The 57,671-nt window shown below is 51.5% G+C and carries 46 protein-coding genes, 1 rRNA gene and 1 riboswitch (1 of these 48 running past the window's edge); of the genes, 12 read left to right on the top strand and 35 right to left on the bottom strand.

Annotated elements, in window-relative coordinates; all coding sequences use genetic code 11:
* The 3 genes from ACLB09_RS15650 to ACLB09_RS15660 all read right to left on the bottom strand — a co-directional run.
* A 16S ribosomal RNA gene (locus ACLB09_RS15650) occupies positions 1 to 106 on the bottom strand; the annotation flags it as partial.
* A 327-nt stretch (positions 107 to 433) separates the two neighbouring features.
* Complete coding sequence (locus ACLB09_RS15655) at positions 434 to 1,111, bottom strand: class D sortase (RefSeq protein ID WP_410770789.1); 678 nt, start codon at positions 1,109 to 1,111, stop codon at positions 434 to 436.
* Between the two features lie 76 nt (positions 1,112 to 1,187).
* Positions 1,188 to 1,349 (bottom strand): LPXTG cell wall anchor domain-containing protein, encoded by a 162-nt coding sequence (locus ACLB09_RS15660; protein ID WP_410770790.1) that lies wholly within the window; start codon positions 1,347 to 1,349, stop codon positions 1,188 to 1,190.
* 38 nt (positions 1,350 to 1,387) lie between these two features.
* On the opposite strand from ACLB09_RS15660, the gene ACLB09_RS15665 reads away from it, so the two are divergent.
* Entirely contained in the window at positions 1,388 to 1,540 is a 153-nt protein-coding gene (locus tag ACLB09_RS15665; RefSeq protein ID WP_410770791.1) for a hypothetical protein, read from the top strand.
* On the opposite strand, the gene ACLB09_RS15670 is transcribed toward ACLB09_RS15665, so the two are convergent.
* Positions 1,537 to 1,944, bottom strand: coding sequence for a hypothetical protein (locus ACLB09_RS15670; RefSeq protein WP_410770792.1), 408 nt, complete (start codon positions 1,942 to 1,944; stop codon positions 1,537 to 1,539). The two genes, ACLB09_RS15665 and ACLB09_RS15670, sit on opposite strands and share 4 nt — an antisense overlap.
* Positions 1,945 to 1,986: 42 nt before the next feature.
* On the opposite strand from ACLB09_RS15670, the gene ACLB09_RS15675 reads away from it, so the two are divergent.
* Positions 1,987 to 2,184 carry a hypothetical protein gene (locus tag ACLB09_RS15675; RefSeq protein WP_410770793.1) on the top strand — a complete coding sequence of 66 codons (198 nt, stop codon included), beginning with the start codon at positions 1,987 to 1,989 and terminating at the stop codon, positions 2,182 to 2,184.
* A 273-nt stretch (positions 2,185 to 2,457) separates the two neighbouring features.
* On the opposite strand, the gene ACLB09_RS15680 is transcribed toward ACLB09_RS15675, so the two are convergent.
* From ACLB09_RS15680 to bcp, 11 genes are all read right to left on the bottom strand, one after another.
* A complete protein-coding gene (locus tag ACLB09_RS15680) occupies positions 2,458 to 2,892 on the bottom strand; it encodes a GtrA family protein (RefSeq protein WP_410770794.1) in 435 nt (144 codons plus the stop codon).
* A complete protein-coding gene (locus ACLB09_RS15685) occupies positions 2,882 to 3,895 on the bottom strand; it encodes a glycosyltransferase family 2 protein (protein WP_410770795.1) in 1,014 nt (337 codons plus the stop codon). Before ACLB09_RS15685 ends, ACLB09_RS15680 begins: the two co-directional genes overlap by 11 nt.
* Positions 3,896 to 3,952: 57 nt before the next feature.
* Positions 3,953 to 7,843 (bottom strand): phospholipid carrier-dependent glycosyltransferase, encoded by a 3,891-nt coding sequence (locus tag ACLB09_RS15690; RefSeq protein ID WP_410770796.1) that lies wholly within the window; start codon positions 7,841 to 7,843, stop codon positions 3,953 to 3,955.
* A gap of 168 nt (positions 7,844 to 8,011) precedes the next feature.
* Positions 8,012 to 9,412 carry an NCS2 family permease gene (locus tag ACLB09_RS15695; protein WP_410770797.1) on the bottom strand — a complete coding sequence of 467 codons (1,401 nt, stop codon included), beginning with the start codon at positions 9,410 to 9,412 and terminating at the stop codon, positions 8,012 to 8,014.
* Positions 9,413 to 9,565: 153 nt separating this feature from the next.
* Positions 9,566 to 9,666: riboswitch (purine riboswitch) on the bottom strand.
* Between the two features lie 276 nt (positions 9,667 to 9,942).
* On the bottom strand, positions 9,943 to 10,722 hold the full coding sequence (locus ACLB09_RS15700) for a hypothetical protein (protein WP_410770798.1): 780 nt from the start codon (positions 10,720 to 10,722) through the stop codon (positions 9,943 to 9,945).
* A gap of 321 nt (positions 10,723 to 11,043) precedes the next feature.
* Positions 11,044 to 12,582: a glutamine-hydrolyzing GMP synthase gene (gene guaA, locus ACLB09_RS15705; protein ID WP_410770799.1), complete on the bottom strand. Its 1,539-nt coding sequence runs from the start codon at positions 12,580 to 12,582 to the stop codon at positions 11,044 to 11,046.
* 77 nt (positions 12,583 to 12,659) lie between these two features.
* The gene (locus ACLB09_RS15710) at positions 12,660 to 15,161 is read right to left on the bottom strand and encodes a DUF4129 domain-containing transglutaminase family protein (RefSeq protein ID WP_410770800.1); all 2,502 of its coding nucleotides are present in this window, start codon (positions 15,159 to 15,161) and stop codon (positions 12,660 to 12,662) included.
* Entirely contained in the window at positions 15,148 to 16,440 is a 1,293-nt protein-coding gene (locus tag ACLB09_RS15715; RefSeq protein ID WP_410770801.1) for a DUF58 domain-containing protein, read from the bottom strand. Before ACLB09_RS15715 ends, ACLB09_RS15710 begins: the two co-directional genes overlap by 14 nt.
* A complete protein-coding gene (locus tag ACLB09_RS15720) occupies positions 16,437 to 17,405 on the bottom strand; it encodes an AAA family ATPase (protein ID WP_410770802.1) in 969 nt (322 codons plus the stop codon). Before ACLB09_RS15720 ends, ACLB09_RS15715 begins: the two co-directional genes overlap by 4 nt.
* Positions 17,406 to 17,520: 115 nt before the next feature.
* Entirely contained in the window at positions 17,521 to 18,891 is a 1,371-nt protein-coding gene (locus ACLB09_RS15725) for a polysaccharide deacetylase (protein WP_410770803.1), read from the bottom strand.
* A 182-nt stretch (positions 18,892 to 19,073) separates the two neighbouring features.
* Positions 19,074 to 19,550 (bottom strand): thioredoxin-dependent thiol peroxidase, encoded by a 477-nt coding sequence (bcp, locus tag ACLB09_RS15730; RefSeq protein ID WP_410770804.1) that lies wholly within the window; start codon positions 19,548 to 19,550, stop codon positions 19,074 to 19,076.
* Between the two features lie 182 nt (positions 19,551 to 19,732).
* Here bcp and ACLB09_RS15735 point away from each other — a divergent pair, with 182 nt between their 5' ends.
* Positions 19,733 to 20,827, top strand: coding sequence for an LCP family protein (locus ACLB09_RS15735; RefSeq protein ID WP_410770805.1), 1,095 nt, complete (start codon positions 19,733 to 19,735; stop codon positions 20,825 to 20,827).
* A gap of 111 nt (positions 20,828 to 20,938) precedes the next feature.
* Positions 20,939 to 22,252: a glutamate-1-semialdehyde 2,1-aminomutase gene (locus ACLB09_RS15740; RefSeq protein WP_410770806.1), complete on the top strand. Its 1,314-nt coding sequence runs from the start codon at positions 20,939 to 20,941 to the stop codon at positions 22,250 to 22,252.
* A gap of 69 nt (positions 22,253 to 22,321) precedes the next feature.
* Here ACLB09_RS15740 and ACLB09_RS15745 read toward each other — a convergent pair whose 3' ends face one another.
* From ACLB09_RS15745 to ACLB09_RS15780, 8 genes are all read right to left on the bottom strand, one after another.
* Entirely contained in the window at positions 22,322 to 23,776 is a 1,455-nt protein-coding gene (locus ACLB09_RS15745; RefSeq protein WP_410770807.1) for an ABC transporter substrate-binding protein, read from the bottom strand.
* A 136-nt stretch (positions 23,777 to 23,912) separates the two neighbouring features.
* Positions 23,913 to 24,776 carry a carbohydrate ABC transporter permease gene (locus tag ACLB09_RS15750; protein WP_410770808.1) on the bottom strand — a complete coding sequence of 288 codons (864 nt, stop codon included), beginning with the start codon at positions 24,774 to 24,776 and terminating at the stop codon, positions 23,913 to 23,915.
* Between the two features lies 1 nt (position 24,777).
* A complete protein-coding gene (locus ACLB09_RS15755; protein ID WP_410770809.1) occupies positions 24,778 to 25,710 on the bottom strand; it encodes a carbohydrate ABC transporter permease in 933 nt (310 codons plus the stop codon).
* A 94-nt stretch (positions 25,711 to 25,804) separates the two neighbouring features.
* A complete protein-coding gene (locus ACLB09_RS15760) occupies positions 25,805 to 27,142 on the bottom strand; it encodes a response regulator (protein ID WP_410770810.1) in 1,338 nt (445 codons plus the stop codon).
* A gap of 20 nt (positions 27,143 to 27,162) precedes the next feature.
* Positions 27,163 to 28,971 (bottom strand): sensor histidine kinase, encoded by a 1,809-nt coding sequence (locus ACLB09_RS15765; RefSeq protein ID WP_410770811.1) that lies wholly within the window; start codon positions 28,969 to 28,971, stop codon positions 27,163 to 27,165.
* Between the two features lie 347 nt (positions 28,972 to 29,318).
* Positions 29,319 to 29,951: a beta-phosphoglucomutase gene (gene pgmB, locus ACLB09_RS15770; protein WP_410770812.1), complete on the bottom strand. Its 633-nt coding sequence runs from the start codon at positions 29,949 to 29,951 to the stop codon at positions 29,319 to 29,321.
* Positions 29,952 to 29,981: 30 nt separating this feature from the next.
* A complete protein-coding gene (locus ACLB09_RS15775) occupies positions 29,982 to 32,279 on the bottom strand; it encodes a glycoside hydrolase family 65 protein (RefSeq protein WP_410770813.1) in 2,298 nt (765 codons plus the stop codon).
* A gap of 1 nt (position 32,280) precedes the next feature.
* Positions 32,281 to 34,584 (bottom strand): glycoside hydrolase family 65 protein, encoded by a 2,304-nt coding sequence (locus ACLB09_RS15780; RefSeq protein WP_410770815.1) that lies wholly within the window; start codon positions 34,582 to 34,584, stop codon positions 32,281 to 32,283.
* 384 nt (positions 34,585 to 34,968) lie between these two features.
* Between ACLB09_RS15780 and ACLB09_RS15785 the strand changes: the two genes are divergently transcribed.
* Together ACLB09_RS15785 and ACLB09_RS15790 are read left to right on the top strand one after the other, a co-directional pair.
* Positions 34,969 to 35,736: an ABC transporter ATP-binding protein gene (locus ACLB09_RS15785; RefSeq protein WP_410770816.1), complete on the top strand. Its 768-nt coding sequence runs from the start codon at positions 34,969 to 34,971 to the stop codon at positions 35,734 to 35,736.
* A 115-nt stretch (positions 35,737 to 35,851) separates the two neighbouring features.
* On the top strand, positions 35,852 to 36,625 hold the full coding sequence (locus ACLB09_RS15790; RefSeq protein ID WP_410770817.1) for a class I SAM-dependent methyltransferase: 774 nt from the start codon (positions 35,852 to 35,854) through the stop codon (positions 36,623 to 36,625).
* A gap of 59 nt (positions 36,626 to 36,684) precedes the next feature.
* Here ACLB09_RS15790 and ACLB09_RS15795 read toward each other — a convergent pair whose 3' ends face one another.
* From ACLB09_RS15795 to ACLB09_RS15830, 8 genes are all read right to left on the bottom strand, one after another.
* A complete protein-coding gene (locus ACLB09_RS15795; RefSeq protein WP_410770818.1) occupies positions 36,685 to 37,989 on the bottom strand; it encodes a stalk domain-containing protein in 1,305 nt (434 codons plus the stop codon).
* 109 nt (positions 37,990 to 38,098) lie between these two features.
* Positions 38,099 to 38,353 carry a hypothetical protein gene (locus tag ACLB09_RS15800; protein ID WP_410770819.1) on the bottom strand — a complete coding sequence of 85 codons (255 nt, stop codon included), beginning with the start codon at positions 38,351 to 38,353 and terminating at the stop codon, positions 38,099 to 38,101.
* A gap of 54 nt (positions 38,354 to 38,407) precedes the next feature.
* Positions 38,408 to 39,268: an inositol monophosphatase family protein gene (locus ACLB09_RS15805; RefSeq protein ID WP_410770820.1), complete on the bottom strand. Its 861-nt coding sequence runs from the start codon at positions 39,266 to 39,268 to the stop codon at positions 38,408 to 38,410.
* A gap of 236 nt (positions 39,269 to 39,504) precedes the next feature.
* Positions 39,505 to 40,275: an enoyl-ACP reductase FabI gene (gene fabI / locus ACLB09_RS15810; protein WP_410770821.1), complete on the bottom strand. Its 771-nt coding sequence runs from the start codon at positions 40,273 to 40,275 to the stop codon at positions 39,505 to 39,507.
* Positions 40,276 to 40,364: 89 nt separating this feature from the next.
* Positions 40,365 to 41,369, bottom strand: a complete 1,005-nt coding sequence (uvsE, locus tag ACLB09_RS15815) for a UV DNA damage repair endonuclease UvsE (RefSeq protein ID WP_410770822.1) — start codon at positions 41,367 to 41,369, stop codon at positions 40,365 to 40,367.
* A complete protein-coding gene (locus ACLB09_RS15820) occupies positions 41,366 to 41,689 on the bottom strand; it encodes a hypothetical protein (protein ID WP_410770823.1) in 324 nt (107 codons plus the stop codon). The genes uvsE and ACLB09_RS15820 overlap by 4 nt, the downstream gene beginning before the upstream one ends.
* Before the next feature lie 52 nt (positions 41,690 to 41,741).
* Positions 41,742 to 42,839, bottom strand: coding sequence for a D-alanine--D-alanine ligase (locus ACLB09_RS15825; RefSeq protein WP_410770824.1), 1,098 nt, complete (start codon positions 42,837 to 42,839; stop codon positions 41,742 to 41,744).
* A 57-nt stretch (positions 42,840 to 42,896) separates the two neighbouring features.
* Positions 42,897 to 43,901 carry an amidase domain-containing protein gene (locus ACLB09_RS15830; RefSeq protein ID WP_410770825.1) on the bottom strand — a complete coding sequence of 335 codons (1,005 nt, stop codon included), beginning with the start codon at positions 43,899 to 43,901 and terminating at the stop codon, positions 42,897 to 42,899.
* Between the two features lie 227 nt (positions 43,902 to 44,128).
* Between ACLB09_RS15830 and acnA the strand changes: the two genes are divergently transcribed.
* The gene (gene acnA, locus ACLB09_RS15835) at positions 44,129 to 46,846 is read left to right on the top strand and encodes an aconitate hydratase AcnA (protein ID WP_410770826.1); all 2,718 of its coding nucleotides are present in this window, start codon (positions 44,129 to 44,131) and stop codon (positions 46,844 to 46,846) included.
* Positions 46,847 to 47,087: 241 nt separating this feature from the next.
* On the opposite strand, the gene ACLB09_RS15840 is transcribed toward acnA, so the two are convergent.
* Positions 47,088 to 47,912 (bottom strand): alpha/beta fold hydrolase, encoded by an 825-nt coding sequence (locus ACLB09_RS15840; RefSeq protein ID WP_410770827.1) that lies wholly within the window; start codon positions 47,910 to 47,912, stop codon positions 47,088 to 47,090.
* 93 nt (positions 47,913 to 48,005) lie between these two features.
* A complete protein-coding gene (locus ACLB09_RS15845; protein ID WP_410770828.1) occupies positions 48,006 to 48,428 on the bottom strand; it encodes a MarR family winged helix-turn-helix transcriptional regulator in 423 nt (140 codons plus the stop codon).
* Between the two features lie 105 nt (positions 48,429 to 48,533).
* On the opposite strand from ACLB09_RS15845, the gene ACLB09_RS15850 reads away from it, so the two are divergent.
* From ACLB09_RS15850 to ACLB09_RS15860, 3 genes are read left to right on the top strand one after another with little or no spacing between them, the layout of a single operon-like run.
* A complete protein-coding gene (locus tag ACLB09_RS15850) occupies positions 48,534 to 48,917 on the top strand; it encodes a GntR family transcriptional regulator (RefSeq protein WP_410770829.1) in 384 nt (127 codons plus the stop codon).
* 12 nt (positions 48,918 to 48,929) lie between these two features.
* Positions 48,930 to 50,039, top strand: coding sequence for a DUF1648 domain-containing protein (locus ACLB09_RS15855; protein ID WP_410770830.1), 1,110 nt, complete (start codon positions 48,930 to 48,932; stop codon positions 50,037 to 50,039).
* Between the two features lie 38 nt (positions 50,040 to 50,077).
* Positions 50,078 to 51,694 (top strand): alpha/beta hydrolase family protein, encoded by a 1,617-nt coding sequence (locus tag ACLB09_RS15860; RefSeq protein ID WP_410770831.1) that lies wholly within the window; start codon positions 50,078 to 50,080, stop codon positions 51,692 to 51,694.
* Between the two features lie 460 nt (positions 51,695 to 52,154).
* On the opposite strand, the gene ACLB09_RS15865 is transcribed toward ACLB09_RS15860, so the two are convergent.
* Positions 52,155 to 52,901 carry an IclR family transcriptional regulator gene (locus ACLB09_RS15865; protein WP_410770832.1) on the bottom strand — a complete coding sequence of 249 codons (747 nt, stop codon included), beginning with the start codon at positions 52,899 to 52,901 and terminating at the stop codon, positions 52,155 to 52,157.
* 295 nt (positions 52,902 to 53,196) lie between these two features.
* Here ACLB09_RS15865 and ACLB09_RS15870 point away from each other — a divergent pair, with 295 nt between their 5' ends.
* Entirely contained in the window at positions 53,197 to 54,222 is a 1,026-nt protein-coding gene (locus ACLB09_RS15870) for an alpha/beta hydrolase (RefSeq protein WP_410770833.1), read from the top strand.
* 144 nt (positions 54,223 to 54,366) lie between these two features.
* A complete protein-coding gene (locus ACLB09_RS15875) occupies positions 54,367 to 55,647 on the top strand; it encodes a Fe-Mn family superoxide dismutase (RefSeq protein ID WP_410770834.1) in 1,281 nt (426 codons plus the stop codon).
* Between the two features lie 47 nt (positions 55,648 to 55,694).
* Here the strand turns inward: ACLB09_RS15875 and ACLB09_RS15880 are convergent, their stop codons facing one another.
* A protein-coding gene (locus tag ACLB09_RS15880) for a beta propeller repeat protein (protein ID WP_410770835.1) crosses the window boundary here: on the bottom strand, positions 55,695 to 57,671 show its 3' portion. The gene runs 138 nt beyond the window's last position; only the last 1,977 of its 2,115 coding nucleotides appear in the window; its start codon lies off the right edge, out of view; the stop codon is at positions 55,695 to 55,697.

Raw genomic sequence — 57,671 nt, forward strand, 5'->3', positions numbered from 1 at the left:
GCCGCTAACCAACGGATTCCCGAAGGAATCCATTAGTCCGCTCGACTTGCATGTATTAGGCACGCCGCCAGCGTTCGTCCTGAGCCAGGATCAAACTCTCCAATAAAGATGGAAGGATCTACTCTCCCGAAGGGGAGTGGCTTTCCATCAAAGTGTTTGACTTGCTCATTTTGAAACTGACGAGAAAATTAATTCTCATTTTAATACTCACTCGTTGTTCAGTTTTCAAAGATCAACTTCGTTTTCATTAGCGCCTCATCAGCGGCAACTTTTATATTATATCAGGCCCTGACCAAGAAAGCAAGCATTTTTTATTTGTTGAAATTACTTACTTTTTGTCGAAAACCCGCCCGCCAAAAGCGACATGTATTACTATACCAAACATTGAGCTTAATTACAAATTGAAAAATCTGGATTCTTGATGGCTGTTATTTTACGAGTGTATTTTTGCACGGACTATCAATCTATGGGTTGGATTTACAAGAGGATCGCAAGTGATCAAGGTTAAGACTTTATCCTCGGGGTTCTCGATGTCCAATACAGAAACATCTGTAGGTTTTACGATTGATATTTTATCTACTGTATAAACAAACAGGCTTCCGTTTACTTCTATATTAATTTCATCGCCGATTTCCATTTCGTTCAGACGATTGAACAATCTGCCTTTAGTGTGGGCCCTGTGAGCCGCAATTGCAGCATTTCCTGCCTCCCCCAATGATGTGGTTTCTTTCAGATGAGCAGCCGCATATTTCATGTTGGATTTTGTCGCACCTTCAAGAACTGGTAACTCCAGATCAATTTTTGAAATTTTTATAACTCCAATCCCCCGCTTATGTTCAGTTTTACTACTTTTTTCTTTTGGAATGGTCTGATTTTTTGTTGTTTTTGCTTTCACTTCGATCTCATTAGATTGAGACTCCAATGCTTGGGACATAACCAAATATTCATTACGTAGACTTTCATTTTCAGCTCCGTTCTCCTCCAAGACTATGCTGGTCTTCACGGCTTCCAACAATTTCTGCTGTTTATTATCGTCGATCCATTCACTCGTTTTCGGAAACAAAATAATCAAGATACCGATTCCGATCAACAAATAAGCCATTTTACGCATACCTGCGATTCCCTCCAGCCTAAATAGAGAAGTAAAGAGTTGATCTCTTTACTTCTCTTTCATAGAAAATATGAAATTAATTTCTTTTTGCAGTTTTTCTAAAAATGATTCCCAATGCAGTGAGGGCGGAACCAATGATGTAAAAAGGTAGTGAACTGTTTTCTCCTGTTTTAGGAAGAGTTTTTACTTCAGCCGCTCCCTCTTTATCCGGAGAACTCCCAGGCCCTGGCGGTTCCACAGGTTCATTTACCAAAACAACCGGAGTCGGACTCGGCGTTGGAGTCGAACTTGGCGTTGTTGACGGACTTGGTGTTGGAGTTGAACTCGGTGTTGTTGATGGACTTGGTGTCGGAGTTGAACTCGGTGTTGTTGATGGACTTGGTGTCGGGGTCGAGCTTGGCGTTGTTGACGGACTTGGTGTCGGGTTAGATGATGGTGTCGGCGTTGGGTTCGATGTTGGAGTTGGTGTCGGTGTCGGTGTCGGTGTCGGTGTCGGTGTCGGTGTCGGTGTCGGTGTTGGTGTTGGTGTTGGTGTTGGTGTTGGTGTTGGTGTTGGTGTTGGTGTTGGTGTTGGTGTTGGTGTTGGTGTTGGTGTTGGTGTCGGTGTCGGTGTCGGTGTTGGTGTCGGTGTTGGTGTTGGTGTTGGTGTCGGTGTCGGTGTCGGTGTCGGTGTCGGTGTCGGTGTCGGTGTCGGTGTCGGTGTCGGTGTCGGTGTCGGTGTTGGTGTTGGTGTTGGTGTTGGTGTTGGTGTTGGTGTTGGTGTCGGTGTCGGTGTCGGTGTCGGTGTCGGTGTCGGTGTCGGTGTCGGTGTCGGTGTCGGTGTCGGTGGGCAAGGTGTCTTGGTAGGCTTCGGTGTCTTTGTCGGCTTCGGTGTTTTGGTAGGTTCCGGTGTCGGCGTTGGCGTCGGTTTCGGCGTTGGCGTCGGTTTCGGCGTCTTTGTAGGCTTTGGTGTCTTGGTAGGTTCCGGCGTTGGTGTAGGCGTTGGTGTCGGTGTAGGCTTCGGTGTCTTGGTTGGTTTCGGCGTCGGTGTTGGCGTTGGTGTTGGCTTCGGCGTTTTAGTAGGATACGGGTGATAACCCCCAAACGTACTGTACTCCGATTCCCCCTGATTCTCCGTCTGTCCATCGGAGGTTGCCGTTACAGCGTTTGCCGTGCCCAATGCTAATCCGGCAGCTAATGTCGCCGCAATAGCCGTTCTTGCTCTCATCCTCATTCAGCCCACTCCAGTACAATTGATATCTTGCAAAATCCACACTTAAAATCAATTTATTGTATTGGACTAAGGCTTGCCCTATGACTATTTATAATCAAACGAAGATAATATTTTTTATTAATTCATCGACAGACTAATCTCCGGGTGAATAATGCCGCTCCCGAAAGACCCACTTTCGGCTTCCATAAAAATTTAGGATAAGCGTGACGCAAGTGACCCCAAATTTGGCAATTAGAGCATGAACCCCGGCATATGAAGCCATGATTGACAGCAAGGCCAGAGAAATAGTCAGTACAATTAAATTAAGGATCACGAACCGGAGAAATTGTCTTACTTCAAATACTTTTTTCCTTCCATTAACTCTTCGATCATTGAAGGTATACCCTTTATTCATAAAAAAACTGTTCACCGTTCCTGCCGAATAAGATACGATCTGAGCTGCTCCGTTTCCGATTCCCCATCCTGTCAATACTGCAAAAACCGCGAAATCCACGGCAGTGTTCAGCAAACCGACCATATTGAATTTAATAAATTGTAAGAAAGACGGTTTAAGCCACTTAACCGGCATATTCCTCAACCTGCTCCCTCAATCTCTCATCGGGAAAAGATGATTTCGCTCCGGAAACTCCGCCCTCTTGTAATTCAAACCCCAGCTTCTCACGAACAATATACAAGGGACGGTCTTTCGTTTCATCATAAATTCGGCCGATATACTCCCCCATCACGCCGAGCAGCATCAGTACGATCCCGTTGAAAAAAAGATTAATCGCTACGATCGAGGCCCATCCGGGAACCATGCCTAACTTAAGCCATTTTTGCAGTAGCACGACAAACAAGTATACAAAGCTGGAGAACGAGAGCACAAACCCTATATAAGAAGCAATTTTTAACGGCTTATGGGAAAAAGAAGTTATTCCGTCCGCAGCGAAACGCAGCATTTTGCGCAGAGGGTATTTGGTCACCCCCGCAAACCGCTCCTCGCGCACATATTCCACCCGGGCCTGACGAAATCCGGCCCATCCGACCAGCCCGCGAACGAAGCGGTTTTTCTCCTTTAGCCCTTTAAGCACGTCGCATACTTTACGGTCGATCAATCGAAAATCCCCTGTATCCAAAGGAATATCGACCTGGGTTAATCTCCCGAGCAAGCGGTAAAACATCAACGCCGTAGTTTTCTTGAACAAACTTTCGCCCTTCCGTTTTACGCGTTTGCCATAAACAACTTCGTATCCTTCTTTCCACTTATCAAGCATTTCCAGAATGACTTCCGGCGGATCCTGAAGATCGGCGTCAATAATCACAATTGATCGACCAGCAGCATAATCCATGCCTGCGCTAATGGCGATCTGATGGCCGAAATTCCGGGAGAACTGGATTAACCGCACATTGGAATCCCGCTGACAAATTTCCTCCACGATCTCCGCCGTCCGGTCGATGCTTCCGTCATTCACAAAAATAATCTCATACTTTTCTCCGGAGAAATCCATGACCTGCTTCAAGCGGGTATACGTATGCCGGATCACTTCTTCTTCATTATACATCGGAACAATTATACTGCAGCCGATCGCCATCACAATTCCTCCTTTTCATCCATTAACTTAGTGCTCTCCCGCCAGGAAAAGCAAAACTCAAAATAACCATGAAGGAAACCAGCGCAGAATATGCTCCACATAGAACGAGTTCACCTGTACGCCGGACAAAACCGGATAGAACATAGCAAACAACAATACCGCCAAGACGGTGTACCCTTTTCCGATCCAACTCAATTGCGGCCGCTTTTGTTCCAGTATTTTCGCTATATACACAATCGACAGAATCAGAAACGGCACCATGGCAAAATAATGGTATAGGAACGTTTCCCGCGATACGAGCATCCAAGGGACATATTGGGCAAAATATGCGATCCAGATGACGTAGGCGGTCCGGTCTTTCCGCTTCAACGACAGCCATAATGCTGCTATCAGCAAGAATACGCCGCTCCACCAAATTAGCGGATTCCCCATAGCAACGATGGATGATACGAGTCCCGAAGCATCACCTTCCCCGCTGTAATACCAGACGGGTCTTTTCATAAAGGGCCATTCCCACCAGGACGAGGCAAAGGGATGGCTCCCCACCAGACTGCTGTGATAATCGAACATGTTCTTTTGTGCCTGAATCAGGCTGTTCCAGGTGAATCCCTCCGGCGAAGCGGATAGTGGCGGAATAAATGACAAAGCATAGATGATGGCGGGAATCAGAACGAAAAAGACCAGACAAGACCCGAGCGTAATGAGCGTATTCCTTGGAAAGCGGGCTACCGTTTTACGATAAAGCGAAAGCGGGGCCGATTCTCCTTCACCACCACCTTCATCTTCACTGTTATCTTCATGCCCTAGAACCGTCTCCACCGCCAAAGCTCGTTTGGCAGCCGCGTACTCCCGCCAACGCATATAGATCGAAATGCCGAGCATTACCGCAAGCCCGGCCCCGCCGTAAACGACAATCCATTTTGCCGAGACTCCAATCCCGAAGAACAGGCCGGCCCAAAACAGCGGAAACAGCGTCTTGCCGACCCCGATCCGATGGAAATTCAGACTGAAATAACGGCTCATAAAGTAGAACATCAAAAGGATGAAGAATACGGCATATACATCGATCGTAGCGATCCGGGTTTGCGTAAAATGCATAAATTCAGCAGTAAAAAGCAAGGCGGACATGACGGCGTATTTACGTCGGCCGAAAAGATGAAGCGAAAACGCGTAGATGAGCGGCAGCATGGCTGCTCCAAACAAGGTACCCATGATGCGCCATCCGAACGGATTCAGCCCAAACAACTGGATGCCGACAGCTATGAGTACCTTGCCGAGCGGAGGATGCGTATTTTCATAAGCTGACAGTCCATTCAAATATTCATAAGCGGTACGCGCATGGTAAATTTCATCAAAGTACGAACCGTTATAGGAATCGGCTTTGTACTCTGCCGTCGAAGGCTCATCAAACAGCAGGCTTGCTTTATTTTCGGTCAAGACCGCACCAAGAGTGGCATCGTGGATTTGGATTACAGGTACCGGCGTTTTGCTGTCCGCTTCATAGAAAACCATCTCGTTTAGCGAGAATCCGGCTTCCATTACGGTAACTTTTGCATATCTGGCCTCAAGGCCGACCGGATAACTCTTCCAGGCGAATACTTCGCCGACATCTTCGGTGACTTCAAACGGATGTTCCCAGTCCGAAGCATCGTTTCCGAATTCCAGTTTGAACTTTCCGCTGCCTGTACCGCCGAAGATATTCACTTGTTCAAGCCGTTTGATCTCGCCGAAGTCCACATAGAAGCTGCTCTCACCCGGTTCCGGTGTCCATACGGTCTGCGGCGCCTTGGTCGAACCAAGCTGAAATAGAGCTACCGCCAAATATAACAGCAAGATCAAGCCGATCCATTTCCACTCTTCGGCACGTTTTAAAATAGAAAGCGGCTTGGAAGCCCCCGAGGTTTCCGCGGGCAATGACAACTCGGCGAGCAATGCCCGATCCTCTAGCCGCTGCTCGGTCTCCGTCCATAGCTTCAGCGGCTTGATTCTTTTTTTTACGTATATATCAAATCCGAGGTACACCATATAAACAAGCAGAGCTACATTTGCTATAGAGCATATAAGAACGATTCCGTCCGTTTCGGGGCTTGATCCCAGATTTAAATGTTTCAAGACATATGCCGTATTAACATACTGGGTTAAGCTAAACCCCATAAATAAGGTGAGCAAGCGACGATCCTTGACCTGGATAAAACAGAACAGACTTAAAATCAGGGCCGGGAACAGATAACGCTCATGCATCTTTGTCCCGAGAACGAACACGATGACGATCAGTGCCATGGCCAGAAAATAAGAGTTGGACAAATCACGGCCCTGCCCCTGTTTTCTAAAGGCGATATAGCCCACGTAAGCAACCGCTCCGAGGATGGCGATAACCCCCCACACACGAAATGAAAGGAATAACCATTCGGCATCCAAAGGAGACCAATTATGCCCGAACAAGGCGTAGATGTTGAACGCGTTTACGGAGGCATAAGGATAAGAAGCAAGGGTTGTGCGATACAAATCAATAAGTCCGACGAGCCCGCCCTGGTTCCAGAAAAACGGAAGCGCAAGCAGCCCAAAGACGCTAATCCCGTACAGCAAACTTTTTACGATTCGTTTTCCATCCCGGTAATAAAAACAAGCAATAAGCCATACCGGCGCGAAAATGAGCGTCTGCGGTTTGATTAATGCAGCGACAGCCAGCCAGACGGCAGACCGTTCAAAGCGCCGCTCGGTTAATGTCATGATGGATATGAGGAGAAATAGCACATAGAAAGAATCCACCTGTCCCCATGCCGAGGAATTGACGAGGATGGCCGGATTCCACAGGTACAAGATAGACAAAGCGATGGCGAATCTGCCGCCGAGGTTTTTGTTGGCGATCCGATAGATCAAGAAGCCCGTGATCAAATCCGCAAGGATTGATGGCGTTTTAAAAAGCAACTGGGTGCCGGCGGCTCCAAAGTCCATGGAAAAGACGCTGCGAATTGAACCGATGACATAAAGGATATAAATATATCCCGGAGGATAATCGGCAAACATGCCTTCGTTGTAGAAACCGCCGATTCCCTGGTCGACCGAATGCTGGGCCCAGGCCATAAAGGTGCTCATGTCAGTCTGAAATCCTTCTACTGTCAAAGCGATCCAGATGCGAAGGAGAAACGACGTCAACAGCAGCAAACCAAACCAAATATGCCTCTGGCTTACGGATTGCCCTAGAGTGGCATTTTGACGCCGAAGCACCCTCTGGTATAAAAAGGCGAATAAGAGGCTGAACAAGACGGAGAAGAGCATGATTGTCAGTATCGACACAGGTTGTGCTACCGTCTCTTCACTGTCTTCGGTAACCGCAGCATCTCCTGAATCTCCGCCTTGCGGAGGCTCTGCCGATTGCTCCAGGGAGACCGGACTCACTCCTTCCGGCAACACATCGACTTCTTTGACTTCCAGGTCATCAAAATACGCCTTACCGGTGTTGAGATGTCCGTACCCGCCTATTCCGGCGGCGATCGTAAGCTCGTGTTGCTCAGGCCCGGTTCTTCCATAGAATTGCAATTGCTTCCACTCTTCGCCCGGTTCACTCAGATGCGGGAACATCCCTCCAACGCCTAGGGGAAAAATAGTAGCTCCGACTTCGCCGCTACCCATTTCCGCAACCTGAACCCAGCCGGAAATCAGATAATGTGTCTCAGGGTTCACGTTTGCCTGCTGTACCCATTTCGCATGGTTTGGCTGTATATTCTCCACCACAGCGGAGGCGTTCCCCGAATGGGCTTGATCCTGGGCGATTCCGAGATAGCTGGCACCCTCTGTCAGCAACCAAACATCCCGGTTCCACAAATCCGGAGCATCCGTAGAAATAGTCTCGAAACCGGCGTTTTGCAGTACGTTTTCTCCATCTGCGTGCAGCGCCCCGGCCGGCAGCAAAGCTAGTATCCAAATCATTAGGGCAACTATTGCCATCTTTGCAATTCTTAACACGTGCATCCTTCACCCCGGATTTCATACTGGTTCCATGAATTCATAACTATTTTAAAAATATATTGCGAAGGGACAAAGGTTATGACGAAATAGAAAAAAGCCCGCCACCAGAAAAACTGGTATAGCGGGCTTCTTGATTAATATAGAAGTTTAGCCTTGGCTGCCAAGGAAGACGTAACGGAGAACGATGAGTACGGCGAGTACCCACATCAGCCAGTGGACATTGTATTTCTTCTTCTCACGCAAGTTTGCGATCGATGCAAGCACGACATAGAATACGATCCCGAAAGAAATCCCGTTGGCGATATTGTAGCTGAAAGGCATCATGGTGATCGTCAAGAACGCTGGAATCGCGACAACCATGTCATGGAAGTCGATTTCGCGAATCGATTGAAGCATCAATACGCCGACGATAATCAATGCAGCCGCAGTAGCGGAGCCGGGAATAAGCGCCGCAATCGGTGCCAGGAACAACGCAAGCAGGAAGCAGACCCCTGTAGTTACTGCAGTCAAGCCGGTTCGTCCACCTTCGGCAACCCCCGCCGTACTTTCCACATAAGCGGTAGTAGTCGAAGTACCGAGCATAGCGCCGCCTGTTACGGCAACTGCGTCAACGAGCATTGCTTTACCAACGCGTTTTTTGCCATCCACAGGATCCTTCATGATTCCGGCACGAGTCGCTGTACCTACCAGCGTGCCGAAGGTGTCGAACAATTCAACGAATGTAAACGTAACGATGGCAGAAACAATACCCGTATGCATAATGCCATCCCAGTCGAACTTCATGAAATTAAGTTCGGAGAAATCAGGAATCCATTTGGCCTGACTTGTCGAGACCGAGTTAAAGTCTATGGCACCCATCAGCATGGCAATAATCGTAGTTCCAAGAATCCCGAACAAAATAGCTCCGCGAACTTTAAGCACCATCAGAACGCCGATCAGGAGCAAGCCGATAATAGCCAGTTGCACGTCGGTGTTTTCCAGGCTGCCCAGATGGATTACAGTTTCAAAAGACAAGACATCGGTAAACGTGTGTGCCGGAATATCGTTACCGGCTTCTACGCCGATCGTCATCAGACCGCTGTTTTTCAAACCGACGATAGTAACGAACAACCCGATCCCGACCGTAATCGCATGCTTAAGTGCATCAGGAATCGCATCCAGAAGCATTTGGCGGATCTTGGTTACCGTAAGCAGGATAAAAATCAGACCGGAAATGAATACGGCGGTCAAGCCCATTTCCCAAGAGAAAGGATGATCCGTGGAAGCAGACGAAAGCACTACAGAGGCAAAATAAGCGTTCAGACCCATACCTGGTGCAAGTGCTACTGGGAAGTTAATAAAGAGACCCATGGCGATCGTAAAGATACCAGCGGCCAGAGCCGTCGCCAAGAAAACAGAATACCAGCCCATATCAATCTGACCGAAAGCCGTTAGTGTGTTAGGGTTGACTGTAAGGATGTAAGCCATGGCCATAAACGTGGTGAGACCGGCCATAATCTCCGTACGAACCGTCGTACCATTCTGTTTTAGCTTAAAAAAACGATCCATGATTCAAATACTCCTCCTTATTATGAGTCGGAAACGACAAAAAGCCCGAGGTTATATTTATCCCCGGGTACCGTTGCAGCCAGAAGAAGCGTAAAGAAACAATTTCGAAGTACCGGATTCATGCAACCGGAGTCTCAAACTTATTTCAATAAAATCAGCGCTTCTTCTTTTCGTAGCCAGATCATTTACGGTGACCTCGTAGAGACTTCCAGGCCTATCCCCGGAATTATACGAAAAGCATAAAACTGTAATTTGTCGATTATTTCCGAACAAGTCTTGAACTCAAGACCTATTACATGACTTATTCTAGGTAACAACGAGAGGATTGTCAACTAAAAAACGAATATTATTTCGCATATAAGGATCGATTGTTCGCTATTTACACTAATTTTAAATGATTTATCTCCATTTTCGAGCTTAGTGTGCCCGTTTTGATTGACAGGATTCGGCAAATTGCACAAAAAAAGACCGGGAACCATAAGGTTCCCAGTCTTAACTTCACAAGTTTTACTGATTCTTGTTTACTTTATTTAACTCTTTAGATACTCTGGCTTACTGATTGTCTTTTGCCCCAATACTCTATCCGAAACATTTAAGAACAGTGACTTGTTTTGATATTTTTGAAGATGGAAAAATTCGTCTTGCTGATAGTATTGAGATTGATCCATATTAATATACTTAATTCTAAACGAGATTGTGTTGCCTTCCTCATCATAATAACTAGGAGCGACATAAAATCGAAATATTTCACTTTGATTTACTAATAAATTAAATTCCCGATAGTTATAACCGTTGATGTTTATTTTGATTAGTAGAGCATTTCCAGAACCTACATTAGTTAATCTATATTCGAAATAGTAAGCTTTATTTTTCCGAACATTATCTACCATGCTTTTTTCAATTTTTCTCACAATTTTTACATCCATAAAATCTAGAACTATTAATTTATCGTCTAAACCATGTAGTTTGAAATCATCGGCAGACATAGGTTCTATTCTACAATCGATTAATGGCTGTATCTGTTTGATCCTGTCGATCCTTTTAGAACGTTCAGTATATAATATTGTAATAACTACTGCAAAAATAGTAGCTAGTGCGCCAAGAATTGTAGCATAATAAGCCAATACATCACTGGCTTCCCATCTTGTAACATATTTTGGCTCTGACTTGTAGAGTTCATTAATAAATATAGGGACGCCGACTAATAAAATGAGCGCCAATGAAATGATAAATAAATTCAATGTTAACTTACTAATATTTATTTTGCTCATCTTCTCGAAGAAACTATCACTATATTTCTTTTTCTTCAAATTTATTCAACTCCGTAAATGATAAATAAATAGTCAAAAACATTTTATCAATTATTCTGTTGGTTATGTAGAAAAAAAAGTAAATTACCCCAACTTTGAGAACTGGTGTAATGTAGCCAATGGCGTATATGCCGTTTTTCGATCTCCTCGGTCAAATCCGGTCACAAAAAAACTCCCTTTTATTTGCTAAACGACGCAGATAAAAGAGAGTAATTTTGAAATCTATTGTTGTAGGTGACACAGGATTTCAATCCCGTCAACACTTGAACCCCATATGCATCAAGGATTCCAAGCGGTTGGCGGCGTTGAGTTTCCCCGTTCCTACTCCCACTCAATCGTAGCTGGCGGTTTGGACGTAACGTCATATACGATACGGTTGACGTTATCCACTTCATTTACGATGCGCACGGAGATTTTCTCCAGCACATCCCATGGAATACGCGCCCAGTCGGCGGTCATGCCATCGATGGAAGTTACGGCACGGATGCCTACCGTGTAGGAGTAGGTTCTTGCATCGCCCATGACGCCGACGCTTTTCATGTTCGGAAGCGCGGTGAAATATTGCCAGATCTCACGGTCGAGACCGGCTTTGGCGATTTCCTCGCGAAGGATGAAGTCGGAATCGCGTACGATTTTCAGCTTGTCCTCGGTTACCTCGCCAAGCACCCGGATGGCCAGCCCCGGTCCAGGGAACGGTTGTCTCCAGACGATTTCACGCGGCAGACCTAGCTCTTCGCCGACCTTGCGAACCTCATCCTTAAACAGGGTATTCAGCGGCTCGATCAACGAGAACTTCATGTCCTCCGGCAGGCCGCCCACATTGTGGTGAGACTTGATCGTTTGCGCGGTAGCCGTGCCGCTCTCGACGATATCCGTGTAGAGCGTGCCTTGCGCCAGGAATTTAAAGTCGTCGAACTTCTCCGACTCTTCATCGAAGACATAAATAAACTCGTTGCCGATAATTTTCCGCTTCCGTTCCGGATCATCGACTCCCGCCAGCTTGGACAGGAACCGTTCACGGGCGTCGATCTTGACGACCTTCATGTCGAATTTGCCGACGAAAGTCTCCATGACGCTCTCAGCCTCACCTTTGCGAAGCAGCCCGTGATCGATAAACATACAAGTGAGCTGATCTCCGATCGCTTTATGAATCAGCATAGCCACGACGGAAGAATCGACGCCGCCGCTGAGTGCGCAAAGCACGTTCTGGTCTCCGACTTGCTCGCGGATTTCGCGGACTTTATCTTCGATGAACGTCTCCATGCTCCAGTTGCCCTCGCAACCGCAGATATCATAGATGAAGTTTTTGATCATTTCATTGCCATGAACGGAGTGGCGTACTTCCGGATGGAATTGTACCCCGTAAATTTTACGCTGCTCATGAGCGAAACCGGCAATCGGGGCGTGATCGGTCGAAGCATCCACTACGAAACCTTCCGGAAGCTCAACCACGTGGTCACCATGGCTCATCCATACGGTTTGCTTCGATTCCAGGCCCTTCGTCAATGCCGAATGCTCGGCAAAATCCACATCCGCTTTCCCGTACTCGCGTTTTGCCGCACGTTCCACTTTACCCCCAAGCTGCTGGGCCATGAGCTGCATGCCGTAACAAATTCCGAAGATGGGCACGCCGACATCGTATATCGCCGGATCACTATGAGGAGCATCCTCCGCGTAAACGCTGGAAGGTCCGCCCGAAAACACGATTCCCTTCGGCGCAAGATCGCGGATCTTCTCTAACGGCGTGTTAAACGGCAGCAATTCGCTATACACGCCCAAATCCCGGATTCGTCTTGCTATCAGTTGGTTGTATTGTCCACCGAAATCAAGAACGACAATTATTTCATTTGGCTTATTCATTACCGAGCCTCCCTTAATTCATGAAACTAATTATACGAAACGACAAAAGAGCTCGTCAAGGAAGACCCGGCGGTAAATCATCGGCTTTGAAACGCCAAATTCCGGCAAAGTTTCAAGAAGTCCCTGCTCTCGGTCCGGTCCAATCCGGCCCCTCCATAATAGAGGGTTTCCCAAATCGAGACAAAGCTTTCCAAATTTTCGTTTTGAGCGCCATTTCGTGCAGCGATCATCCCCGCATACTCTCTCGCGGTCATACCGCTTGTCTTCGGTCCGAAGGCAAGGTGCAGTTCCTGCCAGACGCGGTCGGCGGCCAGCAGCAATTCGTTCCTTGAAGGAAACTTCCGGCGCCGTCTCAGCATAAAGAGCCATAGAAGATAGCGACTTTCCCGAAACCATGTTTTCCGATAAATCACGGCCGCAAATAATGCAAACCCCACTCCCAACACAATGCAGGTCCAAAAAAACAGGGCTCCTTGAAGCGCAGTCCAGCCTTGCGAGATCAAATCGCGGATTCCGTTCTTGAGCACTTCCGAGGAAACGCGCAGATTGCGCCACAAACCCGCTTTTTGCTCTCCGCCGCTTGCCTCCGAGGTTTCTTCCGTACCTGCTGCAACGACCGACTCATACCCCGGAGTCGGGTCAAAAGGAATCCATCCCTCTCCGGGAAAATAGACCTCCACCCAGGCATGCGCATCCGCATAACTGACGTTATATCGGTTCTCCTCTCCGGTAACCGGCGTTCCCGGCGCAAACCCCTTGACCCATCTGGCAGGAATTCCGCCGCTTCGGAGCAACACGGTCATTGCCGTTGAAAAGTGATCGCAGTAGCCTATTTTCTGTCCGAACAGAAAATAGTCGACGAAATCGACTCCTTCCGGGGGAGACTCCGTATCCAGACTATAAATATGATGCTTCTCCAGATAGTCCATCACAGCCAACACGGCGTCGTATCGGTTCGGCCGGTTCTCCACGAGACTTGCACCTAGCTGGCGTACCCGGTCAGGCAAATCATCGGGAAGCTGGAGATTCCGGTTACTGATTTCTACGGGATCTCCCCCCTGGATCAGACGCAACCGGTCTGAGGAGCTGGACGGCAATCTGGCGGTCAGCTCATATCCGTAAATCTCCTGTTCCAAATAAACCCGTTCAAAGTAAACGGCATCCGAATCCGGATCGTGGCGGGTGCCGACTTGCTTTGAGCCCGATTCCGGATGTCCCGCGAAAATATGCTCAATCTTCACAGGACTCCCTCCGTTAAAAAAAGGTACCGTTCCTGTCACCGGCAGCTTGAACAACACTCTCTGCTTAATGACGGCGGTCGGGCGTCCGGAATCAACTTCCGTACCCTCGTTAGCCTCCTGGTTTCTCGCTGTTTCGGCAACTTCGACTGATCCAGCAGTCCCCGTGTCTTTTGGAGCTTCGGTAACTCCCGCGGTTGCGGCGGCAGCCGACATGGATTCGGCCTCCATTTCGACGGCTTCCGTAATGTCCGGGGCATCCACAGGTGAGGTGATCCAGCCTTGGCCGGTATATACGCTTTTGCTTTCGCCGCGCCAATAAGTATTTTGCGGCGATTCCGCCGTAAAATAGGTCTCGTGGCGAAGGCGCAGCGGAGCCCCTAGCCGGGAGTCGTCTTTACTGTATCCCGACACGGCATAGCTTTCCGCTGAACGGCCTCCCAGTTCGGAGCCGCTCCATTTTTCCAGAGCCGCTACAACCCGGTTCCAGGGAATATCCCTTACCGGTTGCACCGGCAGCAGCGAGCTCAGCAGCAGAGCACCCAGTACGCAACTTGCCGCAACGAAGGCACCGGCACCGGTCCCGATTCCTTTCGAATTCCGTTGGGCATCCTCGCCCAGATAATTACGGAGTAATAGAGCTTGAAGCGCAAGCCCCAGCGCTGCGGAACGTACCAGTCCCGGAAATACCGATACTTCTCCGGCTGTTTCGAGGGCTATCAGATAAAGCAAGGTTGCCAAAAAAAAGAGCAAATTACTATGCTTGTTGAGCGCCAACATCTGCACCGACACCACCAGCAGCGTCCACCCGACCAACAGCAATAGCGCACGGGATTCCTCGCTGATTCCGTACAGCCTCCCGGAATGAACAATCTCCATAAAGTCTGCGGCAAATTGTTGGGCGTATCCGGTGAACCATGAAATCCCTTCTCCTTGCCCATATAAAAATAATAGCGAGCCGGCCACCAGGAACGGAGGAAGCAGAGCATGCAGAAATGACGGGAGCCGCAAGCAGCCTGAGACTAGCAAGATCCCGGTAACGCTCATAAACAAGGCGATTAGCTTGGTCGGCTCCCCTCCCAAAAAGGAATGCAACGGGTACAGCCATTCTCCGAACATCCCGAGCAGGAGCGCGGAAAGAAGAAATCGCTGTCCGGTTTGGCTGAGCCTTCCACGGTGGTCTGTCATGGAAGCTGCGGTGGGCTCATGGGGTAGCATGGAACCCGGGCTGGTTAATGGGCCTGAAGTTGAACCTGCAACTAAACCTGTTGCCGGGCCTGCAGACGGACCTGCAGACGGGCTCAAAGCCGAACCCTCGCCTGGCGAACTAAGCGATTCCATGTCTGTCCCCTCCCTTATGCGTCATTTCCGGTAGGCCGGAATAATGACTCAGATCAACAACGGACACACCGCATTCCCGCAAAGTCTTCGCCAGGGAGGCCGAATCCATATTTCCGCCGATTCCGCAGGCGCACCAAATTTCCAGCATGGTGCCGTGCCCGGCAAAGTGCAGCACGGCCTCGGCCAGTCCCGGCGTCAAACGGCCCGTTACGAAAGTCAGGGCACGTACCTGTTCCGACGCATGCACGAAACGAAGGAGTTCCGCTCCAGATAGGCCGGGCGCCGGAGTCACGCCGGCCAGCAGGTCGAGCGCCGCTTTCAGCCCGCGACGGCCAGAGAAAATCGTGGCGGCCCGGGAGCCCGATTCGCCGCTTTGTCCCATCCCCCCGTGGCTGAAGCCTACTTCACCGGAGGATTCAAGCTCCCGGCCGAACCAGACGGCCGCAGCCGAAACGGCAAGCTCAAACCCGCCTTCGGGTCCGCGCTGCTTCGCAACGCTTCCCGGCCGGTTCCCGCTCCAGGGATACGATGCTTCAGCCGTATCCAGAACCAGATAGCGGGAAGGCGAGTCGGGAAGGTCGGGGAGGCGAGTCAACAGCGTCCCCTTCTTGGCGGAACTCTTCCAGTGAATCCGGCGCAGCGGATCTCCCGGCTCATACGTCCGCAGCAGTCCGGTATAGAGCGAGCCCTGAATCGCCGCTGCCCGACCAGAGCGTAGCCCCTCCCCGTCCGGTTGGAATATCTCCTGTCCGGCGGGATCAACGGGCAGCGGCGCAGGGTGAATGACGAGAACGTCATTCGCCGCTACGCGCAAAGAACGCTTGAACCACCCGAAGGAATCCCCCCAGGTAATCAGCACGGGTTCCCCGATATAGAACCCCCGACTCGTTTCTTTCATGTAATAAATGCCTTTAAATTCACGTTTCCAACCGCCGAAAACCAGCTTTCCTCCTTGCGGTTCCCCTTCTTTGCCTGCCCCCCTGTCCCCGGAAGCCGACCAGGCATCCTCCGCCTGCACCCATAAAGGAAATCCTCCGGAAAGCTTAATGGTCAGCGTGACGACAACAGGTTCTCCGGCCCGCGGATTCAAGGGATACCAAGAACGCTCCACTTTCGCATGTTTAGGTCCGAACAACTGGGCCACCGCGCCCTGAACGATAACAATGACCAGGAGCAGCAGCAGAAAAAGAAGCGACTTGCCTCCTTTCCAACCATAAAGCACGCCAAGCGATCCAACTGCCAGAATACAAAACAGCCATATCCAAAGCCCGTTTTTCATAACGATCCACCCGAAGCCCGTTCCCTGCTGAACATTGGCACCTCAGCTCGGTTAAGCAATTCCGCAACGGCCTGCGCTTCACGGACTCCGGAAAGTGCCGCCTCCGTCTTTAAAACGATCCGATGGGCGAGTACCGCTACGGCCACCGCTTTGACATCATCCGGGATCACATAGGTTCTCCCGCGATAATAAGCCATCGCCTGCGAGGCTCCCATCCAGGCTAGCGTGCCGCGCGGACTGATGCCGAGCGAGAGCTGGGGATGGCGCCGGGAAGCATGGGCTACCGAAACCAGATATTGTTTAATCCGTTCATCTACCAGCACGGATCTTACCTTGTGTTGCATATGCTTAATCTCATCAGGGAGCAGTACCGGTTTGATTTCCGCGACCGGTTCTTGCATCCTCCCCAACATTTCGACCTCCTGCTCCGGTTGCGGATACCCCAAGGATAAACGCATCAAAAAACGGTCGAGTTGGGCCTCCGGAAGCCGGTACGTTCCTTCATACTCAAGCGGGTTTTGCGTAGCCAGCAGCAAAAAAGGCTGCGGCAGCGCCCTGGTGATGCCGTCCACGGTTACCTTGCGTTCCTCCATCGCTTCCAGGAGTGCCGATTGCGTCCGCGGAGCCGCGCGGTTGATCTCATCCGCCAGCACGAAGTTGGCATGCACCGGACCCGGCCGGAACTCGAACTGACCCGTTTGCGGCTGATATACCGTAACGCCCGTTACATCCGTAGGCAGAAGATCGGAAGTAAATTGAATCCGCCCGAATGAACCGCCCATGCAAGCGGCAAGCGTCCTTACCAGCAATGTTTTGCCAACCCCGGGTACATCTTCGAGCAAAATATGACCGCCATAAAGTACGGATACGACCGCAAGCTCAATTTCTTCGCGTTTCCCCACCACAACAGTCTCCACGCGCCCTACCAGTCTCTCCAATATTTCCCGGGCCTGCTCGTGAATCATCTCTCATCCCTCCATAGAAACAACAAATCTATCAACCAGTTTCCCCAAAAACTAGTCGTCATAGACATGCGCTAGAAAGAAAAGAAAGAGTGTGCCTCATCATGCCTTCCTTGACTTATAAAGCCTTGACTCTCCGTTCATGCTGGCCGGAGTCAAACGAAACGATAGGATGACCGGTCGATTCCAGCAACGGCCTAAGAGATATCCAAAGCGAATCGTACTTCCGGCTGAAAGTCACCGGCAGGGTCTCGGCGGGCAGATTCCCCCCTTGAGACACAAGAGTTTCCTTGCGCGGATCTATCGTAATCGCGGTGTCTCCCCAAATGACCAGTACGGATTGGGTTTGCCCATCCCAGTTCACTTTGGCTCCCAGACGCTCCATCAAAGGCCGCAGCGGTACCATATACTGGCCGTCGCTAAGTTCGTATTCCCCCGATTCCAGCTTCGTTTGGACTCCTCCGGCTTCCACGTACAACGGCTGACCCGGTCCGAACAACGCCGCATTCGGCAAGACATGATTCTCAATCCAAGCGGCTGAAGGCGCTGACTTTGTTTTGCCCTTGACCGAAGCGGCCAAACTGAATTGAACCGGTGTCTGTTCCGGAGTGAGTACGCGGAACACGTAACCGTGTTTTTTATAAAATTTGATGATTTCCGGCAATGCCTTTACGGACTCCGCATGTCCCGTTCCGTCATGCAGCAAAACAATCATTTCATTTTTCAGCTTCTCCGAGGTTGCATTTTTGACGATTTCCGCGGCCGGTACCCCTTTTCGTCTGGAGTCCCCGCTGTCTACGTCCCAATCGAACACTTTATATCCGCCCTGTTCCAGCAACTTGAAATAAGTTTCATCAAAATGGCCGTAAGTCCCTCCCGGAGCCCGCAGCATAACGGGACGTTCCCCCGTGATTTCACACAACACTTCTTCCGTCTGCTTGATCTGATTCCAAAACCGGGGAAAACTGCTGTACAAATCGCTATATTCATGATTATAGGTATGATTTCCGATAGCATGTCCGGCTTCCGCCGTACGCCGAATAATCTCCGGGGATTGCTTGGCATGCTCGCCCAACACGAAAAAGGTGGCGGTAACTTCCTCTTCCTTTAATATGGATAATACCTCATCCGTCAGCTTGCTTGGCCCGTCGTCAAAAGTCAGATAGACGACCTTTTCATTTTCATTTTCCTTTTTCCCGGGCACAGCCTTGTCTGACTTTGAGCTTGAGACGGTGGGTAAAAGTTTAGCCGTTGCCTCCGTCTCCTCCTCCGGTAACGCTGCAAGCTCCACGCGGGATGCCACAGGCAACGCAGTTGTCTCCGCAGCGACCGCGCGCTCCGGATTCTGGACGGCCGTCAAGGAATGGGCCGATACCGCGGGCATGGCGGTCTCCCTCTCCCCATAGATCGAAACTGCGGTGAGGATCACGATGATTACGATTGCCGCTATGCGAAACTTTTTTAAACTCGACATCCATCTTTTTCTCATTTATTTCTACCTCCGCCGTTTATATCAATCATTTTGCTTTCTGGTAGATTGTATGAAGGTAGAAGAGAAAATAGACTTCATCAAACGAGGAAGAGAAATAATTCCCTAAAAATAATAAAGACCGCCATCGCATGTCCTACCGACAAGCTGGCGATCCTTATATTATTCGTTGCATTCTCTATTTATCGCAGCGCTCTAACGGCCTCCACCACCTGATCCGCATGACCTTTAACCCGGACTCCGCGCCATTCTTTAACTAGCGTGCCCTCCTCGTCGATCAGGAAAGTGGAGCGTACAATCCCCTCGTATTCGCGGCCGTACAGTTTCTTAAGTTGCCATACACCGAACAAGCGGCAAACCTCATGGTTTTCGTCCGACAACAGCGGGAAAGGAAGGCTCTGCTTCTCCTTGAACCGGTCATGGGATTTCACCGGATCGCCGCTGATGCCCAGCACGACCGCTCCTTCCTTCTGAAGCTGCACGCTGCGGTCGCGGAAATCGCAAGCTTCCTGCGTGCAGGCCGGGGTCATATTTTTCGGATAAAAATAAATGACGACCTTGCGCCCGCGAAAATCGCCCAGCGACACCTCTCCCCCGCCGCTCGCCGGAAGCCGGAAATCGGGAACGGGTTGCCCCGGTTGAACTTGTTTCTCTGTCATGATAGGTTTCTCTCCTTATCCAATTTCAGCTCCAATATCGTTGTGAATCTTCCTTCATTACATTCAAAATTGCCTAAATATGATAAATTGATTGTAATTATAAAAGAAATTATAATGTAATGATATGAAGACATCCATTTTTGAAGCGAATTTATTCGTTTTTCTCTGAAAGGACGAACAAAATGACAAAACGCACTAAACGAGCGATCATCTGGTCTGTGGTAGGAGTTCTGGTCGCCGTCGCCGCTTTCGTGGCTTATTACTTCACCGCCATTTACAACCAGGTCGACGACTTCCAAAAGACCGGCGAAGACTCTCCATTTTATAAGGTACAACCGACCGAAACGAAAGTTCCCGAACCTCCGAAATGGGAAGGAACCGAACGCGTCAATATCCTGCTGATGGGCGTCGATGCCCGCGGCCTGAAAAAGGGGGAAATCCCCCGTTCCGATACGATGCTAGTCGCTTCGCTTGATCCGGTCGCCAAAAAGATCTATCTCTTCTCCATCATGCGCGACACTTATACGGAAATTCCGGAACACGGCTCGGACCGCATTAACACGGCGATCACGCATGGACCGAACACGGCCATGAAGGCGGTATCCGATCTGCTTGGCATTCCGATCCAATATTACGTATACACCGACTTCCAGGGGTTCAAAGAGCTGGTCGATGCCGTTGGCGGGGTTGATTTTTACGTGGAAAAAGATATGCACTATACCAGCAAAGCGGATAACCACGAGTTTGATATCGATCTAAAAAAAGGCCAGCAGCACCTCGACGGCAATACAGCGCTGCAATACGTGCGTTTCCGTCATGACGCCATGTCCGACTTTACCCGGACGGAGCGCCAGCGGAACTTCCTGAAAGCCGTAGCGGATAAAATGAAATCGACCACCTCGATTATGAAGCTCCCGTCGATTCTGGACAAAGTGAATCCGTATATCGATACCAACCTGTCGGTCGAAGATATGTGGAAGCTCGCCACGGTAGGCTACTCTAGCGATATGAGCTCCAGCGAACAGATTCCGCCAATGGAACTGCTCGTGGAAAAAACGGTCGGAGGTTCGGCCGTATTGGGCGTTCGCAGCGAGGAGGAGCTCAAAGCTTACGTGGAAGAAGTATTTAATAGAACAACAACCGAAACTAATACGGGTACTGAAACGGATAGCGGCACTTCCGGAACGGAAAACGGCGGAGGCGACAACTCGGCTGACGGAAGCGCAAACGGTTCGGGAGACAGCGATAACGGGCAAACAACTTCCACCGGACCTTGAGCCGGAGGAAGTTGCCTAAGCCTCAAGTTGTGATTTAAGCTGCGGCTCCTTGCGGTGAACAGGACAACATCTTGTTCATCCGAACCTATTCTGAAAGGACGTTTTACTTATATGAACCGAAAGCAATCGGAACTTCTGTACGAAGAAGCATTGAAACACATTGTCGGCGGCGTCAACAGCCCTTCCCGCTCATTCAAGGCGGTCGGGGGCGGGGCGCCCGTCTTTATGAAAAAGGCTGAAGGCGCGTATTTCTGGGACGTGGACGGAAATCGTTACGTCGACTACCTTGCCGCCTACGGACCGATCATCACGGGCCATGCCCATCCGCATGTAACCAAAGCGATTCAGGAAGCGGCCGCAAACGGCACGTTATACGGAACGCCGACGGAATTGGAGATCAAGCTGGCCGTCATGTTGAAGGAAGCCATTCCTTCGATGGACAAGGTCCGGTTCGTCAATTCCGGCACGGAAGCCGTGATGACGACGATCCGGGTGGCCCGCGCCTATACGAAACGCAACAAAATCATCAAATTTGCCGGATGCTACCACGGCCATTCCGATTTGGTGCTGGTGGCCGCCGGTTCCGGGCCGTCCACGCTCGGCATTCCGGACAGCGCCGGGATTCCGACAAGCATCGCCCAAGAAGTGATCACGGTGCCGTTCAACGACGCGGAGGCACTGGGAGATGCTCTCGAACAATGGGGGGACGACGTAGCCGCCGTCATGGTCGAACCGATCGTCGGCAACTTCGGCATGGTCATGCCTGAGCCGGGATTCCTCGAGGAAGTTTGCCGCCTTGCGCGGTATTATGGCGCGCTCGTCATTTACGACGAAGTCATCACCGCCTTTCGCTTCCATTACGGATCGTCTCAAACCTATGCCGGTCTTGCCAATCATGACCTGATCAAGCCGGACCTGACCGCACTCGGCAAAATCATCGGCGGCGGCCTGCCGATCGGAGCTTACGGCGGCAGCAAGGAAGTCATGGAGCAGGTCGCTCCGCTCGGACCGGCGTACCAGGCCGGGACGATGGCGGGTAACCCTGCATCCATTTCCGCGGGTATCGCCTGCCTGGAAGTGCTGAGGGGTGAGGGCGTCTACGAAGAGATGGAACGCCTGACCGTCAAGCTGACAGACGGCTTGACCGATTCCGCCCGGCGCCATGGCGTGCCGCTCACGATCAACCGGATTCGCGGCTCCTTCTCCACCCACTTCTGCGACCATCCGGTCACGAATTACGACGAGGCGCAGGATACCGACGGCGAAGCCTTTGCCGCGTTCTTCCGCGCCATGCTGAACCGGGGCGTCAATCTCGCCCCGTCGAAGTACGAAGCCTGGTTCCTGACGACGGCGCATAAGGAAGAAGATATCGACTTCACGCTGGAGGCTGCCGAGGCGTCGTTCAAGGAAATAAGTTCAAAATAATTAGTACCGATAAAAAGGCTGCCCGCCGTAGCAAAACTACGACGGGCAGCCTTTAATTATTGCATTCCCTTATTTGGCTTCAATTTTATCAAAAAAGTTCTCTTGCACATATTTTGCGGCTACATCCAGCTGCTGCTTAGAATCCGTACCTTTCTTGGAGAACGATTCCTGCACCACGTTGGACATCGTCGCATAGAAGTCCTGGGTTCCAAATTGGGCTTCCGGTTTGCCTTCCAGCAGACCAAAGAGGTTTGGATCATATTTGTATACATTGTCGTACTTGTCGTAAATCGCTTGAATTTTCTTGGCATATTCGGAATCTTCACTGAAGTATTCAAGCGGAGTCGGAATATAGTATTTGCCTTCCGCTTTACGAGCTTGAATGGTGTCTTCAGCAGATTTCAGCGCGTCATCGGTAAAGTAGTCGAACGTAATGTAACGGAATGCCATCTCTTGTTCGTCTTTCGTTGCGTTCGGGTTGATTACAAGATAGTTACCGCCCAAAATCCCGAAATGCTTGCCGCCTTTTTCCGCAGCCGGCATCGGATAAACGATGACATCCTCAGGCTTCATTCCGCCTTCGTTCAATGCCGCCTGAACTACGTCAAATGCTCCGGCGATCACCATGGCCGTCCGGCCTTGTTGGAACGAGCTTATGGCATCGCCCCAGCCCAGCGCCCAATCTTGCGGAATCGCATTGGCTTCCCATCTCAGCTTCTTATAGAAATCCAGCGCCTTGACTCCGGCGTCAGAGTTGAATACGGCCGTAACCTTGCCATCTGCGTTTGTTTCAATATCTCCGCCGGCTTCGAACAGGAAATTCGTCCAGTTCCAGCCCGCTTCATTTCCTTTGCCCATCGGAGCAATTCCGGAGATGCCTTTTTTCGGATCGGCTGCTCCTTTAGCGGTGTTGTACATATCGTCCCAAGTCCAGTCGAGAGCCGGAATTTCGAGGTTCTTCGCTTCCAGAAGCTTCTTGTTCACAACCGTGGACGTAACATAACCGTTTTGAGTGATTCCGTAGACTTTACCGTCGACGATAAATTGATTTTGCAGAACCGGATTAATATCGTCCTTGTACTCCCAGTTGTTCCAAAGTTCCGTAATATCGGCTACCCAACCACGCTCCACGAGCAGCTGCGCTTCGGTCGCCCAAGTGTTGTAGAAAGTCGGCGCTTCATTGGAGGCCATTTTCACACCGATCTCATTGACGCTATATTGCCAGTCATCTTTTACGATCGTCACGTTTGGATATTTGGCTTGGAACCGGGCGATTTTATCGTCTTCTTGAGCGCGAAGCGTAGTTTCATCCGGTAATGGATAGTGAATTTTAAGCGTTACTTTTCTTTGCGTAATATCGTCAGCCGGTTCTTCCGACTGAGCCGCATTGCCTCCGTTCGAGTTACCCGAAGCTGCCCCTCCGTTATTGGTCTGACTTTCCGTGTTCTTGTTGCCTCCGCCGCACGCTGCAAGCAGCGAACCGAACAGCATGAGGCACATCAATAATGCTGAGAACTTGCGCATTCAAACTCCCCTTTTCATAAATGTTATCGAGGCTTTAATCCTCGTTTAGTTACATTTCTATCTTAGAAGAGAAACCGGTAACCGACGATGTGCATTCATATGACGATCATGCGCAGCGCTACGCTAAATGTAAACGCTATCCCTTGACCGCCGTCAGGCTGACACTGCGCACAATAAACTTCTGGAAGACCAGGAATACGAAGATCGGCGGCACCATGACCATAAACAGAATTGAAAACTTGATGCTGCTGTCCAAATTTCGGGCGTTGATCACGTATTTATAGATGGCTGTTGCCAGCGTGTACTTATCTTCCGTTTGCATGACCAGCGAAGGCCAGAACCAATCGTTCCAAGCCGTGGAGAAAATAAAGATGGACAATGTCGCGAAGATCGGAATCGACAACGGAATGGCAATTCTTAAATAACTGGTAAGTTCCGACGCTCCGTCGATCCGGGCCGCTTCAAAAATTTCCGGGTGAATGCCGTCGAAAAAGTTCTTCATCAATAAGAAAAAGTACGCATTTGCTCCGGCCGGAAGCCAGAATGCCCAATAAGAATTAAGCAGCCCCAGCTCTTTCAGATTTACGAAGTTTGGAATCATATAGCTGGCTGCCGGAATAAACAGCGTCAACAAAATGAAGAAATATACGGCTCGGCTGTAAGGAACGCGAATCCGCGAAATACTGAACGAAGCCAGTCCGAGTACCATAATGGTCATGATGAGATTGCCTAAAAAAATAAACATTGTATTTTTCAGATATACCAGCAAGGGGATATAGTTCCAACCCTTGGAGAAGTTCTCCCAATGCCATTTCGTCGGAAAGAACTTCGGAGGGAACGTGTTGATTTCAGGATTGCTCTTCAAACCGTTAAACATGGTCATAGCAATCGGATATAACATTGTAAAGGCCATGACGGCTATACATAAAACCATGAAGCCATAGACGATTTTGTTGACGGGTTTCTGCAAGTCCGAAGGCGACAGGATACCTCTCTCCATCTTAATATTCCTCCCTGTTAAGCTTGAATTGAATGATGCCGAGAATACCCAAGACGATAAACATAAGCACACCAAGCGCCGTACCGGCTCCGTAATCGAGCTGAGTAAATGCGTTTTTCACCGTAAATAACGCATAGGTCAGCGTAGCTTTGTTCGGCCCCCCATCCAGCATGGCCAATTGGGATTGATAGGCTTGAGATGTACCGATGATTTGCAAAATGAGCATTAACATGATCAAGCTGCGCATGGAAGGAAGCGTAATATATTTGATCCGGCTCCAAACCCCCGCCCCGTCGATTTCGGCCGCTTCATACCAATCTCTCGGGATACTTAGCACGCCGGCCAGATAGATTAACATCGCCGATCCGAATTGCTGCCACGTTTCCATGAAAACAATGGATATCATGGAGAATCGCCCGTCGGAAATAAACGACACCGGATCGGCTCCAAACCAGCCCAACAGGGCGTTGATCGGTCCTACCGGATCATACATCCATCTCCACATGCCGTACAGAACGACTCCCGGAACGACAAAGGGCAAATAGGCCGCGATCCGGGCGAAGCCTTGAAAAAACTTCAACTCCGAAATGGCGATAGCTGCCGCGATCGGCACCCAGAAACCGATGATGAGCGTAAGGAACATAAAATATAACGTGTTCTTTACGGAGATCCACAGGTCCGGATTATTAAAAATCTTGATATAGTTATCGAACCCGACAAACGTATTGCCTTTTACGAAATCGATGTTGTAAAAACTGTAAACCATCCCTTTAATGATCGGAACCCATAAGAAAATAATAAAAATGACGATAGCCGGAACAAGAAAAAGATATCCCCACATATACTTTTTCCAGTTTGACGTCCGTTTGAGCTTTTTGGTCTCTCTCTCAGGCCCCTTTACCCTGTTACCTGGTGAAATCACCGATTGTTCCATGAGTCTCCCTCATTCCTCTTTAGTGTCCAGCTTTCATTTTAAGAAATAGAGGAGAGTTCGAACATGTGTAATACTATGTGAAGTATAGCCGTTACTACTTCTTCAATTCGCTGGGGCTGACGCCAAAATATTTTTTGAATATTTTGCTGAAATGTTCCGGCGATTCGTAACCGACTTGCTCGGCGATCTCATAGCGGCGCAGATCCGTATTCAGAATCAGGGACTTGCTCTCCTCCATTCTCAGCTTGATGACATATTCCCATAGATTGTAACCGGTATTTTTTTTGAAAAGATAACTGAGATAATTGGGGCTGACATGATTCTTCTTGGCCACGTCATGAATGGTTAATCCTTTCTGGCTGTAGTTCGCTTCGATATATTGTTTGGCACTCTGAACGATCCGGTTGTTCTGCGAGGACAATTCTTCCGCGGAAGGATCTTGGGCATGGTTGGTCCAGTTGAAATCGCCGTAATAAAAAACGTGATAATCTCCTTGATCCGCGCCCCAAAGGACCGCTTTATCCGCCTGTCTGCTCAGAACGGCCAAAAATTCGGCGCCTTTCAAAATCTGGCTAATGCCGACCGTCGCTTCGATACCGAGATATTTCTTCACATGATGGTGCAAGCTGCGCCCGATCATCTCAAGCTGGTTGATTTTATTCACGTCCAACTCGGCGTACTCCGCCTCATTCCATTGCAGCAGGATGCTGATTTCCCGATCGGCGGAATAACAGGCCAGCGCATTCCACTCCTTGTACAGCAGTTCTTTGGCTACGTTCAAGGCCGCATAGCGGAACAGGTTGGCGTCCCTGTCGGTATATGCGGGGTTCCTGGCTTCGCCGCTTGCTTTGCGGTGATCCAGGCTCAATTTGATGACGGAAAAATAAGGGCCGCGGACTCCCAACTCATACTCCAATTCCCGCAATTCGACATCGTCCCCCGCCGGCGAGGATGTCATGAGCAATGTTTTTAAGCGTTCATTTTGTTCCGGCCGGAGCTCCTCCATATGAAAATGCTCGGTACCTTGCAACAGAAAATCATCGATTTGCGGCACCGGCTTATCCATCTTAAGCAGCGTGTTTCTGACCGAATCAAGAAATTGTTCTCTGCCCAGCGGCTTGATCAAATAATCCCTGGCTCCGAGCCGGAGCGCCATTTGCGCATATTGGAAAGTCTCGTGCGCGGATATAATGATCGTCTGCACCCAGGGCTTGATCATTTTAGCCTGATGCATCAGCTCGATGCCGTTCATCTCGCCCATCTGGATGTCCGTGACCAGCAGATCGATCTCTTCCATCCGGATGTAGTCCAGCGCCTCATGGCCGCTATAGGCGGTATAAATCGCTCCGATTCCTAGTCCGGACGAGGTTAGCAGTCCCGCCAAGCCTTTGCAAATCAACGGTTCGTCGTCGACGACCAAAATATTGTACATGTTAAATTCCTCCTGGTTGCTTATTCCTGCGACGGAAGCGATCTGGGAAGATGAAGGGTCACCTTCGTCCCGCCTCCCCGCCGTACCTCGTAAGACAGACCGTAGTCCGGTCCAAAATGCAGCCGGATACGCTGGTGGATGTTACGGATGCCGTATCCGGACGCCGGATTCGGGCTTTCCTCTTCCAGCAGCCGGTTGATCATGTCATAGTCCACCGGCTTATATCCGTTATCTTCGATTAGCAGGTATATGTTTGCCTTATCTCCATGGGCGCTGATCACGATCTCCCCGTCCTCGCCCATATGCTTCACCCCGTGGATAATCCCGTTCTCGATCAAGGGCTGAAGCGAAATCTTGGGAATGACGACCGGAAGCAAGTCTTCCGGGATGCTGATCGAGACCCGGAATTGATAGTCGTAACGGTGCTGCTGGAGTTTGATATAAGCCGATGCATGCTCCAGTTCCTCCTCAAGCGTAATCAGTTCCCTGCCCCGGCTAAGGCTGATTTTCATTAGCTTTGAAAGTTCCTTGATCATCTCCGCGGAGACGTTGTTCCCTTCCATGGAGCTTTTCCAGTAAATGCTCTCCAGGGTGTTGTACAACAAATGGGGGTTGATTTGCTGATAAAGGATCTGTAACTGCGATTCCTTCTGCTTCAAATCCATCGCGTATTTATAATGAACCAAATCGTTCAGGCGGCGAGCCATGTCATAAATCGTGAACATCAGCACGCTGATCTCATCGTTCTTGTTTCGCCGCGGCGTTTCCGGCACTACGTTTCCGGGTTCATACCGCCTGACGAAATAAACCAGCTTCTGGATCGGCATCATGAGCGAGCGCCAAAAATAGAGCATGAAAATCAGACTGCCGGCAAAAAAAACGATCGAAATCAGCTGAATGACCTGCTTGATCTCGTTCTGCTGCTGCAGCAAAGCTTGAACCGGCACCTTGTAAACCAGCTTTTGCTGTATGATGCGATTATAATTAATGACATAAATAAATTTATCGGTGATGATATCCTTCACGCCGATAGCGGTATCGCCAGTCTCCGCTTCGGGAGGCAACTCCAGTACCGCGCTATGCTCCGTTGTCCGGGAGGTCAAGATCCGGTTATCATAATCCGTAAAATATAACTCCCCTTCCGGCAGGGAAACGGTTTGCAGGGATTCGCCGATCCGTCCGTCCAGATTCGTCACGACCAGCACCCCGATCGTCCCGTTCTTGTAGATGCTGTTGATCGCACGGATGTAGGCGAGCGTTCTCTGGCTCTCCTGTCCTTTGGAAGGCAACGATAAATGCTCGACCGTTCTGAGGTATCCCTCCCCTTTCTTCTCGACCGCTTCATCGAACCATTCCGGCTTTTCTTCATCCGAGAAGAAGTACACCCCCGACTTTCGCGGTCCCGGATAAAATGGCGCGAAGAAATAGGTATTCTCCGGGTCATAGACATAGAGCGAATAATACAGCGGTTCGCGCTCGTCCGTTTCCTGCGAATAATTGGTAAGCAGGTTCTCCAGTTTTTCGTAGTGTTTCACCCGTTCGAGCACGGTTTCCTCGCTTGAGATCGGATTTAATTGCTGCAGCAGCGAATTCTGGAACACGGTCGACGTGACTTTGTTCACCGCTTCGATATCGCGATTGATAAGCCGGAAATTTTGCTTGCTCAGCTCGATATAGGCATTCGTCACATGCCTTTTCAAAATTTGCCCCGCCCGGTAATTGCCATAGGAGTTCAACACAAACAGCGGAATGATGATCACGAGAAACAGCAGGAACAACTGCTGCTTTACGTTCATTTTATTGAGCGGATTGGTAAGTTTAAATTTCAACGAATTTGCCCCCTGACCCCTTAAGAGGTAGTTCAAAAAGTCATCTTTTGATCACGAAGTATTCCAGGTTGCATACCCGCATCGAATCTTGCATTCAGGCGGGCCTTCCCGGTGCTGAAAAGTCGACTTTTTGAACACGCACTTTAAGTGTAGCAAGATTAAAAACCGGCAAGTATGCGCATTTCTACGCACATCATGAGCGTTTCTCCGATGGGATCTTTCGCTCCGCGCGCCTTTTCCTCCCTAGTGTAAAGGATTTCGGGCGGCTTGCCAGCAAAAATTAAACGGAAGACATGAAAAAGACCCGAGGCTTCGCCTCAGGTCTCGTTTCGAGTCCGGTTTGATTTTCAAACGAGCTCATATAAACCGCCGATCACGCGGTCGGCCGCCGCCAAAATATCGGCGCTGCCGATGCCGACCACCTTGCTGCCGGCCGATTTTCCGGCCTGTACTCCGGCCGCCGCGTCCTCGAACACGACGCATTCGGACGGCTCCAACCCAAGCGCTGCACTGGCCGCCAGAAACACCTCCGGGTCCGGCTTGGCCTTGGATACTTTCGTACCATCGATGATGGCGTCGAACAGCTCCGCTATCCCGAGCCGGTTCAGAATGAACTCCGCATTCTTGCTCGCCGAGCCGAGCGCAACCCTAACTCCTTTGCTTCTCAGCAACAGCAAATACTCCCTGGCCCCCGGCAAAATTTCCGATGGCTCCAGCCGGGAAATATAGTCCACGTACTCCTTGTTTTTGGCGTCGGCCATTTCGAGCCGCTCGGCCTCATCGGCTTCGACGCCGCCGACCTCCAGTAAAATTTGCAGCGATTCCGTCCGGCTGACCCCTTTAAGCCGTTCGTTGTCTTCCTCCGTGAATTCGAACCCGAGCCGCTGCGCCAAGGAGCGCCAAGCCAGGTAGTGGTATTTCGCCGTATCCACGATCACTCCGTCCAAATCGAAGATCGCGCCTTTCATCGTTTCCAGCATGATGTTCTCTCCTTGCCTGGTTCTATTTTTTTACAGCTCTACCCTAGCCGTCTCGCCGGGCGCGACCTGAATTTTACGAGTCCCGATCTTGAACGCTACCGCTTCGCCGTTATCTCCCCCAGCTTCTACAGTAACGCCGGTCGGCATGACGCGAACCTTGAAGGATTGGCCTTTCAGGATCAGTGGAAGTTCCACCGCCTGCCATTTCTGCGGCATCGACGGATTAATGCTTGCCGTCTTTCCGTCGAAGGAGATTCCGGCAAACCCTAGTACCGCCGCCATCCAGGCGCCCCCGTTGGCTGCGGGATGCGTGCCGCCGATATACAGATCTCCGACGTATTGCTTGGAATCCCCGGTCAGGTCAATGGTCGCCGTTCGCAGGAAGTAAGGATACGCCCATTCCGAAGAACCGATATCCGCGGCCACCAGGGCATAGATACAGGAGCTCAAGCTCGAGCCGTGCTCGGTGCGCGGTTCATAATACTCCCAGTTCGCTTTCTTTGTTTCCCGGTCATATCGGTCCTGGAACAAATGCAGCATCAGCACCACATCAGCCTGCTTCAATATTTGCGTGGTCGTTGCCAGGCCGTTTCCGCCGCCCCAATATTCGTTCTTATTCAACACTCTCGATTTCAGTTCCGGCAACGGAACATCTTCAAGCGTATAGTATCTGTCGAATTGCTCGATCAACTTGGTCTCGGCGTCCGGCTGCGGCACGTACAGGCGATCATGCAGATCGCGGATATGTTCCGGCTGAATCGCGCTTCCCTTAACGAGCGCCTCATATTGCTGCGGGTCATACGTGCGCAGGAAATCCATTGCTTCCAGGGCGATGTATAGGGATCGTTTGACCAGGGCATTCGTAAACGCATTGTTGTTCACCCGCTCATGATATTCGTCCGGCCCGGTGACATCGAGAATTTCGTAGCGCTGTTTGCCGGGATTGAAATAGGCATAGGAGTAAAAAAATCTTGCGCACTCCCATACCGTTTCCGCTCCGCCGTTCAACAGCAGGCTACCGTCTCCGCTGAAGCTGTAATACTGCCAGATCCCGTAAGCCACGTCCGCGCTGATGTGCACCTGCTTATCGCGGAAATAAGTACGCATCGGCCGGCCGGTAAACACGTCGTTGACGTTGAACAGCGTGCATGCATCATCGCCGCTCTCCTGGCTTTCCCACGCGTAAAACGCGCCTTCATAGCCGTATTCCGCGGCTTTCCTGCGCGCGCCGTCCAGCGTATGCACCCGGTACATCATCAGATTACGGGCCGTTTCCGGCTGAGTGTATAAGAAGAACGGCAGCATGAACATTTCCGTATCCCAGAACACCGCGCCTTTATAAACCTGGCCCGACAATCCGCGCGCCGGGATCGACAGCTTCTCGGAATGCTCCGGCGCGATGATCAGCAGCTGATACAGGCTGTAGCGTAGCGCCAGTTGGGCTTCTTCGTCGCCTTCAATCACCACATCGGTGCGGCTCCACTTCTCATCCCATCGCGCCGCGTGCTCCCGCAGCAGCTCTTCATATCCAAGGGCGGCGGCCTCCCGGATTAGCCGCAGCGCTGCTTCGCCGGGATCGCCGACACCATCAAGGCCGGTAAACACCGCTGCGTATTTATAAATCGTATACGTCTCGCCCGCGCGGCATTGCAGACGGATTTCCCGGGACATGAATCCCGGGGTTGCCACTGTATCCGCTATGACTGCTTCCGCGTCAAAGTCATAGCTTGCCGCTTCCGCGACAGCCACAGGCACTTTCAGTTCCTGTGTCGTTCCGGCAAGTATCAAGCTGCCTTCGGCTTCGCGCCCGGCTAACCCTTCGAGATGCGGGCCGTTGATGTCCCACACCTCGCCGTCAATGCCCGTGCGGATCACCAGCTCGCCATCCGCGCTAGCCGTGACCGAGATTTTGGCGGCGAGCAGGTTCAGCCGCTCCGCGCTCACGAACCGCTCCGCGCTAACCGTGACCCGGCATTCTTCCGCTCCGCCGGGAATCCCGAACACCGTCTCGCGGCGGTGCACCGCCTGCCGGATATCAAGCTCCTGCTCGTGCTCCAGCACCTTCGCTTCCGAGGACAGGACGCCAAGCGGCGTCCCCTCATACTCTGCGACTGTAAATAGGCCGTTCGGCGCGTTCACCGGCTCGCGCCATTTCCCTTCCACCCGGTCATACAGCCCGGCCAACGTCGTGGCCGTCAGCTCTTCCCGGGCGAATTCTTCCATCGTGCCCCGGTAACCCATATATCCGTTACCGATCATGAATTTATTGCCGTTTGCGGCAATCCGGTATTTATCGAACCCCTGCTCCCGTATTCTCCAATTCACCATGTCACCCTGCCTTTACTTGTTCCAAAGCGACCTTGATGCCCTCGGCCCCGACCCGGTAGCTATGACCGTACAGACAAATTTCCACGGGTTCGCCCGACTCGGCACGGAAGTACGCATACTCCTTGTTCACTTCCACGGCCAGCTTCGTTCCGCGGAAGGTGATCGGGAAGCTGTATTGACCCCACCGTTCAGGGATGCTCGGATTAAACACGAGTTTTTCTCCGTCCGAGCGCATACCGCCGAAGCCGTATACGATATTCATCCAAGCTGCGGCAATCGACGTGGTATGCAGGCCCTCGCGGGTATTGCGGTTATAGTTGTCCAGATCGAGTCGCGTCGCAAATTCGAAGAACTTGTATGCTTCCTCCGGCCGGCCGATCTCGGCTGCGATGATGGAGTGGATCGATGGCGATAGCGACGATTCATGAATACATCTCGATTCATAATAATCGTAGTTGGCGCGCTTCTCCTCCAGCGGGAATTGCCCGCTGTACAGGAACATGAACATCAGCACATCCGGCTGCTTGATCATGTCGTACCGGTACAGGCGGTCGTAAGACCAATGCGAATAAAGCGGGAACTCGGTTACCGGTATAGAGTGGATATCGAGATGCGGCAGATCGAAAAAGCCGTCATGCTCCTCGTAAATCCCGCTTTCTTGGTCTTGCGGAATCTTCATGCGTGCGGCCTTGGCCGCCCAGTCGGCCTGCTCCTCTTCCGTCAACACCAGCCGCTCCGCAAGCTCATCAAAAGCAGCTGCGTTCACAGCGCGCATTTCACTGATCGACTCCAGGGTGTATTCGAACATTTTTTTGGCCATCAGGTTAATATAGCAGTTGTTGTTGACCATCAATTGGAATTCATCGGGACCCATGACGCCAAAATAACCGTACTCGCCGGTCTTTTGCCCGAATTGCCCTCGAGTGGCGTAGAAACGGCTGATTTGAATCAGCATTTCCAGGCCCTTTTCATGCAAGAAGGCGGTATCGCCCGTAATGTTGACGTAATGGCGGATGCCATAAGCGACCGCGGTGCCTACATGCAATTGCAGGTTGGAATGCTGCCACAAGTCGCAACTCTCCGTACCATCGATGGTGGCGATCGGATAGAACGCGCCTTCGCAATCCAGCTCCTTCGCCCGCTGCAGCGCATAAGGAAGCGATTTATAGCGGAATTCCAGGAGACTCTTGGCCGCCTTCGGATTGTTGAAAATATAGAACGGCAGGCAGTACGATTCCGTATCCCAGAAAGCCAGGCCGCGGTAAGCTTCACCGGTCAGCCCTTTGGCCCCGATGTTGAAACCAGGGTTATCGCCGTGATAAGTCTGATACATTTGGAAAATACAGAAGCGGATCCCCTGCTGGTTTTCCGGGTCCCCTTCAATAATAATATCGGAGGCGTTCCAGACCCTGGTCCAATACTCTCGCTGTTGCAAGGCCGCCTGATCATAGGACAGGTCCGCGTATTGCCCCGCCAGCTCCATGCCATTCCGCCATACGTTCTCGTGATCGCGGCTGAGATCTTTTTCCGCATAATTCACGGTCAGTTTGTCCAGGGCAGTACGTTTACCCTCTTCCAGTTTGAGCAGCACGTCGCGGCCGATGAACCGGTCGCTCTCCACCAGCTTGCTGTCGAGTTGTGCGGGTGCCTCCACCCGGAAAGCGGAGAACAATCGGTTCTTTGTATTTACCGTTTGGCCGAGAATGCCGGCCATCCCGCCAGCTTCCTGCCGTTTCAGCGTACCCCAATAACTACGACCCTGATCTTCATGCAGGACGGAGAAATCAAGACCGGTCTTGACTTGAACATGGCCGGAGAAATTAAGCGGCTCGAACCAAATCCGCTGACAGCCCAAATTGGAGACGGTCATGCTGACAAACCGCTCGAACACGATTTTCAAATCCTTACCGTTCCCTAAATGCCAGACCAGTTCACGCGAATAAACGCCGCTCTTGAAATCCAGCTCCCTGCGGAAACCGGAAAACCGGCTCGTGGCCAAATCCAAGGTTTCGCCATCCATCGTAATCCGGGTATGCAGCCAATCCACCGCATTTACCATAAAACGCAACGATTTAATGATGCCTTTATAGTGGGCTTCTACTTTGCTCTCTTCAAACAAGCCGTTAAAATAGCTCCCGAGCAGCGTATCCCCGCCATATCCTTCTTCCGGGTACCCTCTGACGCCCATATATTCATTCCCCAGTGAAAAAATCGATTCGGAAACCCGGTTGCGCGCCGGATCAAATCCTTCCTCCACCACTTTCCAGGGATCAACCACCAAGTATTTATCCGCGATTTTCGGCATGCTCTGCTCCCACTCCTTTATACTTTTACTTTGCATCTATCTGCTATCTGCCGATGAACCAAGCCAAGGCAGTCAGTTCTTCTCCAGATTAGCCCAAGAGGACTTACCGGCCCAATGTCCAAGTCTAATGACCTTATGTGCGATCATACGGAGATGAGGGAAACGGCCAAGGTTCAGTCCATTTATTGTATTAATCCAATGAAATTAGTTGGTTTTATGTATTGATTCCTAATGAAATAAATGTTAAATTATTACCAATTCAAATTCATTATGCTTCAGAAATCGACCAGTCCCACTGGAGATTCGGAAAGATGGCGGCGCCCGCCATTTTGCCGAGTCTCTTTTTTTCATTCCAATCAAGATAAGAAAGGATGGGGAACAAGCATGGTAGCTACATTGGAAATTAACCGGGTCAGCAAAACCTTTAAAAATGATCACGGAGGGGTGCACGTACTGGATCAACTGGACTTGTCCGTTCAAGAAGGCGAATTCGTTAGCATCATCGGACCCAGCGGCTGCGGAAAAAGCACGCTGCTCAAGCTGATCGCCGGCCTGGATCCCGATTTTCACGGATATATTACCGTTGGGGATACCGAAGTCCACGGTCCTTCGATCGACAGGGGATTTATCTTTCAGGAGCATCGTTTATTTCCCTGGATGACGGTGGAGAAAAATATCGCGGGCAATTTGCCGTTACGGGATCCGGAAGTCCGGGCCAGAGTCGATCGATTGATCGAGCTAGTAAATTTGACGGGATTTGAGAGTGCCTATCCCCGCCAATTATCCGGAGGCATGTCGCAAAGAGTCGCCATAGCAAGGGCGTTGCTCCGCAATCCGAAAGTTCTGTTGCTCGATGAACCTTTCGGCGCCTTGGACGCCTTTACCCGGGCTCATTTGCAGGAAGCTTTGCATGACATCTGGGTAAATAACAAAACGACCATGGTCCTCGTCACTCATGACATTGACGAATCGGTTTTTTTGTCTTCGAAGGTCGTAGTGATGGATGCCAAGCCCGGCCGGATCAAGGCCGTCGTCCAGATCGATCTTCCCTATCCCCGCAAGCGGTCAAGCAAGGCCTTCCAGGAGTTCAGAACCGTGATTTTGGGGCATCTGGACCATAAAAGAAATGAAACCGAAGATTTCAGCATTTAGTCCGGAACCGAACAATTATAGGAGTAACCTATCAAGATGATTCGAACTATATATTTCACCAATTCCTGCTCGTGTCGCATAATGAACTCATGACATGGCCGAGGAGGAAACGGGAATGAGCGGAAAACAGATTTGGCAGGCCGGATTGTACGATGAAAAACTGGGTTTTGTAGCGGAATACGGAAAAGGCGTCGTGGAGCTGCTTGGCGCCAAACCGGGCGAACGGATTCTCGATCTGGGCTGCGGTACCGGGGATCTGACTCAGGAAATTTTCAGGTCCGGCGCGGAAGTGCTGGGCATGGACCTGTCGGAACCGATGGTGCAACAGGCGAGGAATAAATATCCGCAACTTAACTTCAGAGTGGGCAATGCCGAACATTTTGAGCTGGACGGTCCGGTGGATGCGGTGTTCTCCAATGCGGCCCTGCACTGGATGAAAAATGCCCGGGGCGCAGCCACCTCGGTTTGGAACGCCTTAAAACCCGGGGGACGGTTCGTTGCCGAATTCGGAGGAAAAGGGAATGTAGCTGCGATTGTCCAAAGCTTGGGAACGGTCCTGGAACAAGATTACGGAATGGATGCCGGGCCGCTCAATCCCTGGTATTTTCCCAGCTTGGGGGAATACAGCGCATTGCTTGAGGAGCTTGGATTCCGGATATCTTATGCGGCGCATTTCGACCGGCCTACCAAGCTGGGAGAAGACGAAGACGGCTTGATCCATTGGCTGAACGCATTCGCCGCCGGACCGTTTTTGGGGAGCTTTGAGGAAGTCGAGAAAAATAACGTTCTTCATAAGGTGGCGAAGCTAGCTAAAAAGGAGTTGTTCCGGGACGGAAGCTGGTATGCGGATTACGTACGTTTGCGGATCGTGGCCGTAAAGCGGCAGTAAAAATTAAAACACGGCTTTCCGAGGATACGGAAAGCCGTGTTTTTTATGATCTGTATAGGTTATAAGTTTATAAATACCGTCTTCATTTTCGGACTGTATTGGACATCAAGCCCAAGGCCGGCTATAAGCACGGCCAACGGAACATAGGTCTTCTGCTCTTGACCCACTTTGTGCAAGAATGCAGGCGTCGCCGTATCCACCTTGACTCCGTCCGCCGAAATTTGTTTTGCGCCTACCGGAATCACCACGGTCCGGCCCGCATAGGTAATCGTTGCGGTACCCGCCTTCGAGTCCCAACGGGACTGGCCGCCGACGGCGTCCGTGATATCTTTCAAGGCGACGAAGGTCTGGCCTTTTTTAAGCACCGGCGCATAAGGCGTGGACAGTTCCTTGCCTTTTACGACGATCGAGATTTCGGCTTTGCCCGATTTTGCCGCCGTCTCCAGGAAACCGCCCCAAATGTTTTGCGCCATGATTTTGGCGATTACTTCATAGCCCGACTGATTGGGATGCACATCTTCATTGAAAATATGCGTCAGCGACAATTCCTTCCCGACAAAGGCTTCGGCCACATGAACCGCCTTTACCTGCTTGCCTTCTTTCGCAAACGCGCTTGCCAGTTCATCCACGCCGGCGGTAAAACTGCCTGACGCTTTAATCAGCTGGTCATAGACCGCAGCCCCCGCCACTTTCGGCACCGGCTGATACTGGTCGGCCAACACGATTTGCGCATTCGGGTTGATCTCGGTCAAAAGAGTCAGGGTCTGCTGCACATTTGTCCGGTATGTATTCAGCAGTTCTGCGGCTTTGGCAGTAAGCTCGTCATTCGTCATATTCTTCGCTTCCAAAATCAGCGCCGACACATCGTTACCGCCGATCGTAATCGCGATGACATCCGCCTGTTCCAGCTTGGACTTGGCTTCAGCCGCTCCGGCGGCAAAACCGGCCAGGCGCGGATCGCGCAAACCTTCCTGAATGTCGCTAGCGGTAACCGCCTTGCCCTCATTGATGGCAGATACGTAGTTAAGCAAGCCGTCCGTCTTCAATCCCAAAATTCCGTAGTTAACCACTTCGGCCCGGCCATGGAACAATGCCTGCTCCTTCAACCGTTCCACATATCCATAGGGTACGGAGGCTTCGTTCATGCCCGGCTCGTATCCCGCCGTAATGGAATCGCCGAGCGCCACGATCAATTGACTGTCCGACTGGATAGCTCCGGCCTGAGCCCCGCTCCCGGTCGGGACGTCCGCTTGGGACTGGGTGGAAGATGCTAGCGCCGCTGCCCCGCTGCCCAGCACCAGGGCAGCGGTAAGCATGCCGGAAACCAGGATGCGGCTTTTATGTTTGACTTTGTTGTAATTCATAAGTTCACTCCTTCTATGAAATAAAATGATAGCTTGCTAGGACACCAAAAAGGCACCCGCGCTCACTCGGGGTGCCCCGGGACTAAAAACTGCAAGGCGGAATCATACGTCAATCCGGGTTGTTCCCTTTATCCGTATGTTCCGTTTTCTTCAAATAGTCGTCATAACGCCCGTCAATTTCCTTGGCCATACTGCGATATTTGCGCGTCTCTTCCACAATCGGATCGAGAGTGGTCTGCACCCGGATTTCATATTTCGGGGACAACCTCCTCCGCTCCTCTTCCCGGCGTTCTTCCTCACTGCTGTACTGGGGGTCCTCCAGCATTTCGCTTAGTTCTCTTTCGAGATCTTTGTTATCGCTCATTTCGTGGACGCTCCTTCCGGAAAAAGTGAATTCTTACGAGTCCGCTCCAATACTCTATAACCCCGTTGCACCGGCAGCTGTAACTGCATTCACCAATTGCTCCTGGATTTTGCCGTTGCTTGCGATTACGTTCCGGACTCCGATGTGATAAGGATGGCCTGCGGTATCCGTCACTATTCCGCCGGATTCCGTAACCAGCAGAGCTCCCGCTGCCGTATCCCAGGAATTCAGGTTTACTTCGTAGTAACCGCTCAGCCGTCCGGCCGCCACATACGCGAGATGCAGCGCGGCCGAGCCTCCGGCGCGAAGGCTGCGGGTCTGCTCCGACAGTGTCGTAATGCCTTTCAGATTTATTGGGGCCGCAACCTCGCGGTCCGGGTTAAAGCCGACGGCTATCACGCTTTCCGCGAGCAGCTTCTCCTCCGAAACCCGGGTCGGATTTCCGTGCATGTATGCTCCCTTTCCTTTTTCCGCGACGAACATTTCGTCCCGCACCGGATCGTAAATGACCCCTATGATCACTTCACCCTTGTAAGCGAGCGCAATCGACACGCAGAAGAAAGGAAATCCGTGCACAAAGTTTGTCGTTCCGTCCACCGGATCGATGATCCATAAATATTCGGATTTCTTAGCCTCGGCTACAGCCTGCGCGGAAGCCGCCGCTCCCGGAGCGACACCCTCTTCCCCCAAAATATCATGGTCCGGAAAATGGGTCAGGATCAGCTTGCGGATCATCGTCTCCGCTCCCTTGTCCACATCGGTTACCAGGTCTTGCGGGGAATATTTGGTGGCCAAATCCTTAACCAGGCCTAGCCGGCTCTTAATCCATTCCCCCGCTTTGGCCGCGCAATTGATCGCCACAGCCATCGAGCTTTTGCTGCCTACTACATAAGGAATACTAGGTTTGGATTCCACTTCTTTCACACTACTTTCTTTATTTTTTTCTGCTCGTACTCTATGAATCTTGTAAAATTTCCCTTTTTTAAACTATACGCCACCCGGTATGCAAAGTTGCGCCTTTTTGTCTGCCCGATGCGGAAAAGGGCGGCCTGTCCGGGGACCCGGGCAGACATTATATAAAAAGTCCGTACCCGGTATGCTGGCAAGCAGCAAAGCCGGAAACGAACTTTCACGAACTTCATGGTCTCGGTTTAGGCACCGACGATATTGTATCCGCCGTCCACATAAATGACTTCGCCGGTAATGCCCCGGGCCAGATGGCTGAGCAGGAACATTGCCGTATCACCCACTTCCGCCGTTTCCGTCGTTTTGCGGAGCGGAGCTTTTTCCTCAACTTGCTTCAGAATGGAGTTGAAATCGCTGATGCCCTTTGCAGCCAGCGTCCGGATCGGGCCGGCGGAAATCGCGTTGACCCGGATATTGCTCGGCCCAAGGTCATTCGCCAGATAGCGGACGGACGATTCCAACGCCGCCTTCGCTACGCCCATGACGTTATAGTTGCGCATAACGCGTTCCGCGCCCATATAAGTCATGGTCATAATGCTTCCGCCTTCGGTCATCAGCGGAGCCAGCCGCTGCGACACGGCCACGAGCGAATAAACGCTGATATCGTTCGCCAGCGCAAACCCTTCGCGCGACGTATCCACGAATCCGCCCGCCAAATCCTCGGCTTTGGCGAAAGCGATGCTGTGAACAATCCCGTGCAGCACGCCGAATTCAGTCCGCAGCGTATCCGCCAGCTTGTCGATCTCTTCATCGACCGTCACGTTGCACGGAAGAATGAGCGAGTTCGGTATGGTTTCCGCCAGCTTGCGTACGCGTCCCTCTACCCGTTCGCTCTCGTATGTAAACGCGAGGCGGGCACCTTGCTCCGCCAGGCTTTGGGCAATCGCCCAAGCAATGCTGCGGTCATTGGCAACGCCCATGACGATAATATTTTTTCCTGCCAACAAATCTCCCATGAATAAAAGGCCTCCTTTTCATCTTTGCCGCTTCGTTTTGTTCAACTTACCTCATTTCCCCAACTATTTCAAGGGTGAGCAGTACGGATTCAAGGTTGAATCCGCACGCTGGCCCCATCCAGTATTTCAACACCGTCTTCCTGGTAGCGGGCGAGGTCCTCCATCAGTGCGAACAGCGCGCCGTCCTTCAGCTTCGCTTCCAGCATCACATCGACCGCCTCCGTTCCTTTCGCGGCGATGTTCCGGAGAAAATGCAGCAACGGCCCGGCAATCACATGATCCGCATGACCACGGGGATCGCTCGCGCTTTTCGGACTGGAGGCGTGGATTTTCGGCGGAAGGGGTTCTTCTTTCGCGGAACCTGCCTGGGCAAACGGGCTTGTCCAAGTTTGCATGATCCGCGGCCACAGCTCCGCCGGGTCCTCGCCCTCATTGTTCACCCACTGATGGTGAATATCAAGCACCATCGGAAGGCCCAGCGCTTCGCAGATTTCCAGCGTTTCCGGCACGTTGAACGTCTTGTCGTCGTTCTCCAGCGTCAACCGTTGTTTGAAACGGTCCGGCAGGGCCGAAACCTGTTCCTTAAAACGCGCTCCGGCGGAAGGCTTGTCCCCGTAGGCTCCGCCCACATGGATGTTGTTCTTCGCCCTGCCGTCCATCCCCATCGCTTCCAGCATGTCGACATGGTACCCCAGATCCCGCTCCGAACTGCGGAGCACTTCCGGGCGCGGCGTGCTGAATACGGTAAAATGGTCCGGATGGAACGATACCCGAATCCCATGCCGCTTAACAAACTCCCCAACCTCGGCAAACGGTTCGCGCAACGCTTCAAAAGGATTCCAGTCCCGAAGCGCTTCATGGGTAGCCAGCGGAATCAACTTTGAAGAAAAGCGGTATACCCGGATGTCATGGGCCACATTGTGACGCAGCAACCGCAGCGTATTGCGCAAATTCTCCGCTGCAATCGACTCCAGCCGGCGGACCGCAGCTTCCCGGTCCGACAGGCCGCTAAAGGTTTTGTAAGTCATCGTCCGGGATGGCGAAGCGTTTCCTACCACCGTGGACATGGCGACATAGCCGAACCGGACGATCATTTGGACCCGGCTTCCCCGAAAAACATCTCATAGGCGAGCGCCGTCTGGACGGCGGATTCTTCATCGGTCAATTGACGAACCAGATCCAGCTCCACCGCCGTAACTTCTTCACCGTTAAAATTGATCTCGGCCACGCAGGCCGTGATCTTGACGATGGCTACCGCTTTATTGTCCGGCGTGTAGGCTATGACCTTCTGCCCAGTAGGGAATATCCGCAGCCCCTGCTTCCGCATTTTGCCGCGTCCGTATTCCAGCAGATCGTACAGTTCCTGTTCATTCTTGAATTTGCATACCGAATTGAATTCCGTTTGAAAGCCCATCGTCTCTCTTCCTTTCTCTTTGGAATCTGGATGCAGTGAAACGAAGGTATGCTTAAACCCCGTTTTCAAAGTTCAGATTTTGCCGCGTTTCAAAGCGTTCCAAGGCAAGTTCGATCAGCCGGTCGAGCAGCGCTTCATAGGATAAGCCGGTCTCGCGCCAGAGCAACGGATACATGCTGAACGGAGTAAAGCCGGGCATCGTGTTGACCTCATTGATCCAGATCGCGCCATCCGACTTTTTGACAAAAAAGTCAGCGCGGCACAAGCCGCTGCCGGCAATGGCCTTAAACGCCTTGACTCCCAGTTCGCGGACCCGGTCTGCAAGTTCCGTATCCAATGGGGCCGGAATCAGCATCTGCGATTTCCCGTCCAAGTACTTCGCCTGATAATCGTAGTATTCACCGGAGGAGACAATTTCTCCCGGAACCGATGCCAACGGCTCGTCGTTGCCCAGCACGCCGACCTCCACTTCACGGGCGTCGACGAATTCTTCGACGATGACCTTCACGTCATAACGGAACGCGAAGGCGATTGCCTGAAGCAATTCCTCTCTCGTTCTCGCTTTGGAGATCCCCACGCTGGATCCCAGGTTCGCCGGCTTGATGAAGCAAGGATACCCCAGCTTCTCCTCCATGCCCTGCAGGAGAGAATGGCTGTGCCGTTCCCATTCCGAGGCGGTGAAGTAGCAGTACTTGCATTGCTCCAGCCCCGCCTCCGCAAACAGTTTCTTCATGATGACTTTATCCATGCCCGCAGCCGAAGCCAGTACCCCGGCACCGACATAAGGCAGGTTCGCCATTTCAAACAATCCCTGAATCGTCCCGTCTTCCCCATTCGTACCGTGAAGCAGCGGAAAAGCGACGTCAATCTCCGGTTTGCCGGTGGCAAGTCCGCTGAACAGCAGGTTGATCGCTTCATTGGTCCCGCCGCCGTTCTCCGCATTCAGTTGGAGCTGCTCCAGCGATGCGAATGGCGAGGTCAGTCTGCTGCCGACTCTCCACTCTCCCTGTTTCGTAATATAAAAAGGAAGTAATTCATATTTCGCGTAATCGAACGCTTTTGAAACCGCAAAGGCTGTCTGCAGCGAAACTTCATGCTCGCCCGACTTTCCGCCGTAAATCAGCCCTACAGTTAATTTTTCCTGTCCCATGTGCATCCTCTTTTCAATAATTGTAACGGAACCAAAAGCGCGTCCCTCATAGTATGGTCAGAACCGGTCCGCAATATGGAAAAAACGATACACCGTATTTTCGTTCCAGGCGTAAGAGTCCCGGTAATCCCAATACCTGTGTTTGCTTGGCACCGTATGGGCATTCACCAAAGGCATGCCGCCTGCATCAAACGCCGTCACGATCGTGCTGTGCTGGTAGGACCCATTGCCGTCCCAGTCGTAAATGATGACATCCCCAAGCTCCAGCTGTTCCGGCCGGCTCACGAGTTCCGCACGGAGTCCTGATCCGCTGTTTGCCAAAAATCGTTCCAGCGCATTGGCGACCGACCAGCTGTAGCTCCAGGCTTCGCGCCCGCCGACGTATCCCTTGTACCACCAGCCCGATTCTCTTTTTCCAGTATAGTTTATTGGGCCACCGCCTGCAAAGAGGCACTGGGAGATATAATTGGTGCAGTCCACCTCAAAAGCGGCGAATTCCGGATTGAAACCGTCCCACCACCGGTCCGCATACAGAACGGCATCTTCGCGCCGGTAAGGCGTGCTGCGCAGTCCACCCCCGCCGAGTACTTCACGGTTCAGAAACGGCCTAGGCGTACGTGATTTCCCGCCGGAATCGTCGTTTCCGAAGCCGGCAGGCAGGGCTGTTGACGCGCTCCGTTCAGGAACGGGCTGGATCACGCGGGTGATGCTCCATTCGTTGCCTTCGCGCTGCAGTGTCAGGCGCTGCTTGACGATCCGCTCTTCCTGGTGGCGGGCACCGCCCTTTTCATAGTCCATTTTTTGCGCCAGGAGCATCTCCACTTCCAGTTCTCCTTCACGGTTCTCGATCTCCCGCAGCAGGCGTGCCCGGGTTTCGCAGCGGAGCGGAACGGCGCCCCGGCCCTGATACCACATCTCCAGCCTCCGTTTCTGTTCTCCGCGGCGTATTAAATAATCCAGATCCGTAATCAAGGTACTCTCACTCCGGACCCGATAATCGACCTCATCCTGATTGAACTCGTTCACATAGAGGGACAACGTTTTTTTCCATTCATCCGCCATCATTTGACCTCCTTTAGTCCACAACCGTACCCATCATAAGATTTATATGAGTCCGATGGACCGAGTATGTACCGGATGTACTGTAAGCCCATTCACCCGCGCCAATTCGGCAATCCGCAGACAAAATGGGAACAAAAAGTTCTTTACTCCCCGTCTGGAGGACGGTATACTTAATATAGTGAGTTTTTGAAATAGTGTTTCATCTAGTGAAACAAGGAGGTTCATTCATGTCAAAGAACGATTTTTTCTCCAGCAGCCGCACGCTCGAAGTCGGCGGCAAGAGCTATCGCTACTATGACTTGCAGGCTCTGGAGCAGCAAGGGCTGGGGAAAATAAGCAAACTGCCGTTTTCCATTAAAGTATTGCTTGAAGCCGCCGTCCGTCAGTTTGACGGAAGAGCGATTACGGAAGAACATGTGAAGCAAATCGCCGGCTGGAGCGAGGGCCGCGATGAGAACAAAGAAATTCCTTTTATTCCGGCACGGATCGTCCTTCAGGATTTTACCGGCGTTCCGGTCGTGGTCGACCTGGCCGCGATGCGCGACACCGTAAAGAAAGCGGGCGGAGATCCGAAACAGATCAATCCGCTTGTTCCCGTGGACCTGGTTATCGACCATTCCGTTATGGTTGATGCCTTCGGAACTCCCGAAGCGCTCGAATATAATATGAACGTCGAGTTTGAACGCAATGAAGAACGCTACCGTTTCTTGCGCTGGGCGCAAACGGCGTTCAACAACTTCCGTGCCGTACCTCCGGCTACCGGGATCGTGCACCAGGTCAACCTGGAATACCTCGCTTCCGTAGCCGCTACAAAGCAGGTTAACGGCGAAACGGTCGTATTCCCGGATTCCCTCGTGGGTACCGATTCCCATACCACTATGATCAACGGTCTCGGCGTCGTCGGCTGGGGCGTCGGCGGTATCGAAGCCGAAGCCGGCATGCTGGGACAACCGCTGTACTTTGTTGCGCCGGAAGTCATCGGCTTCAAGCTGACCGGCAGTCTGAGCGAAGGGGCTACGGCGACCGACCTTGCGCTTACGGTAACGCAAATGCTGCGCAAAAAAGGCGTCGTCGGCAAGTTTGTCGAGTTCTACGGCCCCGGCCTTGCCAACATCAGTCTTGCGGACCGCGCAACCGTAGCCAACATGGCACCGGAATACGGCGCAACGGTCGGGTACTTCCCTGTCGACCAAGAGACGCTGGCCTACCTGCGCAGCACCGGCCGCTCCGAAGAGCAGATCTCGCTGGTTGAAGCGTATTACAAGGCTCAGGGCATGTTCCGTACGAGCCAAACGGAAGATCCGGAATTCAGCGATCTTATCGAGCTGGACCTTGCTTCCGTCGTACCGAGCCTTGCCGGACCTAAACGTCCGCAGGACCGGATCGAGCTGACCGAGATGAAGGACAGCTTCAACGGCATTATCCGCACCCCGGTTGATAAGGGCGGATACGGGCTCAGCGACGACAAAATCGAACAAAAGGTACCGGTCAAGCACCCGAACGGCGAGTCCAGCGTTCTGAGCACAGGCGCGGTTGTTATCGCAGCGATTACCAGCTGTACGAACACCTCGAACCCGAGCGTTATGCTCGGTGCCGGCCTGCTGGCCAAGAAAGCGGTGGAACGCGGCCTCAAGAAACCGGGCTATGTGAAAAGCAGCTTAACCCCGGGCTCTCTGGTCGTTACGGAATATCTGCAAAAAGCCGATCTCATCAAGCCGCTTGAAGCGCTTGGTTTCCACGTAGCCGGCTACGGCTGCGCAACTTGCATCGGGAACTCCGGTCCGTTGCCGGACGAAGTCAGCGCGGCGATCGCGGAAAACGATATGACCGTTGCGGCCGTATTGTCCGGGAACCGGAACTTCGAAGGCCGGGTTCATGCCCAGGTCAAAGCAAACTACCTGGCTTCCCCTCCGCTTGTTGTAGCTTATGCCCTTGCCGGCACGGTTAATATCGATTTGCAAAACGATCCGCTGGGCTATGATCAAAACGATCAGCCAGTTTACCTGAAGGACATCTGGCCTTCTTCCGCGGAAATCAAGGAAGCGATCGGCTTGTCCGTCAGCCCGGAAATGTTCCGTGCCAAGTACGAAAACGTATTTACCCAGAACGAGCGCTGGAACGCCATTCCGGTTCCGGAAGGCGAATTGTACGAGTGGGACGAGAAATCCACCTACATCCAAAATCCGCCGTTCTTCGAAAAGATTAGCGACGGCTTGCAGGAAATCGCCGACATCCGCAGCTCCCGCGTGCTTGCCCTGCTTGGGGATTCGGTCACGACCGACCATATCTCGCCGGCTGGCAACATCTCGCCGACCAGCCCGGGCGGCATTTATCTGAGCGACCGTGGCGTCGCCCGCAAAGACTTCAACTCCTACGGCTCCCGCCGCGGGAACCATGAAGTCATGATGCGCGGCACGTTCGCGAATATCCGTATCCGCAACCAGGTTGCTCCCGGTACGGAAGGCGGCGTAACGAAACATCTGCCAACGGATACGCTGATGTCGATTTACGATGCTTCGATGAACTATCAGGCGGATGGTCAGAACCTGGTAGTCATCGCCGGCAAAGAATACGGCACGGGCAGCTCCCGCGACTGGGCTGCCAAAGGCACCTACCTGCTCGGGGTTAAAGCCGTCATCGCGGAAAGCTTTGAACGGATTCACCGCAGCAATCTGGTCGGCATGGGCGTACTGCCCCTGCAATTCCAGGAAGGCCACGGCTGGAACACGCTCGGCATAGACGGCACCGAAACGTTCGACATCGTCGGTCTGAGCAACGAAGTGAAGCCGGGTCAACAACTGACCGTCATCGCCACGCGCACGGACGGAACGCAGTTCGAATTCCCGGTAACCGCCCGCCTCGACAGCATGGTCGACGTGGACTACTACCACAACGGCGGCATTCTGCAAACCGTATTGCGTCAAATGATCGCGGAAGGCAAATAATAACCGCTGCAGCATATTAAAACCAAAGTGGCCGTGCGGGTATTAAACCTGCACGGCTACTTTTCGCTTTAATTTGGTGCTTCCGCGCCTATCGAAGCGAAACTATTCTGGTGAGCCTCTGAAACTATAAGAATGTATCAACTCGCCTCATACGGACATAAAACAAGGCTGCCCGGTTTCTATGAAACGGAGCAGCCTTTTCTATTTGTATCCAAACCTCATTCAACCCTTATCCCCACGCTCAACCCCCGGCACGACATTCCATTACCCGGTCGATCCATTCGCTAACCAAGGCCTGAAACAGACCGTGCTGCTCGATCTGCAAATTGTGTCCGGCGCGGTCCAGCATCACAAAGCTGGCCCGAGGATATTGTTGGGCGTACTCCCACTGATTCTTGTACCCGACTACATGATCCTGCCTTCCGGTAAGAATTAGCACGGGTTTCATATAGGGCTCTTGAAGCAACTCCGCATCCCAGGTCAAATCATAACGACGGCGGATTCGATCCAAAAAGTCTTGATCCGCTGCCTGAAGCCCGCTAAAAATTTCAGCTTTGAACCGCTCCCAGTTATACTCGTCCTGTACCACCTGAATTCCGAGAAATTCATCGATACCGGGTTCGTTCTCCAGCCGGGCAAGTGCGGACTTGTCTTTATAAATCGCGTTAAAAGGTGGCGCATCATGCAGCGCGATCCCTGCCGTAGGACAAATTAAGAGCATACCGTCGATTTGATCCGGCCTTTTGGACAGCAACGCTCTGGACAAATACCCTCCATAAGACTCTCCCGCCAGCACAAAGCGTTGACCGGGCAAGACTTTATCCACGAACTGTTCCACAAGGGCTAAAAATTCGTCCGTGCTCTGAATCCAATCCGCTCCCTTCGTCCTCCCCATGCCGGGCAAATCAAGGTAAATCCTTTGCCAGCCTGGCCGGTCTTTAAACACAGGCTCCATACAGCCGATCATCAACCGCCGATCGCATCCAAATCCGTGTACAAGCACAATGGGATGACCTGAACCATGAGTTTCATAGTCTATCGTAATCGAATCCGGAACGCATTCCAAAATAAACACCCTCTCGCGATATAAATATAGATAGCTATGAATTATTCTATTTCGATTAATACATAGATGTCTATATACTTTCGCAAAAAATATTCAGAACCTTTTGAGGACGCGTTTTAGCATATCTTCCAATTGTGCTTGTTCGTCCAGGGTCAAACCGCCGTAGATGACCTCATTCAATTGATTTGAAACCGCGCGAAACAACGGTCCGAGCTGCTCCCCCTTTTCGGTCAGACTGATCAAAGTCACCCGCTTGTCCTGCTCGTCCTTTCTCCTTTCCGCATACCCCAACTGTTCCAGTTTTCTGACCAAAACGGTAACTGTAGGCTGAGTACGGTTAATTTTCTCGGCTAACACGCTGATCGGCATTCCGTACGAATGAAAAAGCAATGAAAGAATGTCGCCGTGCGAGGGGACAATGTCCACAACGCCATTCTGTTCCAGCTCGGCTATGATCTTTTTATTCACGGCATCTCTAATTTTACTAATCATGGAAGCTGCATTATGTTCTATCATACCCCCATATTAATAATTCGCGGATTGAATATCAAGCATTTACACCTATAGTTACATCTGTTATATTATATGTATAACAGTTAGAACAAACAAAGGAGGCTTCTCTTGATTATTGAGCTTGATTTACAGTCTGAAGTCCCTATATACACGCAACTCGTCAACCAAATTATTGAGGGGATCGCCAGCGGGCAACTTCAACTTGGCGAACCGTTGCCTTCGGTACGCAGTCTCGCTTCCGATATCGGAGTGAATCTCCACACGGTCAATAAAGCCTACACCCTGCTCAAGCAGGACGGCTACATTCAGATTCATCGCCAGCGCGGCGTCGTCGTTGACCCGGACGGAATGCCGCCGGTCACGAAGGAATTTTCCGATAAACAGCACCGTGAGCTTAGACCCATTATTGCCGAAGCGATCTGCCGGGGGATGGGCAAAGAGCAGTTGCTGGACATTGTAGATCGCCTCTACAACGACATTACACAACAATGAGAGGAGAAATAAATGATGCATATCCTATCCGCCCTACTGCTTGTCTTGATGTTCGTACCGGTTCTGGCTTCCCTGGCGTTTATGCCTTATTTGACAAGGGAGACGGTCAGCTTCGGCGTATCCGTCAGCGAAGAGACCTACCGCAGCGAGCCGCTTCGCCGCATGCGCAAAGCGTATGCTTTGATCAGCCTAGGCATCTATACCGTCTTGTTCCTGCTCTGCATTTACAGTGCGGTTCAATCGAAAGGCAACTTGGAGCAAAACGGAGCCGTCGCCATTTATATTTCCAGCATGGTCGTCGTCTCGATCGCTTTAAACCTGATTTTTCACTTTAAAATGAAAAAACTTCGCCTCTCCCTCCCATCAATCCCGGCGAGCAAATCCGTACTTGCCGTAGATACAGGCTTCCGGCGGAACAAGCTGATTCTGTCAAACTATTGGTTTCTTATCCACGCCGCCGTCATCGTAGCCAGCATGCTTATGGTGCTGCTGAATTACGACAAGCTTCCCGCCACGATCGCGATGAAATTCGATTTTCAGGGACACATCGTCAACAGCGTGGCCAAATCATACTGGACTGTTCTTTTTCCTAATGTTGCGCAGATTTTGATGACTTTATTGTTTTTGTTCATTAACTGGAGTATTTTGAGAAGTAAACAACAAACCTACGCTGGAGATCCGGAGCGTTCCATTCGCCAAAACACCCTGTTTCGTCGCAGATGGTCGTTGTTTACGATTTTGTCCGGATTAGCCATGGTGTTGTTATTCTCCTTCATTCAGATCAATATGCTCCATCCGTTGGAAACGAGCGTCATGCTGTTCGTCAGCATCCTCATTCCCGCATTTGTCGTGCTGTTCGCTGGCATTCTCTCTTTCAACACAGGTCAAGGAGGTAGCCGGATCGGTCGTGCCAAGAGTGACCCTGGCTCCAAAGTGCAGCCGGTAAACGACGACGACTTCTGGAAATTAGGCAGCATTTATTTCAATCCCCAAGATCCCTCGATCTTCGTGGAAAAAAGATCAGGCATCGGATGGACGATGAACTTCGCCCATCCCGCCGGCTGGATCGTCCTTGGCGGTGTTTTGATCGCCATCGCGATCTCCCTTATTTTTTCGGTGTAATCCATCATTTATATATTCTCATTTTAGGAGGAAACTTCATGTCCAAAAAGAAAAAGATGCATTCCGCCGCCGCATTGACGCTGGCACTGAGCCTGACGCTTCCGGGGGCATCGGCCTTTGCTGCTTCCCCTGTCGCCGCCTCGCAAAGCGGCACGGCCCTTGTCCCCGTGCGCGAAACGGCTGCCGGGCTGGGAGCACTTGTCGAATGGAATCAACATGAGCAAACCGTTACCATTAAGAAAGGAGGCCATGTACTTGTTCTTCATGTAGGGAAAAAGCAGGCTTTGTTGGATGGGAAAGCAGTAACTTTAAATGAAGCAGTCCGGGTAGCGTCCGGCCATGTGCTCGTCGATTCCGCTTTTATCTCAAAAGTGCTCGCGGACGCCGAAACGCCGGGGGATCCCGCCGATGTCTTTATGGAACTGCTTAAATCCGGCCAGGGTGCCAAAGCAGCGGAATATGTCAGCCCATCTTCGGCTTCGGTTCTTTCGCCTCAACTCCTTAACATCCTTTGGTCCAATTATGCCAACGTATTCGGCCAAATCGGCGAGCAAACTGCACGTACCGAAAAAAACAATGCCATTCACCGGAACGTAACCTACACATTCCAAGCGGCCGCCGCACCGTTCAACTTTGTCCTGAGAATGAATCCGGAAGGACAAGTGGATGACGTCTACCTTGAAGCGGCGACTCCTTCGCTGTATCAAAAGCCGGCTTATGACAACACCGATGCTTATACCGAGCAGGAAGTTACCGTGGGCGACGGCACCTTGGCACTGCCGGGCACGCTCACGCTGCCCAAAGGAGACGGACCGTTCCCTGCGGTCATACTCGTCCAAGGCTCCGGGCCGCATGACCGCGACTCTTCCATCGGCGACGCCAAGCCTTTCCGCGACCTTGCGGCAGGGCTTGCTTCCCAAGGAATCGCTGTACTGCGATATGATAAGGTGACCTATGAGCATTCCCTCAAGGTTTCGTTGGATCCGAAATTCACCCTGAAGCGGGAAAGCGCGGATGACGCATTGTCCGCGGTGCAATTGCTGAAGGAAACCGCCAAGATCGACGGTTCGCGGATTTTCGTGGCCGGTCATAGCCAAGGCGCGTTCGTGATGCCGCTGATTCTGGACGGCGATAAGGGCGGCGATATCGCAGGCGCCATCCTGCTCTCCGGCCCAAGCGGCAAATTTGCCGATATTCTGGCGGAGCAGCAGAAGGAACTCGTGTCCCGCGTTAAACAATCCGGGCAGGACGCCACGCTTTACGAACAGCAAGCCGCCCAATATACGGCGATTGCCGATATGGTAAACGACCCGCAATACACGGTCGATAACATGCCTGCCAACTTCCCGCTCCAACCGGCTTACTGGTGGTTTGAGCAGAAAAATTACGTGCCGTCCGAGCTCGCCAAGAAGCAAACCGGCCCCCTTCTCATCCTGCAAGGAGAGAACGACTGGCAGGTCCCGTTAAAGCAGCTTGACGGCTGGAAGCAAGCGTTGAAAGGTCGCTCCGACGTCGAGTACAAGTCCTACCCGAAGGTCAACCATCTGTTGGCCGAGTATGACGGTATTTCAACCGGTACGGAATATTACCAGCCTTCCAACGTCTCCAAAAAAATCATTGACGATATCGCCGCTTGGGTGAAGAAGACGAAATAAGCATTTAATAAAAGCAAACAAGCCCCGCGTACAGGGCTTGTTTGCTTTCTTTGTTAATAGAACACTTCACCAATCTTACAATTGCCAAATTAACCGGAAAACCTCCAGCTAATTCCTACCTAAAAGACCATTTTTGAAGATTAACTGTATAACCTACAGGTAATTTCAAAGTATAAGGCCATTTCGAACGTAACCCGATAAATTAGCTGTATATTTTCTATCTATTTATCCGATCCGGGAACTTCCAGGGAAAACAACTGTAGAAAATACAGTTATTTTAAATGAAAATTCGAAAGCTAGTTCGTCTTTGATATTCACGATTACCATTCCCCTCGCATAATCAATACACTTCACGCATTCCGCTCCCATCAGCCAACGAGCGGACGCAAAAAAGCAGGCTGTCCTCCGCATTTCCGTTGTGGATCGACAGCCTGCTAATTTTCTTGGATATGTTACGAAATTAAGTATGAATCATCATTCCCATTTCCCGGGCCGCCTCGATCAGGACCGGGGCGAATTCCTTCAGCGTCTGCGGCGATAGCCGGCTGACCGGCCCGGAAACCGACAGGGCCGCGGCGATCTTGCCTGTCCGGTCAAAGATCGGAGCCGACACTGCAGCTGCGCCGGGCTCCCGCTCCTCATAGCTGGTGGCGTAGCCCAGCTTGCGGATTTCCTGGAGCTGCGCCACGTACGCAGTCCGATCGACAGCCGCCGGCCAGTCGGCAACCTCCAGCACGGTGCGGATGATCGCCTCTTCTTCGTAGGCGACGAGCACCTTGCTGGACGCACCGACATACAGCGGCAGCCGGGCCCCGACCTGAGCGACCCGGCGAATCGCCTGGTTGCTCTGTACCGCCTGAATCCGCAGCCGGTCGGTTCCGTCACGCAAATAAAGGCTGACCGTCTCCCCGAGCCGGTCACGAAGCTGTTCCATTTGCGGCAGGAGCAAAATCGCCGGGTCATCGTTATGGGACAGGTGTGCCGAAAGCTCCCATATTTTCAGCCCGAGACGGTACTTCTCCGTCGCCGAGTTGCGGATGACGAATCCCTTGTCCTCCAACGTGGTCAACAAACGATGAACCGTGCTTTTATGCAGCCCTATTTCCCCGGCAATCTCAGTCAAACCAAGATCGTCAGCCTTGGTAAAACACATCAATATATCAAGCGCCCGTTCTACGGCGCGCACAGTCAGCTTCCGATCTTCCATCAGGAAACCACCCCTCTATAAGTTTCACTACATGAAACGCGGTTACATAAATTATAAAGAACAAGACGGGGTTTCGTCAATGAAAGCCCAGCCAAATATACCCCCTGCATTGACATAATGACATCCTCGTCTTACGATAATTTTATGCATCATTCGTCCTGTTTCGACATTTTCCGATTATTCTGCTTGAATTCGGTTATGTATTAATTATTAAATTTGAACATTTCTTTTTCAAAGGGAAGCCTTGCTTTCCGGAACATATAATAAAATACGATTTGAATGAGGAGGGGGAACTATGAGCCAGAGCAGCCGAAGCGATCTTCCCCTGTCCGCAGGACTAAAAGGGAACGAGGCTCCCGCGCTCGAAATCAAGCACATCAGCTTTAAACATATTATCGTAGCTTTGTTATTATCGGTTCTGTTTTTCCTGATCTTTTGCTTCATTTCCCTCCACGGATATATCGCCTGGGTACTGTCCAATCCGACGGTAGCGCCGCTTTATTCCAACCCGAAGCTTTCGAAGAACCTGGAGTACGAAGATGTTGCCTTCCCCGCTGCGGACGGTAGTCGCATGATGCAGGGCTGGTATATCCCAGCTGCGGATTCCGGCAAAACGATCGTATTCAGCCATGGTTACGGGGCTAACCGCGAGGAAACCTGGATTCCGATGTACGATCTTGCCCATTACGCCCACCGACTGAATTTCAATGTGCTGATGTTCGATTACGGATTCGCCTCTCAAAACAGCAAGGAAGTGGCCACCGGCGGTAAAAAGGAAGCGCAGCAATTGCTGGGAGCCATTCAGTTCGTAAAGCAGCAGGGTAGCCAGGAAATCATCGTCTGGGGATTCTCCATGGGGGCCGGTACGGCCTTGCAGGCCGCCTTGACCAGCAAAGACATCGACGGAATGATTCTGGACAGCACCTTCCTGCTGGAACCGGATACGATGTATCATAATATCCGTCAGCATATCGATCTTCCCCGGCATCCTTCACTGGAGATTATCGGAATGCTGCTGCCGGTACTAAACGGTACGAGTCTGCGGCAAATTCCATATCCCGCGGTCAAGTCACAGGATTATCCGTTCCCGGTTCTCTTTATCCATGGAACGGAAGATGAAAAAGCCCCTTACCCGATTGCCGAAAAACTGGCGGAAAACCAGACTAATCCGGCATCCGGGGTCTGGATCGTAAAAGGATCGCACCATGAGCTGATTTTCCGCGAACATCCTAAAGAATATCTGCGTCTCGTATCTACGTTTCTCAGCCAAGTCGGCCAGCTCCAGGCAGCAGGTCAAAGCTCTGCGGGAAGCGGTAATTAGACTTTGGGCAAGCGGCGGACAGACCGTACCATCCGCTTCGTACCATACCGTTTTACCGTCAAGGCTCGTATCGAACTGGCATAGGCCAACCCATCCCCGGAATAGACTGGTTACAACGATTACATTCCGAGGAGGTATTAACCGATGCTGTTCGTTTACGGGCCTTATTTGCCTGTCCGCATCCTGGAAGAAATCCGTTTCTGGAAAGAGCAGGAAACGGAACACACCGATGTAATCAAAGCGATCATTCCCACTTTGGAGCCAAATTTCGTCAAGCTGTTGGATGAGTGGAAGCAGGTTTTCGCCTCCACCCAGGAGGCGGCAGACCGTCTGCTCCAATACGGAGTTGCCTCTAAAGAAGCTGCTTGCGATCCCCAACTGATCAAAGAAACGGAGCGGATTCTGGAAGCGTCGGTCCGCCAGTCCAAGGAGTTTATCCGGCAGTTGTACTTCATTCTTGACCAAAGCGCAGCGGCGAAATCCATCCCGTTGGCTAAAACCGTACTGCTTCACATCATCCGCGAATCGGAGTATTTCCTTGGAGTATTGGAAACGCTCAACGGCCCCGGAAAGCTTGCCGATCACATGAAGGGTTCCCCTTCGATTATCGATCCTTACCGGCCTGATACAGAGGAACCGATTTCTTCGCTTTCCGCTCAAGAGGAAACACTTGCCTCCAGTCACCAATCCGCCTCCGCCACCATTTCATTCGCACAGGAACAATTGCAATACGGCCGCAGCGAAACGGAGAATTCCGCTGACCCCGCGGGATCGGAGCAAGCCCGGATCAACAATCGCCCCGTTCCTATCGGCGGGCACACGCTTCCTCCGCTTCCCTATCCCTACAACGCGCTTGAACCTTATATCGACGAAAAAACGATGCGCATCCATCACGACAAACATCATAAAACCTATGTCGACGATTTGAACAAAGCGGAGAAAAAACTTCAGGAAGCGCGCAAATCCGGCAATTTCGATCTGGTCAAACACTGGGAACGGGAGCTTGCCTTTAACGGTGCCGGACATTATCTGCATACGATCTTTTGGGACATCATGAACCCGAAGGGCGGCGGTAAACCGGAAGGCGAACTGCTTGAGCAAATCAAACGCGATTTTGGCAGCTACGAAGCTTTCCATAAGCAATTTTCCAACGCTGCCGAAAAGGTCGAAGGCGGCGGCTGGGCGATCCTGGTCTGGAGCCCGCGCAGCCATCGGCTTGAAATTCTTACGGCGGAGAAGCATCAGAACCTGTCGCAATGGGACGTCGTACCGCTCCTTCCGCTGGATGTCTGGGAACACGCTTATTATTTGAAGCACCAGAACAACCGCAAGGATTACATCACCGACTGGTGGAACGTCGTTTATTGGCCGGCCGTTGCGTACCGTTACGAAAAGGCAAGAGAATTGAAATGGCAGCCGTATTAACGGCTGCCATTTTTATCGCTCGCTCCCAGACGCCCCGCGGCGGATGGTCAATTTGCCGGCTTTCCGATCAGCATCGTCCCTTGTTCCCCGGCGACGATAAACTTCTCCCCGTCCCAGATCACATCGGTGGTCAAATCGCGCTTGGTGACTTGGACCGATGGGGTATAATTCAGTCCGTCATAGGAATAGAACATCTTCCCGTGATCTTCTCCGTCGCCCCACGCCGAAGCAACGTAAAGCTTACCGTTCCAGGCTAAATTGCTTAAGCGTTTATCATTTTGCTTGACCTTCCAGTTCACCCCGTTGGCGGAAACGGCCACAGTCGAGTTGGCGCCGATGACGGCAAATTGTTTCCCGTTCCACACGATATCCCGCAAGGTATCGTCAGGCCCCCAGTAATTGTTCTTGGTGTTTAAATCAATATTGACCTTTTTCCAGGAGGCGGTATTCGGCGAACTATACAATAAGCCGCCGTTTTCCCCTTGCGGATTAGGCGCGCGCAACCCCAGGAGGGTGCTGCCGCCTTGAACGATTTTCTCCATCGTGATTGCGGAAGAAGTCACATTACTCCAATTGACCCCGTCCTTGGAGGTGATATAACCCCCGTTCACAGCAGCATAAAATTGCTGGTTCACCCAAGAGATGCCGAATACCGTTTTTACGCCGGACGGGAATTTTTTCGCTTCCCATACCCCGGGTGCGGGGGAGTAATAATACTGGCTGCGGTCCGTCGTCCCTCCGCCGGTAGTCATTCCGTAGCCGTAAGCAATTACGGTTCCGTTTCCGGAAGCCAGTTCGGACCAGAACATGAATGTAGGCACGTCCTCCATCTCGGTTAGCGTCCAGTCATACCCATTACTCGATTCCCAAATGGATCCCTTATCGACAAGAAAGCTGATGTACTGCGACCCCGTTGCTACATACCGTCCTTTACCGTCATAGACGAGATTCGTGAAATCGACCGGCTTTTTCGTACGGACAAGACTCCAGTCCGCTGCACCTTCCACATTTTCGCCGAAATGCTCATTGGTCAAGATCAGCCCGTCTTCGGCAACGGCAATATGCTGTTTTCCGTCAAAGATTACTTTATAAATAACTTGGTTAATAAACCCGGCTAGCGAATTTTCGTAGTTTACATAATTGTCGCTCGATTGCCAGGTTTCCAGCGTGGCGGACCGCAGCGTTGTACCAAACTCGCCCAGTCCCAAATACTGTTGGCCATCCCATACGATCGAATCAACTTCTCCGTTAGAAGACAAATCGCTTTTGAATACTTTCCATTGAAGGCCGTCTGTGGAAGAATACAGGGCGTTTGCCCCTGCATCGTTATTTCCAAGCGCAATAAAGCTATCATTATGGATAAACAGATCCCGGAGCCCTTTATTTCCGGCAGGAATTCTTGCCTCCCAGACCCCGCCCGTAGCCGGTGCGGTGAAAGTTACCTGACCTGCGATAACTGCATATTTGGAGCCGTTGAAAGCTATTTTTTCAGGATCCGAGGGATAAATGCCCGAATTCAATTTTTTCAGCTTATTGGCATCATATTTAAGGGGAGCGATGCTCCATTGGATGCCATCCGCGGACGTTGCCGTAAACGCCTGAACAACTATGGTAGGGGAATCTTTCTTTACCGCCAACTTCCAGGTTCCCACAGAGGCATAACGTTTCCCGTCCCAAATAACATGGCTAAAATGCAAATCGGCCAGTCTAACTTTCTGTCCCCAACCTACCGAGGTATAGAGTTTGGGGTAGGTGGCGTCATAGTACCGGTAAAAATCCCGCTGCGCCGGCGGATTCATCAGTCGGCCCACCGACCAGACTGCCCCATCCCTGGAAGACAGCAGACTCCCGTCGCTGCCTGCGGCTACAAACTGGCTTCCATTCGTTGCTAGCGACTCCAAATCGCCGATGGTCGGTGATTTGGAAGACGTCCACTGCTTTCCGTCCATGGAGCGAAGAATCGTACCGTCGCCCCCCACTGCGACATAAACTTGATCCTTGTTAATTGCAATATCCTTCAAATC

Origin of the sequence: Fontibacillus forbon, assembly GCF_046559655.1 — a bacterium.
In the GTDB taxonomy this organism is placed as follows: Bacteria; Bacillota; Bacilli; order Paenibacillales; family Paenibacillaceae; genus Fontibacillus.

What these genes read in the sequence shown, in the direction of transcription:
- ACLB09_RS15655 (WP_410770789.1), bottom strand. Translation starts at nt 1,111, where the DNA reads ATGCGTAAAATGGCTTATTTGTTGATCGGAATCGGTATCTTGATTATT.
- ACLB09_RS15680 (WP_410770794.1), bottom strand. Translation starts at nt 2,892, where the DNA reads ATGCCGGTTAAGTGGCTTAAACCGTCTTTCTTACAATTTATTAAATTC.
- ACLB09_RS15685 (WP_410770795.1), bottom strand. Translation starts at nt 3,895, where the DNA reads ATGGCGATCGGCTGCAGTATAATTGTTCCGATGTATAATGAAGAAGAA.
- ACLB09_RS15690 (WP_410770796.1), bottom strand. Translation starts at nt 7,843, where the DNA reads ATGGCAATAGTTGCCCTAATGATTTGGATACTAGCTTTGCTGCCGGCC.
- ACLB09_RS15695 (WP_410770797.1), bottom strand. Translation starts at nt 9,412, where the DNA reads ATGGATCGTTTTTTTAAGCTAAAACAGAATGGTACGACGGTTCGTACG.
- guaA (WP_410770799.1), bottom strand. Translation starts at nt 12,582, where the DNA reads ATGAATAAGCCAAATGAAATAATTGTCGTTCTTGATTTCGGTGGACAA.
- ACLB09_RS15710 (WP_410770800.1), bottom strand. Translation starts at nt 15,161, where the DNA reads ATGGAATCGCTTAGTTCGCCAGGCGAGGGTTCGGCTTTGAGCCCGTCT.
- ACLB09_RS15715 (WP_410770801.1), bottom strand. Translation starts at nt 16,440, where the DNA reads ATGAAAAACGGGCTTTGGATATGGCTGTTTTGTATTCTGGCAGTTGGA.
- ACLB09_RS15720 (WP_410770802.1), bottom strand. Translation starts at nt 17,405, where the DNA reads ATGATTCACGAGCAGGCCCGGGAAATATTGGAGAGACTGGTAGGGCGC.
- ACLB09_RS15725 (WP_410770803.1), bottom strand. Translation starts at nt 18,891, where the DNA reads ATGAGAAAAAGATGGATGTCGAGTTTAAAAAAGTTTCGCATAGCGGCA.
- bcp (WP_410770804.1), bottom strand. Translation starts at nt 19,550, where the DNA reads ATGACAGAGAAACAAGTTCAACCGGGGCAACCCGTTCCCGATTTCCGG.
- ACLB09_RS15735 (WP_410770805.1), top strand. Translation starts at nt 19,733, where the DNA reads ATGACAAAACGCACTAAACGAGCGATCATCTGGTCTGTGGTAGGAGTT.
- ACLB09_RS15740 (WP_410770806.1), top strand. Translation starts at nt 20,939, where the DNA reads ATGAACCGAAAGCAATCGGAACTTCTGTACGAAGAAGCATTGAAACAC.
- ACLB09_RS15745 (WP_410770807.1), bottom strand. Translation starts at nt 23,776, where the DNA reads ATGCGCAAGTTCTCAGCATTATTGATGTGCCTCATGCTGTTCGGTTCG.
- ACLB09_RS15750 (WP_410770808.1), bottom strand. Translation starts at nt 24,776, where the DNA reads ATGGAGAGAGGTATCCTGTCGCCTTCGGACTTGCAGAAACCCGTCAAC.
- ACLB09_RS15755 (WP_410770809.1), bottom strand. Translation starts at nt 25,710, where the DNA reads ATGGAACAATCGGTGATTTCACCAGGTAACAGGGTAAAGGGGCCTGAG.
- ACLB09_RS15760 (WP_410770810.1), bottom strand. Translation starts at nt 27,142, where the DNA reads ATGTACAATATTTTGGTCGTCGACGACGAACCGTTGATTTGCAAAGGC.
- pgmB (WP_410770812.1), bottom strand. Translation starts at nt 29,951, where the DNA reads ATGCTGGAAACGATGAAAGGCGCGATCTTCGATTTGGACGGAGTGATC.
- ACLB09_RS15775 (WP_410770813.1), bottom strand. Translation starts at nt 32,279, where the DNA reads ATGGTGAATTGGAGAATACGGGAGCAGGGGTTCGATAAATACCGGATT.
- ACLB09_RS15780 (WP_410770815.1), bottom strand. Translation starts at nt 34,584, where the DNA reads ATGCCGAAAATCGCGGATAAATACTTGGTGGTTGATCCCTGGAAAGTG.
- ACLB09_RS15785 (WP_410770816.1), top strand. Translation starts at nt 34,969, where the DNA reads ATGGTAGCTACATTGGAAATTAACCGGGTCAGCAAAACCTTTAAAAAT.
- ACLB09_RS15790 (WP_410770817.1), top strand. Translation starts at nt 35,852, where the DNA reads ATGAGCGGAAAACAGATTTGGCAGGCCGGATTGTACGATGAAAAACTG.
- ACLB09_RS15795 (WP_410770818.1), bottom strand. Translation starts at nt 37,989, where the DNA reads ATGAATTACAACAAAGTCAAACATAAAAGCCGCATCCTGGTTTCCGGC.
- ACLB09_RS15800 (WP_410770819.1), bottom strand. Translation starts at nt 38,353, where the DNA reads ATGAGCGATAACAAAGATCTCGAAAGAGAACTAAGCGAAATGCTGGAG.
- fabI (WP_410770821.1), bottom strand. Translation starts at nt 40,275, where the DNA reads ATGGGAGATTTGTTGGCAGGAAAAAATATTATCGTCATGGGCGTTGCC.
- uvsE (WP_410770822.1), bottom strand. Translation starts at nt 41,369, where the DNA reads ATGATCGTCCGGTTCGGCTATGTCGCCATGTCCACGGTGGTAGGAAAC.
- ACLB09_RS15820 (WP_410770823.1), bottom strand. Translation starts at nt 41,689, where the DNA reads ATGGGCTTTCAAACGGAATTCAATTCGGTATGCAAATTCAAGAATGAA.
- ACLB09_RS15825 (WP_410770824.1), bottom strand. Translation starts at nt 42,839, where the DNA reads ATGGGACAGGAAAAATTAACTGTAGGGCTGATTTACGGCGGAAAGTCG.
- ACLB09_RS15830 (WP_410770825.1), bottom strand. Translation starts at nt 43,901, where the DNA reads ATGGCGGATGAATGGAAAAAAACGTTGTCCCTCTATGTGAACGAGTTC.
- acnA (WP_410770826.1), top strand. Translation starts at nt 44,129, where the DNA reads ATGTCAAAGAACGATTTTTTCTCCAGCAGCCGCACGCTCGAAGTCGGC.
- ACLB09_RS15845 (WP_410770828.1), bottom strand. Translation starts at nt 48,428, where the DNA reads ATGATAGAACATAATGCAGCTTCCATGATTAGTAAAATTAGAGATGCC.
- ACLB09_RS15855 (WP_410770830.1), top strand. Translation starts at nt 48,930, where the DNA reads ATGATGCATATCCTATCCGCCCTACTGCTTGTCTTGATGTTCGTACCG.
- ACLB09_RS15860 (WP_410770831.1), top strand. Translation starts at nt 50,078, where the DNA reads ATGTCCAAAAAGAAAAAGATGCATTCCGCCGCCGCATTGACGCTGGCA.
- ACLB09_RS15865 (WP_410770832.1), bottom strand. Translation starts at nt 52,901, where the DNA reads ATGGAAGATCGGAAGCTGACTGTGCGCGCCGTAGAACGGGCGCTTGAT.
- ACLB09_RS15870 (WP_410770833.1), top strand. Translation starts at nt 53,197, where the DNA reads ATGAGCCAGAGCAGCCGAAGCGATCTTCCCCTGTCCGCAGGACTAAAA.
- ACLB09_RS15875 (WP_410770834.1), top strand. Translation starts at nt 54,367, where the DNA reads ATGCTGTTCGTTTACGGGCCTTATTTGCCTGTCCGCATCCTGGAAGAA.